We start from the raw sequence: 55758 nt of genomic DNA on the forward strand, positions 1-55758 counted from the left end.
CTTCGGGGTTCCCCGCAAAGTACTACTTTGCGGGGGCCCCTGCGCCGGGGCGACGGGATGGAGCAGCGTCGTCCCGGCGGAGGCCGGGACCTCTCACCAACTGAGAGCCCCCCTTGGCGCGCCAGCCCTGCCCCGCTACCGTCCTGACCCATGCGGCAATATCATGAACTGATGCAGCGCGCGCTCGATCACGGCGCGGAGACGATGGATCGAACGGGCGTCGGCACCCGGTCGGTGTTCGGGCACCAGATGCGCTTCGACCTGGCGGAGGGCTTTCCGCTGGTCACGACCAAGAAGCTGCATCTGCGATCGATCATCATCGAATTGCTGTGGTTCCTGCGCGGCGACACCAATGTCCGCTGGCTGCAGGAACGCAGGGTGAGCATCTGGAACGAATGGGCGGACGAAGCGGGTGACCTCGGCCCGGTCTATGGCAAGCAGTGGCGGCGCTGGGAAACCGCCGATCACCGCACCGTCGACCAGATCGCGCAGCTGATCGACATGATCCGCACCAATCCCGCCTCGCGCCGCCAGATCGTCAGCGCGTGGAACCCGGGCGAGCTCGACCGCATGGCGCTCGCGCCCTGCCACTGCCTGTTCCAGACTTATGTCGCCAACGGCCGGCTGTCGCTTCAGCTCTATCAGCGTTCCGCCGACATCTTCCTGGGCGTGCCGTTCAACATCGCGTCCTATGCGCTGCTGACCCACATGATCGCCCAGCAATGCGACCTTGAGCCGGGCGAGTTCATCTGGACCGGCGGCGATTGCCACCTTTACGCCAATCATCTGGATCAGGCGCGGCTGCAATTGTCGCGGACGCCGGGGCCGCTGCCGCGGCTGGAGATCACGCGCCGCCCCGACGCGATCGACGGCTATGTGTTCGAGGATTTCGTGATCCACGATTACGTCGCCGATCCGCACATCGCCGCCCCGGTGGCGGTGTGATCACGCTCATCCTGGCGCGCGCGCGCAATGGGGTGATCGGGCGCGACAACCGCCTGCCCTGGCACCTGCCGGCCGACCTCAAGCGCTTCAAGGCGCTGACCATGGGCAAGCCGATGGTGATGGGGCGCAAGACGTTCGAGGGCTTTCCAGCGCCACTGCCCGGCCGCCGTCATATCGTGCTGACCCGCGATGCAGCCTGGCAGGCACCGGGCGCGGAGGTGACGCACGATGTCGATGCGGCGCTGGCGCTGGCCGGGGACGTGCCCGAAATCGCGGTGATCGGCGGGGCGCAGGTCTTTGCCCTGTTCCTGGGCCGCGCCGACCGGGTCGAGTTGACCGAAGTGCACCTGGACGCGGTCGGCGACGCGGTCGTCCCGCCCTTTGGCCCCGACTGGCGCGAGGTCGCGCGTGTGTCCAACGCCGCAGCCGACGGCCGACCGGCGTTCGATTACGTCACGCTCGCGCGCGATCCGCCGCCGCCCGCGGCATGATCTGCGGACCACGCTCTTTCCCAGCACCGCCCGACCCCCTATAGCCGCGCGCATGGAGCGGCTGGACGGCGGCTCGGCGGTGCCGGCGGCGTTTCGCGGCGGCATCGTCGCGCTCGGCAATTTCGATGGCTTTCATCTGGGGCACCAGGCAGTGGTGGGCCGCGCGGTCGCGATGGCACGCGCGGCCGGCCGCCCGGCGATCGTCGCGACCTTCGATCCGCATCCGGTGCGCTATTTCCGGCCCGACGCGCCACCCTTCCGCCTGACCACGCTCGACCAGCGCCAGCGACTGTTCGGCGCGGCGGGGGCGGACGCGATGCTGGTCTTCGCCTTCAACGCCGACCTCGCCAGCCTGTCGGCGGCCGAGTTCGCACAGGCGCGGCTGGTCGACCGGATCGGTGCGGCGGGGGTGGTGACGGGCGCGGACTTCACCTTCGGCAAGGGGCGCGACGGCGATGTCGATGTGCTGGCGCGGCTGGGCGATGCGATGGGCTTTGCGACCGCCACCGTCGCCCCGGTCGCCGATGGTGGCGACATCGTGTCGTCGAGCCGCATCCGCGAGGCGCTGAAGGCCGGCCGCCCGCGCGAGGCCGCCGCGCTGCTCACCCGGCCGTTCGCGATCGAGGGGATGGTGGAGCCGGGGGCGAAATTGGGGCGCGAGCTGGGCTATCCGACCGCCAATCTGCGGCTGGGCAGTTACCTCCGGCCCGCGTACGGCATCTATGCGGTGCGCGGGCGGATCGCCGGCGGGCGCGTGCTCGACGGGGTCGCGAACCTGGGCATCCGGCCGTCCTTCGACCCGCCGATCGAGCTGCTTGAACCCTATTTCTTCGACTTTTCCGGCGATCTCTATGACCAGCGGATCGAAGTGGAGCTGATCGAGTATCTGCGGCCTGAGGCGAAGTTCGACGATCTGAAGGCGCTAAAGGTCCAGATGGCGCGCGATTGTGACGCGGCGCGTGCGGCTTTGGCGGTGGAGTGAATCGCGCGAAGGCGCGAAGGCGCGAAGAGGGTGGTTTTCACGCAGAGGCGCGGAGGACGCGGAGGTGTTTCACAGGCTGCCAGGGTCCGCTGCGATAGCGGCCTTCATTCCTTCTGAGCGGTGCGATCAAGGTCTCGCTGGCGCGAGGCGGTTCCACCCGCACACCCCCTCCGCGTCCTCTGCGCCTCTGCGTGAACCCCCTTTCCCCTCCCTTCGCGCCTTCGCGCGAACCAAAATCCTTCCCCTCCCGACCCGAACGAATCGGATTTGTTCCGCCGCGCCCTATTCGCTAAGGCGCGCTTTCCTATGACCGACACGACCGATCCGAAGCGCGATTATCGCGACACCGTATTCCTGCCGACCACCGACTTTCCGATGAAGGCGGGGCTTGCGCAGAAGGAGCCCGCGATCCTGGAACGCTGGGCGCGGATCGGCGTCTATGATCGCCTGCGCGAGCAACGCGCGGGGCGCGAGCGCTTCATCCTGCATGATGGCCCCCCCTATGCGAATGGCGACATTCACATGGGCCATGCGATGAACAAGGTGCTGAAGGACATCGTGGTGCGCAGCCAGTCCCTGCTCGGCAAGGACGCGCCGTATGTGCCCGGCTGGGATTGCCACGGCCTGCCGATCGAATGGAAGATCGAGGAAGCCTATCGCAAGAAGAAGCAGAACAAGGACGAAGTGCCGCCGGCCGAGTTCCGCGCCGAATGCCGCGCCTATGCCCAGCATTGGGTGGGGGTGCAGGCCGCGCAGTTCCAGCGGCTGGGGGTGATGGGCGACTGGGCCGACCCGTACCTCACCATGAAGTTCGACGCCGAAGCGACGATCGCGGGTGAATTGCTCAAGTTTGCGGAAAGCGGCCAGCTCTATCGCGGCGCCAAGCCGGTGATGTGGTCGCCGGTCGAAAAGACCGCGCTGGCCGAAGCCGAGGTCGAATATGAGGATGTGACGTCGACGCAGATCGACGTGGCGTTCGAGATCGTCGAGGCACCCAACGCGCCCGAGCTGGTCGGGGCCTATGCGGTGATCTGGACGACGACGCCGTGGACGATCCCGGTGAACCAGGCTTTGGCGTATGGGCCGGAGGTTGAGTATCGGCTTTATCGTTTCGCTACGTCGTTCAACGGTAACGTTGATGGCTTCAGCCATCCGACATACAAGTTGCTAGACAATCGCAAAATTGTGATCGCGGACAACCAAGTTCTTCGATCAGAGTTTAACGCACGGCTTAGAGAGCTCTGGCCTGATGCGCAGCTTGTCGATCTAGACGAGTGGGTGGGCAAGGGCACTGACCTTGCCGGGGCGAAGGTGCGTCATCCGATGGCCAGCCCCCTTCGTCATTCCCGCGAAGGCGGGAATCCATTCTCACCGAGTTCGGCGACTGTGGACCCCCGTCTTCGCGGGGGTGACGAAGCAGGGGAAGTTGGTGCAGGGAAGGTGGCCTCTTTCTTTGAGCGCCTCCGTCCCATGCTCCCCGGCGATTTCGTCACCACCGACGCGGGCACGGGGCTGGTCCACATGTCGCCCGATCATGGCGAGGACGACTTTGCCCTGTGCAAGGCGCATGGCATCGACCCCGTCTTCGCGGTGATGGACGACGGCCGCTATCGCGACGACTGGGCGTGGCTGGGCGGCAGCGACGAGCGGCGGTTGAGCGTCATCAATACGAAGTTCAACGCGCCCGATGGGCCGATCTGTTCGGACCTGCGTGAAGCCGGCGCATTGCTGTCGGCGGGGCCGTTCCAGCACAGCTACCCGCACAGCTGGCGGTCGAAGGCGCGGGTCATTTTCCGCTGCACGCCGCAATGGTTTATCCCGATGGATGGGAAACGTGTCTCGACTTCGCTCGACACGAACGGTGTTGAGGGCTCAAGCAATTCCCCGCTCGTTTCGAGCGAAGTCGAGAAACGTGTCGCGGGTGCCGCCGCCGACGAACTGCCCGGCTTCGCCCAGGCGGCGGGGTTCGGGCCGGTGGTCGATCCCGCCGGCAATGCGGCCACCCTACGCGAGCTGGCGCTCGACGCGATCGACCGCACGCGCTTCGTGCCGGAAAAGGGCCGCAACCGCATCCGCGCGATGGTGGAGGGGCGGCCCGACTGGGTGATCAGCCGCCAGCGCGCCTGGGGCGTGCCGATCGCGCTCTATGTCAATCGTCACACCGGCGATTTTCTGCGCGACCCGGCGGTCAATGCCCGCATCCTGGAGGCGTTCCGCACCGGCGGCGCGGATGCCTGGTACGTCGCCGATCACCAGGCGCTGCTTGGGCCGGACCACGACCTCGCCGATTATGAGGCCGTCACCGACATTCTCGACGTGTGGTTCGATTCCGGTTCGACCCACAGCTTCGTGATCGAGGCGCGTTATGGCGCGGGCGTGCGTGCCAACCTGTATCTCGAAGGTTCCGATCAGCATCGCGGCTGGTTCCAGTCGTCGTTGCTGGAAAGCGCGGGCACGCGCGGGCGCGCGCCCTATGACGCGGTGCTGACCCACGGTTTCGCGCTCGACGGCAATGGCCGCAAGATGTCGAAGTCGCTCGGCAATGTCGTCGATCCGCTGAAGGTGATCGACGAAAGCGGTGCCGACATCCTGCGGCTATGGGTCGCGCAGACCGATTATTTCGAGGATGTGCGGATCGGCAAGGAAGTGCTTGCCGGCACCGGCGACGCCTATCGCAAGCTGCGCAATACCTTCCGCTACCTGCTCGGCGCGCTCGCCGGCTTCGACGACTCCGAGCGCGTGGCGGTCGAGCGGATGCCCGAGCTGGAGCGCTATATCCTCAACCGGCTGGGCGTGCTCGATGCCGAGCTGCGCGCGGCGGCGGAGGCGTACGAGTTCAACCGCTATGCCCGCGCGCTCATTGATTTCGCCAATGAGGATCTGTCGGCGTTCTTCTTCGATATCCGCAAGGACAGCCTGTATTGCGATGCGCCGGACAGCATCAAGCGCCGCGCGTGCCGCACCGTTCTCGACATCCTGTTCCACGCATTGGTCCGCTATGCCGCGCCGATCCTGTGCTTCACCGCCGAGGAAGTGTGGCAGGCGCGCTTCCCGAGCGACGACGGCTCGGTCCATTTCCTCGAATGGCCCGAACTGCCCGCGCTGCCCGGCGACGATGCGATCGGGACCAACTGGGCCGATGTCCGTCGCCTGCGCGAACAGGTGACCGAGGCGATCGAACCCTATCGCCGCGACAAGCTGATCCGCTCCAGCCTGGAAGCCGACGTGACCGTCCCGGACCTGCCGCTGCCCGCGGACGAACTGGCCGAGCTGTTCATCGTCGCCGCGGTCCGTAAAGCCGACGGGCCGATCACCGTCGCCCGCACGGCGCATCACAAATGCGGTCGCTGCTGGCGGCTGCTGCCCGAAGTGACGCAGGATGGCGCGTTGTGCGATCGCTGCGCCGGGGTGCTGGCGTGATGTTGCCGGTGCGTCGCCTCGCGCTCATGGTGGCCGCTGCGGTCGTCATCGTCGATCAGCTGGTCAAATATTGGGTGACAGGGCCGCTGGGCCTCGATCATCTCGGCGCGGCGATTCCGGTCGTGCCGATCTTCACTTTGCGCTTCGTCGCCAATGACGGCGTGTCGCTCGGCCTGTTCCAGGCGCAAAGCGACATGGCGCGCTGGTTGCTGGTGCTGATGACCGGGGCGATCGCTTCGGGCGTCGCGTTCTGGATCTTCCGCGAGCGCAACCGCTGGGACCTGATCGCGCTCGGTCTGGTGCTGGGCGGCGCGGTCGGCAACATCATCGACCGGGTGCGGCTGGGCTATGTCATCGACTATGCCGACCTGCATTTCGGCGAGTGGAGCCCGTTTTTGGTCTTCAATGTCGCCGATGCCGCGATTAGCATCGGCGTCGCGATCCTGTTGCTGCGCGCGTTGCTGGTGCGCGAGCCGAAAGCGGCGCCCGGTGGCGCCGATGATGAATTGTCCGTGGAGAAACCGAATGCGTGAGCGTGCCGTCCCCGCCCTTCTGCCGGCGCTTTTGTCTGGCGGCCTGATTCTGTCGCTCGGTGCCTGCGGGTCTTCCGGGCTGAACCGCGAGCGTCCCGATGAATTCGCGGTCGCGCGTCAGGCGCCGCTGGTCATCCCGCCCGATTATTCGCTGGTCCCGCCCCAGCCCGGTGTCGCCCGGCCGCAGGACAACAGCCCGGCCAGCCAGGCGCTCGACGCGCTGTTCGGCGGCGAGGCACCGCGCAGCGAGACCGAGCGCGCGGCCCTGCGCGAAGCGGGCGCGGACACCGCCGATGCCGGGGTGCGGTCGGCGGTCGGCGACCCGTCGACGCTGGTCCTCAACAAGGGGCCGACGACGCGCGACATCATCGCCGCACCCGAAGGCGACGGCCAGACCGCGCGCGTCGCGATCGGCGGCTGAGCAGGTCAAGAATTGGCGGGGAGGGGCCGCGCGAGATCATCGCAGCCCCGTCCCGTACCGTTGTGATCAGAAGGACTTGCTGATCGAGAACACGACGGTCGCATCGGCGATCGATCCGACGCCGTCATTGCCCTCCGAAAAATTCGGCTGGAGGTACAGCGACTCGCCGTTGGAAATGTCGGTATCGACATAGGCGATGCCGAGCGTCAGGCCCGCAACGACCACGTCCGCACCCAGCGACCAGTCGACATAGCTGCCGGTCGGCGCCACGCTGGTGCCGTTGGGGCCGAGGCCGGGATTGCCGTCCGAGGCGCCGATATGCGCCTTCAGCGTGACCGGCGTGTTGGGGATGCCGACCGCGGCATCGCCGGAGACATAGAAATTGTCTTCCTTGTCGCCTGGGTCGTCGGGCAGGCCCGCCGCCGACGCCGCGCCGGTGAAGAACACATTGCCCAGGGCGCGCTGGCTGGGCGCATAGGCGACGCCCGCGGTCAGCGAAACCGGACCGACCGTGCCCGACAGCTTTGCATAAAGTTCGGCGAAGTCGGTGGTGTCGGCACCGCCGGGATACATGTACCACACAAGGCCGGCGTCCAGCGTGCCACCGCCGCCGACCGGCAGCTTGTAGCCCGCAAACAGGTCGAGTTCGGTATTCGACCCGCCAAAGGTGCCCCATCCGGCCAGGTTCGATCCCCAGAAGCCGCCATAGAGGCCGCTTTCATGGTTGAGCGTCACGCCGCCCTGCACCGCGATTTCCTTGTCGGTCTGCGAAACGCCGCGAAAGCGATAATCGGTGAACAGGCCGACGCTGCCCGAGACGGTGACGGAGGGTGCGGGTTCGGTTTCGTCCTGAGCGAACGCGGGAGTTGCCGCGGTGAGCGCGAGCGCACCGGCCAGAAGTGTCGAGAAACGCATCGTGTTTTTCCTTTATGAAGACGATGGTTCCGCCTGCGCCGCGCCCCGCCAGGTCTGTTTGAATGGAGTCAATGCTCCGCATGGTCCGGCCGCAACGCAACAAGATTGCACGCTACCGCAGCTGCGAGCAATAACGCGCAAGGTCAAAATAATGCGATTGCGAAATGCTGTTGCAGTGCAGCAACACATTCCCGCGGATGCGACGGGTCAGTCGATCGCGACGACCGCGTCGATTTCGACGACGACGCCCAGCGGCAATGCCGGCACGCCGACGGCACTGCGGGCATGGCGCCCGGCGTCGCCGAACAGGGACACCATCAGTTCGGAGGCGCCGTTGGCGACCTTGGGCTGATCGGTGAAGTCGGCGGCGCTGTTGACGAACACCCCGAGCTTGACGACGCGGCGGACGCGGCCGAGGTCGCCGAGCGCCGCCTTCAACTGCGCGAGGATCATCAGCGCGCAACGTTGGGCGGCCGCCTGGGCATAATCGAGGTCGCGATTCTCGCCGGCGCGGCCCTTCATCAGCTCGCCGCCGGCGTCGAACGGGACCTGGCCCGACACATGGGCGAGGCCGCCCGCAACGACCACCGGGACATAGGCCGCGACGGGCGCGGCAGCGGCGGGCAGGTCAAGGCCGAGTTCGGCCAGCTTCGCTTCGATCGGATCGCTCATGGCCCGAGCCAAATCATCCCCGGCTGCCAGCGTCAAGCCGAAGCCGGCTGTCCGTGCGCAAAACGATCGGCGATCCATGCCCGTGCCTCCTGCCAGTCGTCGATGCGCGCGTGCGCCGCCGGCGCCGCCGGGATCGCGCGCGCCAGCACCGGCTCCGCGACCATGTGCAGCCGGTGGACCTCCGGCGCGTGGCGGGCGACCGAATCATGGTGGACGCCAAGGTCGTCGACGAAAACCGTGACCGGCGCGCGATATTCCGCGACCAGCGCGGCGACCGGCCCGCCCTTGCCGCCCTGGTTGCATTCGACGCGATGGGCGATGCCGTGGGCGGCGAGCTGTTCGATTCGATGGGGGCGGCAGTGATTGGCAAGGTTGGTGAGGATGACGATGTCGGCATCCGTCGCCAGAGCGGTCAGCGCGTCGAGCGCGCCGGGCACCAGCGTCTGCCTGGCCATCTGGGCGGGAAAGAAGCCGTCGAGATAGGTCCATATTTCGCCCGGCGCGACCGGTTCGCCGTCGCGGCGACGCAGCGATTGGGCGAAGTTGCCGTTCGCAAGGTCGAGATCGATCGCGTGATCCTCGGCAAGCCAGCTGCCGAAATGACGGACCATGTGCAAAAGCACCTCGTCGCAGTCGCAGATCAGCAGGGGCCGCATGACGATTCCAGCACGTCGCGCGCACGCACCAGGGCGGCCGGGTCGATCGCCAATGCGGTCGCGCACGCGACCAGGTCGGGTTCATGCGCGGCGATATGGTCGATGACGGCGCGCAGGATGACCGGATCGCCGGCACGCGCACGCAACGTCGCGACATCCAGCCCGGTCAGCGCCAGGAAGCGTTCGGCGCGCGCAGGTTCGCCGATCAGCCAGCCCAGCGCGCGGAGCGCGAGCAGCTCGGCGTCATCGGCAGCATTTGTCACATCGTGCATCATCGCTTAAGGATTCGCTCCAACCGGACGGGATACGCGCGTGACAAAACGGGTGCTCGTTGTCGAGGACAACGAACTCAACCTCAAGCTGTTTTGCGATTTGTTGCGTGCCCACGGGTTCGTCGCGGAGCCGATCCGCGACGGGCGGGAGGCGATGGTCCGCGCGCAGCAGTTCGACCCGCATCTGGTGATCATGGACATCCAGATGCCGCATGTGACCGGGCTGGAACTGATCACGCTGATGCGCGCCGACCCCGAGCTCGCGCAGGTGCCGATCATGGCGGTCACCGCCTATTCGGGGCGCGAGGACGAGGAGCGCATCCGCGCGGCCGGCGCCAGCGCCTATGTGTCCAAGCCGATTTCGCTCGCCCGTTTCATCGAGGAGGTCCGCCAGCTGCTGTGATGGTCGGCCATCGTTCGTATGGCTTGCCCGTTCACGCATGCCGGGATATGTATCCACTGGACACATGAGCGGGAGGAAGCGGCGATGGACGTGCTCGAGATGATCCGCGCCGGGATGACTCGCTCGGTCCCGTTCGCACAGCTGACCGGCATCGACCTGGTGTCGGTCGAACCCGGACGTGCCATCGCGCAGCTCGTCCAGCGCGCCGACGTCAGCAACCATATCGGCACCCTGCATGCCGGGGCCCTGTTCACACTGGGCGAAACCGTTTCCGGCGCGGCGATGAGCGGTCTGTTCGCGGAACAGCTCGCGCGGCTCCGGCCGGTCGCCACCGGGGCGACGATCGGTTATCTTCGCTCGGCGCGCGGCACGGTGCGCGCCGTGGCGACGGTCGATGGCGATGCCGACGGCCTGCGCGACACGCTCGCGCGGGAGGGCAAGGTGGCGTTCGACGCCATGGTCGCGATCACCGATGAGCAGGCGGTTGAGGTGGCGTCGATGACCGTCGGCTGGCAGGTCCGCCGGACATGAACGCCGGGACGCACACCCGGCCGGAGGGCGCCTATCACCATGGCGAGCTCGAACGCGCGGCGCGCGACCTCGCGATCGATATGGTCCGCGAACAGGGCGCGGCTGGGGTGTCGATGCGGGCGCTCGCCGCGCGCGTCGGGGTGACGCACGGCGCGCTGTACCGACATTTCCCGGATCGCGCGGCGCTGATGGCGTCGGTAGCGGCGCATGGCTATCGCCTGCTGGCGGCGTGTCTCGTCGGGGTGACCGAAACAGCCGCGGGTGTCGGCGACCCGTCGCGCGCCTTCGTGCGCGCCTATGCCGGATTCGCGCTGGTCGAACCGCGATTGCATGATGTGATGATGGCGCATGATGCCGCCGCGATTCGTGCGCATGACGAGCTGTCCGGCGCGGTCGACGCCGTCACCAATCTGTGTCTGTCGGCATTCAGCGGGATCGACCCGGTCGATGCCCGCGACCGCGTGATCGCGGCCTGGTCGCTGGCGACGGGCGCGATCAGCCTGTGGCGTGCCGGGCTGATCCACGCGGCGGACGAAGCGGGATTCCTCGCCTATCTCGATCGGCTGGCCGACGGCGCCTAGGCCGCGGCCAGACGGGACTTACTTGATCTTCGCTTCCTTGAACTCGACGTGCTTGCGCACGACGGGGTCATATTTGCGGAACGACATCTTTTCGGTCTGGTTGCGCGGGTTCTTCTTGGTGACATAGAAGAATCCGGTGTCAGCGGTGCTGACCAGCTTGATCTTGACGGTGGTCGGCTTTGCCATGACCCAAATCCCTTGGCGCTACAACGCGTTCGCGTGAAAAGAAGAACAGCGGCGCGCACAGGCGGCCGCTGACAGACGGCAGCCCATGCGGCGACGGCCGCGAAAAGTCAAGCGCGCCCGCGCGCGTGCCCGGCGCGATCAAACGCACGACCGCAATTCCGCCCGCTTGAAGTGTGGCGATCGCCCGCCACATTGGAGTGGACGGGCGGCGCGACGATCTCCGAACGGACCCTTTCACGGAATCATTCGTTGCCAGATCGAACCGACATCAACGGACGCAAACATTCGGAGAAGCTTTCCCATGGCCGACACCAACGCCGCGCTGCGCACCCCGACCGACCTCACGTCCAATGCCGCGAAGACCGTGGCTCAGGCGCTGAACGGCATTCTTGCCGACAGCTATGCGCTCTACCTCAAGACCAAGAATTTTCACTGGCACGTCTCGGGCCCGCATTTCCGCGACTATCACCTGATGCTCGATGATCAGGCCGCCCAGATCCTGGCGACGACCGACGCGATCGCGGAGCGCGTGCGCAAGACCGGCAACACGACCCTGCGGTCGATCGGCGACATTGCGCGCCACCAAACGATCAAGGACAATGACGACGACTATGTCGCCCCGGACAAGATGCTGGCCGAACTGCGCGAGGACAATCTGAAGCTCGTCGAATTGCTCCGGGAAGCCAAGGATATCGTCGACGAGGCCAAGGACAACGCGACGAGTGGCATCCTCGATGAGTGGACCGACCAGGCCGAGGAGCGCGCCTGGTTCCTGTTTGAAGCCAGCCGCAAGGGCTGACCACGAACGGCCGGGGCAGGGGGTCGCAAACATTCACGCCTTTGCGACCCTGCTCGACCGGCTGACCTATACGCGTTCGCGCAACGCCAAGCTGCGCCTGATTGCCGATTATCTGCGCGCCACGCCCGACCCCGACCGGGGTTGGGCGATGGCGGCGCTGACGGGCGATCTCGATCTGCCGGGGGTCAAACCCGCGGCGATCCGCGCGCTGATCTGCGAGCGGACCGATCCGATCCTGTTTGCGATGAGCCGCGATTTCGTCGGCGATACGGCTGAAACGGTCGCGCTGCTGTGGCCGGAACCGCCCCCGGGCAACGGCGCTGGCATGTCGCCGCCTTCATTGGCTCAGGCCGTCGACGAGCTGCGCGAATCGCCCCGCGCCGAGGCGCCGGCGCGACTGGCGGCAATGCTCGACCGCCTCGATGCCGATGCGCGATTCGCGCTGCTGAAGCTCGCGACCGGCGGTCTGCGCGTCGGCGTGTCGGCGCGTCTCGCCAAGACCGCGCTCGCCCAGGCGTTCGGCCTCGACATCGATGCGGTCGAAGAGGTCTGGCACGCGCTTGCTCCGCCCTATCTCGCGCTTTTCGACTGGGGCGAGGGGCGCGCGCCGCAGCCACATGCGGCGGCCATGCCGGTGTTCCGGCCCTTCATGCTCGCACATCCCCTGGAGGACGGCGAAGTCGATCTGGCCGACTATGCGGCCGAATGGAAATGGGACGGCATTCGCGTCCAGATCGTCCATGTCGGCGGCGAGACCCGGCTGTACAGCCGCGCGGGCGACGACATCACCGCATCCTTTCCCGACATTGCGCGCGCGGTCACCTTTCCCGGCGTGCTTGATGGGGAGCTGCTGGTGCGTGGACAGGCGCAGGGCGGTGAGGCGGCAAGTTTCAATGCGTTGCAGCAGCGGCTGGGGCGCAAGCAGGTCTCGGCGCGGATGCTGGCGGACTATCCCGCATTCGTCCGAGTCTATGACCTGTTGTTCGACGGGGCGGAGGATCTGCGCGAACAGCCCTGGGTGGCGCGTCGTGCGCGGCTGGAGGCAGTGGCCTCGCAACTCGACCCTGCGCGCTTCGACCTAAGTACGCTGATCGACACAGCCGATTTCGCCGCGCTCGCCGATATCCGCGCCGGCGCGCGCGACGCGGCGATCGAGGGCGTGATGCTCAAGCATCGCCAGTCGCCCTATGTCGCCGGCCGCCGCGCGGGGCTGTGGTACAAATGGAAGCGCGATCCGCTGACCGCAGACTGCGTGATGATGTATGCCCAGCGCGGCAACGGCCGGCGGTCCTCTTTCTATTCCGACTATACTTTTGGCTGCTGGACGGGCGATCCGGCGGCTGGCGGCGAGCTGCTGCCGGTGGGCAAGGCCTATTCGGGCTTCACTGACGAGGAATTGAAGATGCTCGACCGGTTCGTGCGCAATCACACGGTCCAGCGGTTCGGACCGGTGCGCGAGGTCGAAAAGACGCTGGTGCTCGAGGTCGCGTTCGATTCGATCCACGAATCGCGTCGCCACAAATCGGGGATTGCGATGCGTTTCCCGCGAATCGCGCGCATCCGCACCGACAAGCCCGCGGCGGAGGCCGACATGATCGCAACGTTGCGGCGGATGATCGGCTGAGCGCGCGCTGCCCGATCAGGGCGCGGCGTCGTCCAGCCGGATTTCGAACAGGGTCGGCCAGTATTTGCCGGTGACGAACAGCCGCCGTCGCTCGCCATCCCAGGCGATGCCGTTCAGTACCGCGTCTCGATCCGTCGGCGCGACTTCGCGGACGACCGGGCTCAGGTCGATCGCACGCGTGACCTGGCCGGTCGCCGGGTCGATCGCGATGATCAGGTTGCTGAACCAGATATTGGCGAAGATCAGCCCGTCGATGACCTCAAGCTCGTTGAGCCGGTCGACGGGGGTGTCGCCCAGCCGCACGGGGATGCGGCGGCGCTCGGCAAAGTTTGTCGGGTCGAGCACGCGCAGATCGGAAGTGCCGTCGGACAGGATGAGCGAGTCGCCGAGCGTCGTCAGGCCCCAGCCTTCGCCGGGATAGCGGAACTGTCCGCGCGACTTCAGCGTGCGCGCGTCCCACCGGTGCGCGATGCCGCTGGTCCAGGTCAGGCTGATCAGCTCGCCCTGCCAGCGCGCCAGCCCCTCGCCGAATTGCGGGGCGGGGATACGCGCGCGCCTGCGCACCCTGCCCGTCGTCAGGTCGACGCGGCGTACTTCCGACACACCGGGTTGGCCGACGCTTTCGTAGAGCGCGCCGTCGTACCAGATCAGCCCCTGGGTGAACGCACCCGCATCATGCGGGTAGCGCGCGACGATCGTCGCCGATTCGGCGCGAAGCCGCGGCCGGGGCGTGCCGGTCGCAGGTGCGGGCTCGGCAGCTTCCTGGGCGGCGATCGGGGCGGGACCCACGGCAGCGGGCCGTGCAAACAGGATCGGCGCGGTGACCATCGCCACCGCGCCGATTCCAATCATGCTCAGATACCGGGTCGCCATCACGTCGGAACGCAAAGCGGCGACCCCGGGTCCCTCGCCGTCACAAGCTGGCGCTTATTGCGGCGCCTGCAGGTTGACGGCCGCCATTTTGCCGCGCCGATCGACTTCCAGCTCGAATTCGAGCCGGTCGCCCTCGTTGAGCGTCACCATGCCGGCGCGCTCGACCGCGGAGATGTGGACAAAGGCATCGGGCTGTCCGTCGTCGCGCTGGATAAAGCCGAAACCCTTCATCGCGTTGAAGAACTTGACCGTGCCCGACGCGCGCTCGCCGGTCAGCTGGCGCTGCGGGCCACCACGCGGCGCGCCACCGGCCGCGTCGCGCGGGGGCGCGCGATCGGTCACCGGCATCGGTTCGCCGTCGATCTTGAGGTCGGTCGCCGAAATGCGGCCACCGCGATCGACCAGGGTAAAGCCGAGCGGCTGACCCTCGGCCAGCCCGGCCAGCCCGGCCTGCTCGACCGCCGAAATGTGCACGAAGACATCCTCGCCGCCATCGTCGCGGACGATGAAGCCGAAGCCCTTCTGGCCATTGAAGAACTTCACGACGCCCGTAGCTTCGCCGACCACCTGGGGCGGCATGCCGCGACCGCCGCCGAACCGGTCGCCACCACCGCCGAAACGGTCGCCGCCACCAAATCCGCCTTCGTCGCCAAAGAAATCGCGCTTGTCCCTGCCGCGCCCGCCGCGATCACCGCGGCGCCCTCTATCGAAACTCATTGCCCTGTTCGTCTTCCCGGTTCGCCCTTTACAGTCATAATCCCTGGCGCCGGACGATACACGCAGGTCTTCCGGCGCTTTTACACAAGCGCCTCGTGCAAGGTTATACACAGATTTTTTCAGGGCGGCGAACGAAAACTTGAGCCGACCGCGGCGCGCGGCCGCCTCTTGCCGAATCGCGGGCGGACCGGCATTTGGGCGAAATGTCCGATATCATCAGTCTGATCGGCGACCCTGCCGCGTGGGCCGCGCTGCTGACGCTTGTCGTGCTCGAGGTCGTGCTCGGCATCGACAATCTGATCTTCATCTCGATCCTGACCAACAAGCTGCCCCCCGAACGGCAACAGGCCGCGCGGCGAATCGGCATCGGCCTCGCGCTGGTGATGCGCCTCGTCCTGCTGTCGATGATCGCGGTGATCATTTCGCTCAAGGCGCCGGTCTTCGATCTCGGGATCACCGGCGCGCCCGGCGAACATGGCGAGCCGACGTTCGAGACGCAGTTTTCGTGGCGCGACCTGATTCTCATCGCCGGCGGTCTGTTCCTGGTGTGGAAGGCGACCAAGGAAATCCATCATACGATGGACGCCGACGAATCGGGTGAGACGCTCGACAAGAAGGGCAAGGGCACGATCGGTTTCGGCCCCGCGATCATCCAGATCATCGCGCTCGACATGGTCTTCTCGATCGATTCGATCCTGACCGCGGTGGGCCTGACCGACATCGTGCCGATCATGATGGCGGCGGTGATCATCACCGTCGGGATCATGCTCGTCGCGGCGGACCCGTTGGCGCGCTTCATCCACCACAACCCGACCGTGGTGATGCTGGCGCTCGGCTTCCTGCTGATGATCGGCGCGGTGCTGATCGCCGACGGCTTCGGCGTGCACGTGCCCAAAGGGTACATCTATGCCGCCATGGCCTTCTCGGCGGGGGTCGAGACGCTCAACATCGTCGCGCGACGGTCGCGGGCACGCAGGGCGAAGGCGCGCCTCGACCCCGCCAACTGAACCGGGCCGGCACGCGCAGTTTCGATTGAGCGCGCGGGCGGACGCGCCTATGCGGACGCCATGACCGTCCATTTTCACGAAGAAGACCTTCCCCTCGACGTCTTTGCGCCCGGTGCCGACATTGCCGTCGATACCGAGACGATGGGCCTGATCACCCCGCGTGACCGATTGTGCGTGGTCCAGCTGTCCGACGGATCGGCCGACGCGCACCTCGTACGCTTCAACCCCGGCAGCGATTATGCCGCGCCCAATCTGCGCGCGGTGCTCGCCGACCGGGCGCGCGTGAAGCTGTATCACTTCGCGCGCTTCGACCTGGCCGCGATCCAGCACTATCTGGGCGTGGTCGCCGCGCCGGTCTATTGCACCAAGATCGCGTCGCGGCTGGTGCGCACCTATACCGACCGGCACGGCCTGAAGGACCTGGTGCGCGAGCTGCTGGGGGTCGAGCTGTCGAAGGCGCAGCAATCGTCCGACTGGGGCGGCCCGGACCTGTCCGATGCGCAGCGCGAATATGCCGCCTCCGACGTGCGCCATCTCCACGCGCTGCGTGCCGAGCTGGACCGGCGGCTGGACCGCGAGGGGCGGACCGCGCTGGCGCGTGCGTGCTTTGAATTCCTGCCGCACCGCGCCGCGCTCGATCTGGCCGGCTGGCCGGAAACCGACCTGTTCGCGCATGTCTGAATGGGCGCGCCAGGATGTCTCGCGCCGGCAGGCGTGGGCGGCACCCGGCGGGTCACATGACCGGATCATCGGCCTGTTGCGCGTGGCGCTCCCCATGGCGATCGGGGTGCTCGCAGCGTTCCTCGTCATGGCGCCGCTGTTCGATGTGGGGGAGATGAGCTTCGTGCTCGACAAGCGCAAGGTCGACGTCGCGGTCGAACGCCTGCGGATCGAGCGCGCGCAATATCGCGGCACCGACACCCGCGGGCGTCCGTTTCAGCTCACCGCGGGCTCGGCTGTGCAGAAGAGCTCGGCCGAACGGATCGTCCAGCTCCAGATGCTCGCCGCCCAGCTTCAGATGGAGGACGGTCCGGCGCGGCTGCGCGCCAATCGCGGCCGCTACGATCTCGATGCCGAGCAGGTCGCGATCGACGGGCCGATCGCGTTCCGTGCCGCCAGCGGCTACACGCTCGACACCCGCGACGCGACGGTCGACCTTCGCAACCGCCGGCTGCGCGGCACCGGCGCGGTGACCGGGACGACGCCGATGGGCCGGTTCAGCGGCGACCGGATGGAGGCCGATCTCGAATCGCGGACCGTCAAGCTCAGCGGCAACGCCCACTTGCGTATCGTGCCGAAGCGATCAAATAGGCCGTGATGAAACCAACCCTGCGCCTCGCCGCCGTCCTGCTCGCGCCGACATTGCCGTTCGGCGGCGTCGCCTCGGGTCCCGCCATGGCCCAGGTGCGGCACAATTCGGCGGCGCCGATCGATTTCGACGCGGCCTATATCGAGCTGCAGGACCGGGCGAACCGCGCCATCCTGTCGGGCGGCGTCGCGATCCGCCAGGCGAACATGACGCTCAACGCCGATCGCGTAACCGTCGCCTATACCGGCGCGGTGATCGACGGCAGCCCACAGGTGTCGCGTCTCGACGCGGCCGGGGGCGTGACGGTGGCCCGCCCGGATCAGAATGCGCGCTCGCGCTATGCGGTCTATGACCTCAACCGCCGGGTCATCACGATGATTGGCGACGTGACGCTGATCCAGGGCAGCAACACCGTGCGCGGCGGCCGGCTGTCGATCAATCTCGACACCGGGCGCGCGACGATCGACGGGTCGGGCGTGGCCAGCGGCGGCCCTGCCGAAGGCGGGGTGACCAACCAGGGCGGTCGGGTCACGGGTCGCTTTTCGGTACCGAAGCGCGGCCAATAGCCGTCTCGCCGACGCGACTCGCGCCGGAACGCGATGAAATCGGTGCCAAAGTGCCAGACAGGCCTTTCCCGGCAAGGGAATATGAGGCAGGAATCATGCCAGTCCGGTAAGGGGCACCGCAACGGTGACGGAGCAGGCCGATGAATGAAGTAGCGACCCTCGCCGAACCGGCCGTGTCCCCGCCGCCGAGCGACGGCGGAGTCGGCCTGTCGGTGGTGTCGATCGCCAAGGCGTACGACAAGCGCAGCGTGCTGTCCGACGTGTCGCTGACCGTCGGGCGGGGCGAGGTGATCGGCCTGCTCGGCCCGAACGGCGCGGGCAAGACGACCTGCTTCTATTCGGTGATGGGGCTGGTGAAGCCCGATTCGGGCCGCATCATGCTGGACGGCGAGGATATCACCGCGCTGCCCATGTATCGCCGCGCGATCCTGGGTCTGGGCTATCTGCCCCAGGAAACCTCGATTTTTCGTGGGCTCAGCGTCGAAAAGAACATCCTGGCGGTGCTTGAGCTGTCCGAACCGGATCCGCATGTCCGCCGCGCGCGCCTCGACACCCTGCTCGACGAATTCGGCCTGACGCGGCTGCGTGATTCGGCCGCCATGGCACTGTCTGGCGGCGAACGGCGGCGTGCCGAAATTGCGCGCGCGCTGGCCGCCAATCCGACGATCATCCTGCTCGACGAGCCCTTCGCCGGCATCGATCCCATCTCGATCTCCGACATTCGCGACCTGGTGTGCCAGCTCAAGCGGCGCGGGATCGGCGTGCTCATCACCGATCACAATGTCCGTGAGACGCTCGACATCGTCGATCGCGCCTACATCATCTACGACGGCCGCGTGCTGTTCACCGGATCGCCGGCAGAACTGGTCGCCGACGCCAATGTCCGCCGCCTTTATCTGGGCGAGGGCTTCTCGCTTTAGGCATGACCGCGTGCCCCATCTTGCGCGTTTCCGCTGCGCTGACCGGCATCGCGGCCCTGCATCGCGCGACCGGCGATGCCCGGCGCGCGGGCGATGACGTGACATGAGCCTCGCGCCGCGCCTCGACCTGCGCCAGTCGCAGTCGCTGGTGATGACGCCTCAGTTGCAGCAGGCGATTCGCCTGCTCGCGCTTTCCAACCTGGAAGTCGAAGCCTTCATCGCCGAGGAGATCGAGAAAAACCCCCTGCTCGAGGCCAATTCGCCGGGTGCGGGCGAGGAGGATGGCGGGCGCGACATCGGCGAGGGCGAGGGCGCGTTCGACCCCGACGATCCGCCGCGCGACGGGCCGGCCGACGCGGCCGAACTGCTGCAATCGGGCGGCGATGCGGGCGAGGCACAGCTCGATGTCGACTTTGCGGCCGACACCTTCCACCACGACAGCCCGTCGGATGCGATCGGCGGGCTGGACGGCGGACTGGGCCTCGCGGGCGGCGCAAGCGGGGGCGCGAGCGAGGACGGGCCGGATTTCGACAGTTTCGCCCAGTCCGACCTGAGCCTCGCCGATCATCTGCTGGCCCAGGCGGGCGCGGCGATCGCCGGCCCCGACCTGTTCATCGCCGCGCACCTGATCGACCAGATCGACGAGACCGGATATCTGACCGAGCCGTTGCTCGACATCGCCAACCGCCTGAGCGTGCCGCTGGCGCGGGTGGAGGCGGTGCTGGCCATCATCCAGACCTTCGACCCCACCGGGGTGGGCGCGCGCGACCTCGCCGAATGCCTCGCCCTGCAGGCGAAGGAGGCCGATCGCTATGATCCGTGCATGGCGCGGCTGATCGACAATCTCGACCTCGTCGCCCGCGGGCAACTCGCGCAATTGAAGCGCATCTGCGGCGTCGATGACGAGGACATGGCCGACATGATCCGCGAGCTGCGCAATTACGATCCCAAACCCGGGTGCCGTTATGGCGGCGAGCCAAGCCAGGCGGTCGTCCCGGACCTGTTCGTCGCGCGGCGTGGCGATGGCTGGGCGATCGAGATCAATTCGGCGACGCTGCCCCGCGTGCTGGTCAACCGCACTTACTATGCCGAGCTGTCGGGCACCGCGCGGCGCGACAAGGCGTCGCGGGCATGGCTCAGCGACTGCCTCGCCAGCGCCAACTGGCTGGTCAAGGCGCTCGACCAGCGCCAGCGCACGATCATCAAGGTCGCGACCGAGATCGTGAAGCAGCAGGAGGCGTTTTTTCTGCACGGCGTCGCGCATCTGCGCCCGCTGACCCTTGCCCGGGTGGCCGAAGCGATCGAGATGCACGAATCGACGGTCAGCCGCGTGACCAGCAACAAATATCTGAGCTGCGCGCGCGGGCTGTTCGAGCTCAAATATTTCTTCACCAGCGCGATCCAGTCCGCCGATGGCGGCGACGCGGTCTCGGCGGAGGCGGTCAAGAATGCGATCCGCAGCCTGATCGCGGCGGAGGACGCGAAGGCGATCCTGTCCGACGACACGCTCGTCGATCTGCTGCGCGGCAAGGGCTTCGATATTGCCCGGCGCACCGTCGCCAAATATCGTGAGGCGATGGGTATCGGCAGTTCGGTCCAGCGTCGTCGGCAAAAGGCGCTGCAGGGCGCGGGCCATTCCGCCTGACCCGGCCGGACCGGGGGCGCATTTGTGAGAAACGGGAGCTTGACGATGGTGCGACGAATGATCCTGGTGCTGCTGGCGGTCAATTGCCTCGCCCTGTCGGCGTGCAACACGGTTCGTGGTGTGGGGCGCGATCTCGAATCGGCCGCCGACAGCGTCGATCGCGCGACCTGATCCCGCGCTGCGCGGATGCGAGTGCAGCGGGCAACGATCGGATTTTTTTGCCGAATCTTGCGCCCGGGTTACGCTTTGCTAAGCTTTCACCCGCTAATCTACGGGAATGAACGGACATTTCTCAGTGGACGTCGACCCCGCGCGTCGCCTGATCAAGGTCAAAATGGGGGGATTCTTCTCGCTCGACGATGTGGCCGGCTATCATGACGCCGTGCACCGCGCGACCGCTCGCGCGGGCGGCCTGCCCAGCCAGCAGCGGATGATCTGCGACATCAGCGACATGCGGATCCAGACCCAGGATGTCGTCGACGCGTTTCGCCGCGTGATGGGCGATCCCAAATATCGTCAGCGCAAGGTCGGCTTCGTCGTCGCGTCTTCGCTCGCGCGGATGCAGCTGCTGCGCGTGATCGGCAGCCGCAACGCCCAGTGCTTCGCCACCGAAGCCGAGGCGGAGGACTGGGTCTTCCAGGTCGAGGACAGCGCCAGCGCCGCGTGATCGCGGCGTCAGTCGTCCTCGTCCTCGAAACCGTTCAGTTCGAGCGCGCGGGCGCGAATCTGGCGCGTCATGCACCAATGGACCAGCGCCTCCTCGCGGCCATGGGTCACCCATAGCTCGCGTGGACGCACCTCCTCGATCGTACGGGTCAGCTCGTCCCAATCGGCATGGTCGGACAGGATGATCGGCAGCTCGACATTGCGCTGGCGCGCACGCCCGCGCACACGCATCCACCCCGACGCCATCGCCGTGACCGGATCGGGCAGGCGGCGCGACCAGCGATCGTTGAGCGCGCCGGGCGGGCACATCACGATACGGCCGCGCAGTTCGCGGCCCGGCACCCCCGTCGCCGCGCGCAGCTCGCCCAGGTCGACGCCATGCGCGACGTACAGGTCGCATAATCGCTGCAGCGCGCCGTGAAGATAGATGGGGTCGTCGAACCCCATGTCGCGCAGCTCGCGGATCACGCGCTGGGCCTTGCCGAGCGCATAGGCGCCGACCAGCACGCAGCGTTCGGGCTCGGCGCGCAAGGCGACCAGCAGCTTGTCGAGCTCGTCGCGCGTTTCGGGGTGGCGGAACACCGGCAGGCCGAAGGTCGCTTCGGTGATGAAGACGTCGCACGGCACGACGCGGAACGGCGCACAGGTGGGATCGGGTCGCCGCTTATAGTCGCCCGAGACGACGACGCGCTCGCCGCGATGTTCGAGCACGATCTGCGCGCTGCCCAGCACATGGCCGGCGGGAACGAAGCTGATGCCGACCTCGCCCAGTCGCATGGGCGCGTCGTAATCGACCGGATGCCCCGCCTGGGGCCCATAGCGGACCCCCATGATCGCCAGCGTCTCGGCTGTCGCCCACACCGCGCCATGCCCGCCGCGGGCGTGGTCCGCGTGGCCGTGCGTGACCAGCGCGCGCGGTTTGGGCACCGACGGATCGACCCACGCGTCGGCGGCGGGGATGTAGATGCCTTCGGGCCGCGGAACGATCCAGTCGCCAAGCATCGGCGCGATATGGGGTCGCGATGCGCGCGATGCCACTATGTCCGCGTCGCCGTCCGCCCCATATAGCGCCCGTGGATCAATCGCTTCCCCCCGCACTCGCCGGCTGGTTCGCGGCAAAGGGCTGGACGCCGCGCCGGCATCAGCTCGACATGCTCACCGCCGCGCGCGCGGGCGACCATGCGCTGCTGGTCGCGGCGACCGGTGCGGGCAAGACGCTGGCGGGCTTCCTGCCGACGCTGTGCGAGCTGATCGAGCGGCCGGCCGAAGGTTTGCACACGCTCTACGTCTCGCCGCTGAAGGCGCTGGCGGTCGATGTCCAGCGCAACCTGTTGACCCCGATCGAAGAAATGGGGCTCGACATCCGCGTGGAGACGCGCACCGGCGACACGCCGTCGGATCGCAAGGCGCGGCAGCGCGCGCGGCCGCCCCAGATCCTGCTTACCACGCCCGAATCGCTCAGCCTGCTGATTTCCTATCCCGATGCCGCACCGCTTTTCGCCGGGTTGCGGACGATCGTGATCGACGAGGTCCATGCCTTTGCCACCGGCAAGCGCGGCGACCTGCTCGCGCTGGCGATGAGCCGGCTGCAGGCGCTCGCGCCCGCGCTGCGCCGGGTCGCGCTCTCCGCGACGGTCGCCGATGCCGACGGCTACCGCGCCTGGCTCGCCCCCGATGGCGATATCGACCGCGTGACGAAGGTGCTGGGGGAAGCGGGTGCCGCACCGGTGATCCACATCGCCCTGCCGCAGGACCGGGTCCCGTGGTCGGGCCATTCGGGCCGCTATGCCGCGCCGCAGGTGATGGCGGAGATCGAGACGCACCGGACCACGCTCGTCTTCTGCAACACGCGCGGGCTCGCCGAGCTGATCTTCCAGGATTTGTGGAAGGCGAATGAGCTCAAGCTGCCGATCGGCATCCACCACGGCAGCCTGGCGCGCGAGGCGCGGCGCAAGGTCGAGCAGGCGATGGCCGACGGCAAGCTGCGTGCGCTGGTTGCGACCGCCAGCCTCGATCTCGGCGTCGACTGGGGCGATGTCGATTGCGTGATCCAGATGGGCGCGCCCAAGGGCTCGTCGCGCCTCCTGCAGCGTATCGGGCGCGCCAACCACCGGCTGGACGAACCGTCGGAGGCGATCCTGGTGCCGGGCAACCGGTTCGAATATCTCGAGGCACGCGCCGCGCTCGACGCGGTGGAAGCGGGCGAGCTCGACCCGGACATCTTCCGCCCCGGCAGCCTCGACGTGCTCGCCCAGCACCTGATGGCGTGCGCGTGCGCGGAACCGTTCGCGGCGGACGCGATGCTGCGCGAGGTCCAGTCGGCACTGCCCTATTCGGCGCTCGATGCGGCAACCTTCGACCGGGTGCTCGGCTTCATCGCGGATGGCGGCTATGCGCTGAAGGCCTATGACCGCTTCAAGCGGCTGACACGCGGCCCCGACGGGCTGTGGCGGGTCAGCCACCCCAAGTTCGTTGCGCAACATCGCCTGAATGCCGGCATTATCGTCGACGCCCCGACGCTCGACGTCAGGTTCAGGAACGGGCGCAAGCTGGGCACGGTCGAGGAATATTTCGCGGCCACGCTGTCACCCGGTGACACCTTTTTCTTCTCGGGCATCAGCCTGGAGGTCGAGCGGATGGACACGACCGACCTGGTGGTGCGCGCGACCCACCGGCCGGCGCGCATCCCGACCTATGTCGGCGCGCGGATGCCGCTGTCGACCAATCTCGCGCGGCGGGTGCGCCACTTCCTGCACGATCCCGCCGAATGGGCGCGCTTTCCCCACGATGTCCGCGAATGGCTGGAGGTGCAGCAGCGCCGGTCGCGCCTGCCCGCCCCCGGGCAGCTGCTGGTCGAAACCTTCCCCCGCGAGGGGCGGCACTACATGGTCGCCTACAGCTTTGAAGGGTGGAACGCGCACCAGTCGCTCGGCATGCTGGTGACGCGGCGGATGGAGGCGCTGGGGCTGAAGCCGATCGGCTTCGTGTCCAACGATTACGCCCTGGCGTGCTACGGGCTGGAGCCGGTCACTGATCCCGCCGCCTTGTTCTCCCCGGACATTCTGGAACATGAGTTCGTCGAATGGGTGCAGGGATCGGCGCTGCTCAAGCGCGCGTTCCGCGAAGTCGCGGTGATCGGCGGGCTGGTCGAGCGGCAACTGCCGGGCAAGCGCAAGACCGGCAAGCAGGTGACCTTCTCGACCGACCTGATTTACGACGTGCTGCGCCGTTATGAGCCCGGGCATCTGCTGCTCGAGGCGGCCTGGTCGGATGCGCGGGCGCGAATGACCGACGTCGGGCGCCTTGCGGACCTGCTCGACCGCGCCGCCGACACGATGCTGCACGTCGATCTCGACCGGGTCAGCCCGCTCGCCGTGCCGGTGCTGGTGCTGATCGGGCGGGAAAGCGTGGCGCAGGCCAGCGTCGACGACGCGTTGCTGGTCGAGGCCGAAGCCCTGGCGACCGAGGCCATGCGCCTCGACTGACCGTGACGATCGTCGATTGCCGGGATGCCGGGTCGGGTATATGCTGCGTCCATGTTGCGGGGTCCATCACTGCTCGGTTTCGCGGCGCTGATCGCCGCCGCGCCGCTGCTCGCACGCTCGGACGTCCCGCAACAGCTGCCAACGCTCCCGCCCGCATCGCCGATCGACCCGGCGATCGATCCGGCAACCTCGATGGGATCGGTCGAGTTCGCGCATGTCGACAGCCGGATGACCGTGCCCGTATCGGTGTCGGGCAAGGGTCCGTTTCCCTTCTTCGTCGACACCGGGGCCGAACGCACGGTCATCTCGCGCCAGCTCGCCGAACAGCTTGGTCTGCCCGCCGGGCCGCGGGTCAATCTGACCGCGCTCGGCGGCACATCGAGCGTCGCGACGGTCGTCATTCCCGAGCTTGAGGTGACGCCGCTCGCCGCCAGCCGCAATATCGCGGCTCCGGCGCTGGAGGCGCAGCATCTGGGCGGATCGGGGCTGCTCGGCGTCGACGCGCTCGACGGCCGCGCGGTGACCATCGACTTCGACCGTGGCGAGATGCGGGTCCGCAAGGCCGAGGTCGCCCGTGCGCCGCGGCCCAAGCCAGACGAGATCATCGTCACCGCGCGCAACAAGTTCGGCCAGCTGATCGTCACCAACGCGGCCTATCGCGAGCGGCGCATTCGCGTGATCGTCGATACGGGGGCGGCGGTCAGCGTCGGCAATCTGGCGCTGTATCGCCAGGTCGCGCGCACCCGCGTCGCGATCGGTCCGATGTCGTTCACCAGCGTCACGGGCGAGCATCTGGAGATTCCGGCCGCCACCGTCGACGAAGTGCGGATCGGCACGATGACGATGTCGGGCCTGCCGATCGCCTTTGCCGATCTCGCCCCGTTCGAGAAGCTTGGGCTGAAGGAAGAGCCGACGCTGCTGCTCGGCATGAACGCGCTGCGCTATTTCCGGCGCGTCGACATCGACTTCTCCAATCGCCGGATCCAGTTCCTGCTGCCGCGCTATCGCGCGCGACCCTCGTCGCTGCCGATCACCTATGACGCGCAGCCGTCGCGAATCTGACGCGCGCGCGACGTTGCGTTTTCCCGATTGTCGGAACGCCGCCGGCGGGGCATAGCGGAGCCATGGTTCCCTTTTCGTTCGCTGGGCACGCCCTGGTCGCGGGTGCCGATGGTGCGCTGTTCTGGCCGCAGCGCCGCGCGCTGCTCGTCGCCGATCTGCATTTTGAAAAGGCAAGCTGGTTTGCCGGGCATGGCCAGATGCTGCCCCCCTATGACAGCCTGGCAACGCTCGCCGCGCTCGAGGCGGCAGTGGCGCGGACGGGGGCGGTCGTGCTTTATTGCCTGGGCGACAGCTTTCATGACGCGGCCGGCAGCACGCGGCTGTGCGATGAAGCGCGCGCGCGGCTACGGGCGCTGACCGCCCGGGTCGACTGGCATTGGGTGACCGGCAACCATGATGCCGGGCTTGGCGATGCACTGGGCGGGCGGATCGTCGCCGAGGCGCGGGTCGACGGGCTGGTGCTGCGCCACGAAGCCGAGCCGGGGGAGGCCCAGCCCGAACTGTCGGGGCATTTCCATCCCAAGTTCCGGGTGACGGTGCGCGGACGCAGCGTCGCGCGGCGCTGCTTCGTCGCGACCCCGACCAAGCTGATCCTGCCGGCGTTCGGCGCACTGACCGGTGGGCTCGATGCGCGCCATCCCGAAATCTGTCGCGCAATCGGCGGTCAGGCCGAGGCGCTGGTCGCGCTCGAGGACCGTCTGCTGCGCTTCCCGCTCGCCGCCTGACGGCGACCGCGATCAGCTGCCGCAGCGCGCCTCGCCCGACCCGATCTTGCTGACCGAACAGCGCGCCGCCGGGCCCAGATCGACATCACCCGATCCGAGCAGCGCGACCTTCGCATCGCCGACGACCGCCGCGGCGACGTTGCCCGCTCCGGCGATCGACACGTCGGCGCTGCTCGCCTTCAGCGCCCTGGCCTGGACATCGCCCGACCCGGCAAGCTCGACGGTCAGCGAGCGGACCTCCCCCGACGCGGCGATGCTGCCCGATCCGGCAATCGACAGGCGTGCCTTGTCCCCGCGGATCATGCCGATCGTCATGTCGCCGCTCCCCGCGATCGCGCCGGCGAAGTCGTTGGCGACGCGGTCGACGGTCATGTCGCCCGATCCGGCGATGGAGCCGGCACGCAGCACCGGCATCGAAATCGCGATGCGCGCCGCGCCGTCTTCGCTGTTCCAGCGGAAGCTGCCGTCGCGCTTGCGCGTGACGACGAGCTGTCCGTCCTCGAGCATGATCTTGAGCTGGTCGAGGATCTTCGGATCGCCGCTCGCGCGCACGCTGAACTCGCCGCCGGTCGTGATCTCGACATCGTCGACGCCGGCCAGCTCGACGCGGTCGAAGCCGGTGGCGGCAAAGCTGCGCTCGGCGCCGCTGCCGGTTGCCGCGACGGCGGGACGATTGTCGACGGCGGCGCGACGCTCGCCATCATCGCCGTTGCACGCCGCCAGCGGCAGCAGGATGATGAGACCAGACCAGTGCATATCGCCCTCCTGTGTATTGCAATACTAATACACTATTTGCGTGGGCGATCAACGCAAAAAGGGCGGGGGCGACCGATACCGCCGCCCCCGCCCGGGATTTTGCCGACTTGTGCCGCGGTCAGGCCGCGACCTTGTCCTTGTTATGGATCGCCGCGGCCTTGCGCAGGATGTCGAGAATCTTCTCGAGCGCGCCCGGCTCGTCGAGCTCCTCCATCGCGGCCAGCTCGCGCGCCAGCCGGCTGGCGGCGGCTTCGAAGATCTGGCGCTCGGAATAGCTCTGCTCGGGCTGGTCGTCCGCGCGGAACAGGTCGCGGACCACTTCGGCGATCGACACCAGGTCGCCGGAATTGATCTTCGCCTCATATTCCTGCGCGCGGCGCGACCACATCGTCCGCTTGACCCGCGGCTTGCCCTTCAACGTGTCGAGCGCTTCCTTCAGCGTCTTGTCCGACGACAATTTGCGCATCCCGACGCTTTCCGCCTTGTTGGTCGGCACGCGGAGCGTCATCCGCTCCTTCTCGAAACGCAGCACGTAGAGTTCGAGCTGCATGCCCGCGATTTCCTGTTTCTGCAGCTCAATGACACGGCCCACTCCGTGCTTGGGGTAAACGACATAATCGCCGACATCGAAGGACAGCGCCTTGACAGCCATGTGTGTGAAGCCTTTCCGTGAACAGACACCCGTGCGGCCAGACGAAACATCACGCCAGCGGGTGGCGGAGCCATTCGGGCCGGGGCAATTTCCAATCGTCTCCGGGCGACGCGGTCAATGACGACCGCATCGCGAGCCTTTTAACATAGTCGTAATAAAATTGCCAGCGTCTGTTGCGCGGCACCATGCGCACCGGCGCCGTGCCGGCGAGGCAGGACGCCGGGCATCCCGGCGCGCAGCGTCGCGATCGCGCGACGCCGTTCCGCCCTGATCAGTCGCCCGCGCCGGGTTCCGGGCTGAAATACTTCTCGAACTTGCCTTCCTGACCCTTGTACTCGTCGGCGTCAGGGGGCGTCTGCCCGCGGTTGCTCGTCACGTTGGGCCATTGCGCCGAAAAGGTGGTGTTGACCTCAAGCCACTTTTCAAGCCCGCTTTCGGTGTCCGGCAGGATGGCCTCGGCCGGGCATTCGGGCTCGCACACGCCACAATCGATGCATTCGCTGGGATTGATGACCAGCATGTTCTCGCCCTCGTAGAAACAGTCTACCGGGCAAACCTCGACGCAGTCCATGTATTTGCAGCGGATGCAGGCGTCGGTGACGACGTAGGTCATGGGGCATTGGGCTCCAGCGAAGGGGTCGCCCTCCTGCTATGCGCGGGACTCGGCGGCGTCAATTGCCTTCGCCGACCCCGTCGACAGCTCCTCGTAAAGTGCCGCCGCTTCTGCCGGTGGACCCCGGCGGGTCGGCAGCGCGGCGACGCGCAGCACGCGCACCCGGCCCTGCTGTGGAAAGGCGATGATGCACCCCGCGCGCACCGGTGCGTGCGAGCGGTCGATGCGCCGGCCGTCGATGCGCAGCGTCCCCGCCTCGGCAATGGTCTGGGCGGTGCTGCGCGACCGGGTCAGCCGCGCGAACCACAAAAAGCGGTCCAGCCGCATCGTCGGCTCAGTCATGTTGCCGCTTCCGTCGGTGCGCAGGCACCCGCGCGGGGACGGGTGCAAGGTCGGCCAGCGCGGCAAAGGCATTGCCGGGCCGCGGCGCAACCGACGTCGCGCGCGGACGCTGGCGACCCTGCCAGCGCCATTGTTGGGCCGGGGGTGCCTCCCCCGCGCCGGTCGCAACGGGCACCGGGCGAAAACCGAGCGTGGTCAGCAGTCGCGCGATCGTCGGCGGAGTCAACCCGATCGAGGTCGCCAGCGCCAGGTCGGCAGCAAAGGGCTGGCGTCCGTCGCGCGCACCGTGCAGCGCGAGGGCAAGACGCTCGACCATGTCGATCCGCACCGCCTGGTCGCCGAAGCGGCGAAAGCCATGGCCGGGACGCGCGGCGGGATGGTCGCCCGGCAGCACGGTGGCCCCCGCCGGCGCGATCGCGTCGCCCGGGTCATCGCGGCCGGACTCGCGTGCCGCCAGCAGCGCCAGGCGCCAGCGCGCAGCCGCGGGCTTGAGCAGGCGCGCGTCCAACAGGTCGATCGCGCCGAACGTCACGCCCGCGCGCCGCAGCCGTCGCCGCCCGGCCGCATCGAGTTGTGCCACGGCATCCGCCACCATGTCGCGCGCGACAAAGCCCGCCCCGTCGTCGAGCGCGGCGGCGATGCTGCGCTCGGCGGGCGTGGCTTCGGGATCGCCCAGGATGGCGGCGAGCGCTTCAAACAACGGCGTATGGCGCTTGAGCATGGCTGCGAGCCACGTCCGCAGCCGCACCGTGATCGCGGAGCGGGCGGGCGCGGCCAGCGTGTCGAGCGCGCGGTCGAGCCGCAATTGCGGCGCGCCGATCCGCTTGCCGGGACCAAGCATCGCGACCGGCGCGCCGTGCCAGCCGATCGCAGGCGCACCGCCGGGCACGGCCTGGAGCGCGAAGGCGTCATCGGTCGCGGCGGCCAGCGCCTCGGCACGACGCTGAAGCTCGCGCCCCAACCGCTTTTCGGCCGCCGATAGCAGCATGCGCTTGTCGGCGGCGCGCGCGTCCGGTGCGACGACGAAGCGGAACCCGTCCAGCCGTCCGATCGGCTGGTCCTCGACGCTGACCGCACCGTCGGGATCGACCGTGACAGGCAACGCGCCCGCGTCCGCGCCGATCTGGCGCAGCAGCACGGTGGTGCGGCGGTCGACGAACCGCTGGGTCAGCCGGTCGTGCAGCGTGTCGGACAGCCGCGTTTCGACCGCGCGGGTTCGCTCGGCCCAATACGCCGGATCGGCCAGCCAGTCGGCGCGGTGCGCGATATAGGCCCAGCTGCGTGCCGCCGCGATGCGGCCGGCGATCGTCTCGACATCGCCGTTCAGATGGTCGAGCCGCGCGATTTCCTCGGCGAACCATTCGTGCGGGACGTGCCCGCGCCCCTCGCTCAGGTGGCGGAACACCCGGCCGACGAAACGCGCATGCGGATCCGCCCCCAGCTTGCGGAAATCGGGCAGGCTGCACGCCGCCCAGAGTCGCGCGACCATCGCGGGCGACCGCACCCGCACGCGCACCCAATCTTCCTCCGCCAGTCGTTTCAGCACGGCCAGGTCGATCGCCTGCGGTGCGGCGCGCAGCACGCCGGCTGGCGGCCGCGCTTCGAGGCTTTCGATCAGCGCATCGATGCTGGCAAGGTCGGGGGCGCCGTCGCGCCAATAGAGATGCTCGAGCCGGGGGATTTCATGCGCCTCGATCGCCAGCACCTCCTCCGGCCGGAACGCGGCCGGACCTTCCTCGTGCAATGCGCCAAAGGTGCCGTCGCGCTGGTGCCGGCCGGCGCGCCCCGCAATCTGGGCCATTTCGGCGACGGTCAGACGGCGCTGCCGGTGCCCGTCGAACTTGGTCATGCTGGCAAAGGCGACATGGGCGACGTCCATGTTGAGCCCCATGCCGATCGCGTCGGTGGCGACGAGGTAATCGACCTCGCCTGCCTGAAACATCGCGACCTGCGCATTGCGGGTGCGCGGCGACAGCGCCCCCATCACCACCGCCGCGCCGCCGCGCAGCCGGCGGATCGCCTCCGCAACCGCATAGACTTCCTCGGCGGAGAAGGCGACGATCGCGCTGCGCCGTGGCAGCCGCGACAATTTGCGCGCGCCGGCATAGCTGAGCGTCGAAAAGCGCGGGCGGCCGATGATTTCGGCCTCGGGCACCAGCGCCTTCAGCATCGGGCGCAGCGCGTCCGATCCCAGGATCATCGTCTCGTCGCGCCCGCGTGCGCGGAGCAGCCGGTCGGTGAACACGTGCCCGCGCTCCGGGTCGGCGCCCAGCTGCGCCTCGTCGATCGCGACGAAGCCCAGCTCGCGCTCCAGCGGCATGCTCTCGGCGGTGCACAGGAACCATCGCGCATCGGGCGGGACGATCTTTTCCTCGCCGGTGATCAGCGCCACCCGGCCGGCACCCTTGATCGCGACGACGCGCTCATAGACCTCGCGCGCGAGCAGGCGCAGCGGAAAGCCGATCATCCCGCTCGAATGGCCGCACAGCCGCTCGATCGCGAGGTGCGTCTTGCCGGTATTGGTCGGGCCCAGCACCGCGGTGACCGGGCGTTGCGCAAACTCGCTCATCGCCCGACCAACATCGTCGCGCCGGGGCGGGGGCGCAAGCGGGAAGGCGCGTTCTTTGTCGCGTCCGGAGCCGCATCGACACCGTTCATCGGCGGACCGCCACGATTCGGCGCAACGCGACCGGGTGGCGAAGCGGGTTAATTTGACTTCAACCTGTTTGTTCCACAGGAAAACGGGAAGTCGATCCAAATCAAACCGGATCGGCAGGGGAGCGGGGCGCATTGTTTCTGCGCGGTGAAATCGGGTTGGACCAGGCCGGCGGGACCAGTGCGCGTTCCACCGACCGCGCGACCTCGGCTGCCGGGATCCCCGCCGCCCCCGCCACGGCGATCGACCGACTGCGCGCGCGCTTCCCGGATTTTGAGCTGGTCCCCGATCTCGGCAGCGATATCGGCAGCCGGGTGTGGCTGCGCGGTGTTGCGACCTGTGCGGGATTGCTGACTTTCGTGGCGCTGCTCTCGCCAGGGATCGAGCCCGTTTATGGTGCGGTGACGCCGGTCGTCAGCGACGCGTCGCTCGATGAAGTGCGCAGCCTGTCGATCAGCCCGCTCGGCCTGGGCGCGACGACGGGGATGCGCCTGGGCGCGACCGCGCGTGTCGCGCCGCTCACCGATACGCCCGAACGTCCGATCATCGAACTGGCCGCCACGCTGGCACAGGGCACCGCGTTCGAACGCGTACTCACCCGGTCGGGTGTCGGCAGCGACGATGCCGAGCGCGCCGCCGCGCTGGTCGCCAATGCGGTCAGCCTGGGCGAGATCGCGCCGGGGACGCGGCTCAACCTGACGCTCGGCCGGCGCGCGGCCAAGACCGAGCCGCGCCCGCTCGAAAAGCTCGCCTTTCGCGCCCGCTTCGATCTGGCGCTCGAGCTCAAGCGTGCGGCGACGGGGCTTGCGCTCAACGAAATTCCGATCGCGATCGACCGGACGCCGCTGCGTATCCGCGGGACGGTCGGCAGCAGCCTCTATCGGTCGGCCCGTGCCGCCGGCGCGCCTGCGAAGGCGGTGGAAGCCTATATCCGGTCGCTGGCGACCCGCGTCCCGATCGGCCGGGTCGGTTCGGACGACGAATTCGACATCATCATCGAACAGGCGCGCGCCGAAACCGGCGAGGTCCAGCTGGGCAAGCTGCTGTTCGCCGGGCTCGATCAGGGCAAGCGCGAAATCCAGCTCGTCCGCTGGGAACAGAATGGCCGGACCGAATGGTTCGACGCCAAGGGGGTCGGTGAGCGGCGCGGGCTGATGAACCGCCCGGTGCCCGGCCGGGTGACCTCGGGCTTCGGCTATCGCCGCCACCCGGTGCTCGGCTATCAGCGGCTGCACAAGGGGCTCGACCTCGCCGCGCCGCACGGCACGCCGATCCGCGCCGCCGATGATGGCGTGGTGGCGATGGCCGGATGGAACGGCGGCTATGGCAAGTTCGTCAAGCTCAGCCATGGCGGCGGCATGGCGACCGGCTATGGCCACATGAGCCGCATCGCGGTGAGCGCCGGTGAGCGCGTGCGCGCGGGCGAGGTGATCGGCTATGTCGGCTCGACCGGCCTGTCGACCGGTCCCCACCTGCATTACGAGCTGTGGAAGAACGGCGGCGCGGTCAACCCGTCCAGCGTGTCCTTCTCGACCGTGCTCCAGCTGGGTGGGGAGGAGCTTCGCCGCTTCAAGGCACAGCTCAATCGGCTGATGGCGGTGCCGGCGGCGGGCACGACCGCGTCGCGCGCCACCGCCGCGTCGAAGGTCACGGCGAGCGTGCAGGACCCGGCGGCGCGACCGCGCGGTTGAGGCATCTGGTCCGCACGGCGACGGACGGTTTCATCTGAAGGGCGGGAGCGGGACGGCGCGGCGCGCGGGAGGCGAGCGCGCGATCCCGATCCGTTATTTCCCCTGCGAGCGCCAGCGCCGGACGGTGCGTTCGATCGCCTGTTCCTCGCCGCCGGACTTGCGCCACAGCTCGGTGAACACCGGGTCGCTCGATGCCGGCCGCTTATGCTCCTCCAGCGTGTCGAGATTGACGCGGATCGGCGTCGATACGCCCTCGCCGCAGATCACGCACTCGCGATTGCGAAGCGCGGGGATCGAATCGAGGAAGCCGCGCGAGCCTTCCGGCATCGCAGCGCGGACGAATGCCTGGTCGCGATCGTTGTTGAGGCGCATCGTGATGATCGTGCCGCACTGCGACAGCACGCCTTCGGCCAGGTCCGACGGCCGCTGGGTGATGAGGCCAAGCGAGACGCCGTATTTGCGGCCTTCCTTGGCGATGCGGCTGAGGATGCGGCCGACCGACGATGCGTCCGCGTTGCGCTCGTTGGGGACATAGCGGTGCGCTTCCTCGCAGATCAGCAGCACCGGCTGCTTTTCCTCGTCGCGCGACCAGATCGCGAAGTCGAACACCAGTCGCGCCAGCACCGACACCACGACCGACGTGATTTCGGACGGCACGCCCGACACGTCGATGATCGAAATCGGCTTGCCGTCGCTCGGCATGCGGAACATGCGGGCAAGGAACGTCGTCATGTTGTCAGCGACCAGCATGCCCGAGAACATGAAGGCGAAGCGCGGATCGCTGCGGACTTCCTCGACCTTGGTCTTCAGGCGCAGATAGGGGGCAGTGTCGCCCGCGCGGTCCATCTTGCCCATTTCCTGCTGCAGGATGTTGGTCAGGTCAGACAGCAGATAGGGGATCGGCGCGTCGACGGTCAGCTTGGTGATCTCCTGTGCGGCGCGGCTCTTCGCCTTGGCCGCCAGCAGGCACTTCGCCAGGATGTCCGTGTCGATCAGGCGCTGGTCGCCCTGCGACGTCAACAGCACCTCGCAATGTTCCTCGAAATTCATCAGCCAATAGGGCATTTGCAGGTTCGACACGTCGAACAGCTCGCCCGAATGCTTGAACGCGGCGCCATATTCGCCGTGCGGGTCGATCATCACGACATGGCCCTGCGGTGCAAGCTGGCAGATGCGGTGCAGGATCAGTGCGGCGCTGGTCGACTTGCCGGTACCGGTCGATCCCAAGAGCGCGAAATGCTTGCCGAGCAGCGCATCGACATAAAGCGCCGCGCGGATGTTGCGCGTCGGGTAGACGCTGCCGATTTCGATGTGCGGGCGATCGTCGGCGGAATAGATCTGCTTCATGTCGGCGGCCGACACCGGGTAGACATTCGCCCCCGGCAGCGGATAGCGGGTGACGCCGCGACGGAACCGATAGAGCTTTCCGGTGAGCTTTTCCTCGTCCGCTTCGCCCAGATAGTCGATCTGTGCGACGATCATGCCGTCGATGCGGTCGTCGAAGCGTACCGAACGGATGCTGGCGACCAGCCAGCTGCTGCCGACGCGGATCTTGATCTGGCTGCCGATCTGGCCCGCCATCGCGATCGCGGTGTCCGCATGGCCGGCCAACGCTTCGAGCGCGGTGCGATCCAGCCCCACCTGGCTGTTGGCGCCCGTGATATTGGTCACCACACCGATCGGGAGCGCGGCGACGTCGCCGCCGATCACGCCCGTGCCGACCGACTCTGCGTGGTCGAACGCCTTTGCACCCTCAAACTCTGCCATGGCCGCTCCCCGGATCTCCACCGGCGGTGATGCCACCAAATCCTGAAGAAGTGGTTCGCGCCCGATCAGAGACGACGCCAGATCGCCCCCGCGCCCCAGCCCATCGCCAGCGACAGCAACACCGCCGACAGCCCGTAGAGCACCGAGCTGTTCTGAGCCGCCGCGGCCACGAAGCGTTCGAACCCCGATTTACGGATGTTGATTTCGCGCACCGCCGCCGCCAGCACCCGCCCGTCGCGGATCAGGAAGGTTTCCGCGGTGAAGCGCCCGACGGGTACGCGCGCGGGGATGCCGATGCGCGCGCGATAGAGCACGTCGTCGGTGATCTCGACCGCGCTTGGCGCCTCATAATACAGGCCAGCGCGCCGGCGCAGGTCGACGAGCCCCGCGGTGAAACGCGCCTGTTCCTCGGTGCTGGTGGCACCGATCGGGGACAATTGCAGGCTGTCGAGGCCGAGTTCGTAGATGGCCCGGGTGCGATCGTCGACCAGCTCGCGGATCGGCCGGGACGATGCGATGGCGTAGAAGGAGGGGGCCGATCGCCAGCGCACCTGGTCGGCGTTGACCCAGATGCCGGCGACCTTCTCCTTTTCGCGCATCCGCACCGACTGGGCCGGTCCCTTGACCACCACCACGATGTCGGCGGGGGTGTCGCCACTCGGCACGCGCCCGCCGGGGTAGAGGATCGCGCCGAACAGCAGGAGCTCCGCGCCGGTGAAGCTGTAGATGATCTCGATGTCGCGCTGCGACACGTCGGGGACGAGCACCGGCTTGGTCGTCGCCATCAGCATCGGTGCCAGCAGCGCGGCGGCGAGGGCGGGGCGGAGGCGCATCAGGCGAGCTCGACCGTGAAGATCTCGTCCGGGCGCCAGGCGAGACCGAGCAGCATCCGGGTTGCGACGGCGAGCACCATCAGCGCCAGCGCGAGCCGGAGATATTCGGGCTTCACACGCTGCGCGAACCGCACGCCGATCTGCGCGCCGCTCACCGATCCGATCAGCAACAGCCCGGCCAGCACGATGTCGACCGCCCGGGTGGTCAGGGCGTGCACCATCGTCGCCGCCGCGGTGACGAACAGGATCTGGAACAGCGACGTGCCGACGACCACGCGGGTCGCCATGCCGAGCAGATACAGCATGGCCGGCACCAGGAAAAAGCCGCCGCCGACGCCCAGCAGCATCGTCAGCACGCCGGTCAGCAACCCCAGGATCAGCGGTGCGAGCGGCGAGATGTACAGGCCGGATCGATAGAAGCGCCAGCGCATCGGCAGGGCGGCGACGATCGGGTGATGCCGCCGCCGGCGTGCGGGCACCGGCGCGCCCGTCCGGCTCGCGCGAATGCTGACGATCGCCTCGCGAAGCATCAGCCCGCCGATCGATCCCAGCATCAGGACATAGAGGATGGCGATGACCGTATCGATCTGCCCCGACGATTGCAGCAGCCGGAACAGTCCCGCCCCCAGCAGCGATCCGACGACGCCGCCTACGACCAGGACAGAGCCCATAGTCAGGTCGACGCCGTCGCGGCGCAGATGCGCGAAGACCCCCGACACGCTTGCCCCCGTCACCTGCGATGCCGCCGACGCGGCGGCGACCGTCGGGGGGATGCCATAGAAAATGAGCAGCGGCGTGGTCAGAAAGCCGCCGCCGACCCCGAACATGCCCGACAGGAACCCGACGCCGCCGCCCAGCAGGATGATGACCAGCGCGTTGACCGACAGGTTGGCGATCGGGAGGTAAAGGTCCATGGGCGGGACGGCATTCCGGTTGGTGGCGTGGGCGGCGTGCGCTCGCCATAGCGCGCGCGCGGATCGGGTGCCACCGTCGGAAGTGACGTCAGAAATCGGTGCCGATCGATAGCGCCGGCCCCGAATCGGGCCGGGCGCTGCCGGCCACGCGCTCGCGCCAGTCGATCGCGACGCGGAACCGCTGGCCGGCGATCGGCAATGTCGCACTGAGCGCCGGGCCGACATCGACGCGATGGGCGTCGCGTTGCGCGCTCGCCCACAGCCCGGCACCGACCTCGAATCGCGTCCCGCGCGCGCTGGCCACCGGCCGAGCGACGCGGGCGCCGCCCTCGACATAGGGTTCGAGCCGCGCGCGTGCGACCGCGCCCGCCTGGCCAAAGCCTTCCAGGTCGAAGCCCAGGCCGATGTCGGTCGGGCCGACGCCTGCCACGGCGCCGACGCCGGGGCCGCCGCCGATGCTGTTGTCCAGGGGGATGCGCTGCTCCGCCACCAGCCGGATCGGACTGGCCTGGGGCTGCCATTCGAGCGCGAGCATCGCCTCACGCCCGCGCGACGCGAGCGGGATCGCTGCGCCCGCGGCGGCGCTCAACCCTTCGTCGTCGAGCCGGTAACGGACGCGCCCGCCGGCCTGCGCCCCGCCCAGTTGGCCGGCACCCGCGGCGGCCGGCACGCCGTTGCTCCGTGCGAACAGCCATGCGCTGCCCGACCAGCGCGGATCGCCGGCCGCGGGCGCGCGCAGTCGCGGCGCATCGGCGAAATAGCGGTCGACCAGCTGGGTGCTGCTCGCCACATGGACCGCCGCCAGCATCGCCAGCTGGACGCGTTCCGCCCTGACCGCGCGGCCGGGCTCGCGCACGTCGATCAGCCGCGTGCCGATCGCTGCACGATGATGGCCGGGGTGTTCCGACGCGTGCGGCGTCGAACCGGCCGCGCGCAGGCGGGCCATTGCCGCCGCCAGCGCAGGTGTCATGCGCACACCGCCGCCCTCCATCGGGAGCGGTGCGGGCAGCGCGACCGCCGACCGGCCCGCCCCTGCCATCGGGTGCGCCATCGGCCCGACCACGCGCGCGCCCGGCGCATCCTGGTCGAACCAGACAAAGGCCGCGCGCGACATCGCCCACAGGCTGAGCAGGATCGCGGCAAAGCGCAGCGGCCGTCCGACGTCGCCAGACATCATGCGGTCAGCCGAGCCGTTTCGGGAAAGCGGTGCGCGGTCTTGTCCCAGGTCAGCGCCCCGCCGCGCAGCAGCGCGACATAGCTGAACAGCGCGCGTCGGGTCGCGAGCAGCGCGATGATGTTGGCGACGATGGCGCGCGGCAGCGACCATAGCGCCTCCGTCGCGCCATAGGCATGACCGACGAAGCAGGCGCGCAACGCCAGACGCCATGCCAGCAGCACCGCGTTCGCCGCGAGCAGGCTCGACACGACGGGGCCGACGGGCGCGATCGGCCGATCGACCAATGCATGCCCCAGCACCCCGAGCGCCCAGCCGATCAGCCCCAGATAGGCCGCCGCCAGCACCAGCATCGCGACCAGCCCACGACGGTCGCGCATGCGCATCCAGTGGTCGCCCAGCGCCGCCGGTCGCGCCCAGCCGGTGCGGTCCCAGCCGACAAGTGCGATGCCGGTCATCCACCGCGCCTTTTGCCGGACGGCGGCATCGAGCGACCCCGGGAAGAAGGCGCGTACGGCGACCAGGTCGGACGCGCCCCTCGCGTTCGTGGTGCGGATGCGCGCGAAGCGCGCCGTGCCGCCCAGCCGGGCAACCGTCAGGCCAAGTTCGTAATCCTCGGTCAGGCTGCCGGCATCGAAGGGCTCGCCGTTCCGCAACGCGGCGATCCGCGCCAGCATGTCGGTACGGATCGCGCAGCCGACCCCGGCGAACGGCAACGCCGCGCCCAGCGACTGACGCACCGGCAGATGCTTGCTATGGGCGATGGCGAATTCGTCGCAATAATGGCCCGAAACCAGCCGCGATCCCTTGTCGACCAGCGGCAGTACCGGCAACTGCACCGCATCATAGCGCCGGGTCAGCGCGTCGAACACGCGAAGCTCGTTGCGATGCACGACGTCCTCCGCATCGTGCAGGACGACCGCGTGGACGTGCCGGGATCGACGGGTGTCGGCCTGCAGCGCGTGCCACAGCGTGTTCAGGCATGCCGCCTTGGTCGTCGGGCCGGGCGTGTCGCCGATCACCAGCCTGACGCGGGCGTCGCGGTCGGCGATCGCACGAACCGCGTCGATCGTTGCCGTATCGTTGGGATAGGTGCCGACATAGATGTCGAAATCGGGATGATCGAACCGGGCGAGCGCGGTCTGCAGCATTGCGCCGATGACCGCCGCCTCGTCCCAGGCGGGCACGAACACCGCCAGACGATGTTCGGGCCCGGGCAAACGTTCAAGGCGCTCGCCGTTCCCGCGCCGGCGATGGCGCAGCGCCTGCCATCCGAACACCAGGTCGACCGCCACGTCGTCGATCCCGCCGACCAGGAAACCGATCGCCGCGAACAACATCAATTCATGATTGAATATGTCGAGCGCGTTCAGCGCGACGTCGCCCCACGCCAACGCAAGTCCCCCTCTGGTTCCCCGGCGAGGGATTACGCGTTTTGCGCAATCAATTCAAAGCGGAATTGTGGCGCCTGGTCGCAGGCGCGCGCGTTTTCCGGCGGCCGGTGGAACCGAAGGGGTTTGCCAGCGTTGCGGCGACTGGTCCCGTTGACACGGGCACTGGTGCCGTACGCACCGGCCGCGCCGCAGCGTATCCGCGGCGCGGCCCACCTTCTCGAATTTTACTTTCGCGCTCAGGCGGAGCGGGTTTGCCGCCCCGCCTGCACGGCCCGGTTACCAGTAGAAGCCGGGAAGGGTGCGCAGCACATAGCCGCGGCGCGTGTCGACCAGCAGCACGTCGTCATAGTGCCGCACCCAGCGATTGTAACGGCCCGGGGGCGGGAGCCGGTAACGGCCGGGATTGCTGATGAAATACCGGTCGCCATAATAGCGCGGCGCGATCCGCGCCCCGGTGCGGAAACGCTGGTAGGCGAACGGTGCCCGCCAGTTGCCGCGCGCATAGACTGTGCGGTTGCGGCCGCGATAATCGCGCCAGTCATTGTCGCCCCAGCGCCGTTCGCGCACGCTTTCGTTCAGGTCGCGGCGGGCTTCACGCACGTCGCGGCGCTCGCGCCGGACGTCGCGCGGCGACCCGAAGCGTTCGGCGCGCCGCAATTCGCGCTGCTCTTCGCGCAGGTCGCGCGCGTCGCGACGGATTTCACCGCGCGACTGGGCGGCCGCCGGCGCGACGACCGTCGGGACCGCCAGCGCGGTGACCAGCGCGGTCAGGATCAGTTTACGCATCTTCTACCTCCATGTTCGCGGGACTCGTTCCCGATGGAGGGAGTTATGCCGAGGGCACGCTGAACGGGTGTCGAACGCGTTGGTCAGGAACGCGAAAGGCGCGCGGCGGGTGCGCCGCGTCAGTTCGGCCCGCCGGGCCCGCCGCCGCCGGGGCCAGCGCCCGGCGCGCCGACCGTGCCGATATTGCCGAACAGGTCCTGGAAAAAGCCGCGCCGCCGGCCCAGCGTCGGGGTCGAATCGTCGCTCGGCTGGATCGATGCGACCAGTTCCGCGCCGGTCTTGTCGACCGAGGTGACGTTGCCCGCCTGGTCGAAGGTCAGCTTGAGCGTCGTCTGGGTTTCGGGGCGCGGGCGGTTGAACGCCAGGTTGCGGCTGTCCCGTGCAATATAGTACCAGACGTTGTCCGAAAACTGCCCGGAAAAGCTCGGCGTGCCGAGCGTCTTGAGCACCGAATCCTTGTTGTCGACGCCCGGCTGGACCGAATTGACCAGGTCGGCATCGACGATATAGCCCTGATGGCTGCGCAGCCGGGTGCAGCCGCCCGCCGCCGCGGCAAGGCCGATCAGAGCGATCGAGGCGATCAGGCGTTTGGGAAGCGGTGACATTCGAAACTCTCCAGGGAACGCCGACACACGGCTGACGGGCGTGAAGCCGCATTGCATCATCGGCCACGCCAATCAATATGCGTCCCGGCGTGGCCAGACAAGGCGACGCGGGATTCAAGGGAGTTGACGCGCGATGGGCCTATTCGACCGGTGGCTGGGCAAGCCCCGCGACGTGCCGGCGCTGACGCTTTATCGCGCGGTGGTCGAACGTGCCCGCCAGCCGCACTGGTATCTCGACGGCGGCGTGCCCGACACTGTCGATGGCCGGTTCGACATGATCGCCGCGGTCCTGTCGATGCTGCTGCTTCGGCTGGAGCACGAGCCTGCAGGTGCGGCTCCGGCTGCGCATCTCGCGGAACGATTCATCGACGACATGGACGGCCAGCTGCGCCAGATCGGCTTTGGCGACATCGTCGTCGGCAAGCAGGTCGGCCGGATGATGGGGATGCTCGGCGGCCGGCTGGGCGCCTATCGCGACGGGCTGGCGGCCGGCCCGGACGGGCTCGACGCGCCGCTTCGCCGCAATCTCTATCGCGGCGAAACGCCGGGCGCGGCACAGGTCGCCCATGTCCGCGACCAGCTCGTCGCATTGCGTGCGCGGCTGGACGACGTGACCGTGGAAACGCTGCTGGCGGGCAGGCTGCCATGACCGCCGCGCCCGAATTCAGCCGCCCGGTGCGGCTCGATCAGGTCGGTGCGGGCGAAAGCACGCTGGCGATTTCAGCCGAGCCCGCCGAGCGCGCGGCGCTGGCGCGGCGGTTCGATCTGATCGCGATCGACCGGCTGGAGGCACAGTTCCGCCTGCGCCGCGACGCCATCGGCATCCTGGCGAGCGGCAGCGTTACCGGCGACGTCGTCCAGGCGTGCGTCGCCACCGGCGCGCCGGTGTCGGACACGATCGATGAGCCGTTCCTGATCCGCTTCCTGCCCGAAACCGAAGCCGGCGACGCCGACGAGATCGAGCTGAGCGACGACGATTGCGACACGGTTTTCTATGCGGGCGGCGCGATCGATCTGGGCGAGGCGGCGGCCGAGACGCTGGCGCTCGCGCTCGACCCCTATCCGCGCGTGCCCGACGCGGATGCCCAGTTGCGCGCGGCGGGCGTGCTGCGCGAGGAAGAGGCCGGCCCCTTCGGTCCGCTTGCGGGGCTGCGCGACAAGTTGGCCGGAAGGCGCGGCGATTAGCGCGCCTGTCGATTGCCGATGCCGCACGCCAGCATCTCCGCGATCTGGTCGGCGATGAGGTCCGGCGCCTCGGTGTCGCTCCAGACGCCGTAGCGCAGCCCCAGAAAGACGTTCATGCCCATCAGCGCCCAGGCGTGCACCTCCGACACGTCGGCGCGCACTTCGCCGCGTTCCGCTGCGGCGCGCAGCCGGGCGTGGATGCGGTCGGCGGTGTTCGCATAATGCAGCCGAAAGCTTTCGGGATCGACGAATTCGGCCTCGTCGATGATGCGATAGATCTCTTTGTGCGCGCGCACGAAACGGATGAATTCATGCAGGCCCGCCCGCTCGGCTGAAATCTGGTCGGGCGCGCCGCGGATCGCGGGGGCGACATGGTCGCGCACCTGGTCCGACATGTCGCGCACCAGCGCCCGGAACACATCGTCCTTTGAATCGAAATAGGTGTAGAAGCTGCCGAGCGCCACGCCCGCGCGGCGCGTGATCGCGCTGATTGACCCTTCGTGAAAACCCTTCTCGCCGAACTCGGCGGCGGCGGCGTCCAGGATGGCGCGCAACGTCCGCTGGCCACGCGCGGTTCGCGGCGCCTTGCCCGCGCTCGCGGGGGATGACGGGATCGCCGGCGCGCGTTCGGTCGCCGACGCGTTCGCATCGGCACCGGCCCGCATCGTCGCGCGCCGCCTTGCCGGTCGTTCAGTCGCCAAACCGCATCATCCCTGTCGCCTTTCACTGCAAAGTTGAAAACCGGTTCACCTTTCATTATAGCCGCCGACATGCGCTTACAAGCCGGGCCAACCGGCGCATCCGTCAGGGAAGGGGATCAGACATGAAAAGCCGCATCGCGTCATTATCATTCGCGCTTTCGCTGGGCACCGCGCTCGCCGCGGCGCTCGCGGCGCCGGCCCAGGCGCAGGAAGCCTCGGCCGATACGGCTCAGGCCGACGAAACCGCTGCCGGCGACATCATCGTCACCGCACGGCGACGTGAGGAAACGCTGCTCGACGTGCCGATCGCGATCACCGCGTTCAGCGGCGATCAGTTGGCCGCTGCCGGCGCGATCGACGTGACCGACCTTGCTCAGGTGACGCCCAACGTGACGCTGGAAGTCTCGCGCGGGACCAACTCGACGCTCAGCGCCTTCATTCGCGGCGTCGGCCAGCAGGACCCGGTCGCCGGGTTCGAAGCCGGCGTCGGCATCTACCTCGACGATGTCTATCTCAACCGCCCCCAGGCGGCGGTGCTCGACATCTATGACGTCGAACGGATCGAGATCCTGCGCGGGCCGCAGGGGACGCTTTATGGCCGCAACACGATCGGCGGCGCGGTCAAATATGTGACCCGCCGGCTGGGCGACGATCCCGAGCTGCGCGTGCGTGCCACTTATGGCACCTATGACCAGGCCGATGGCGTGATCTCCGCCAGCGCGCCGATCGGCGACGGCACGTTCAAGATCGGTGGCGCGTTCGCGCGCCTGTCGCGCGGCGGTTTCGGCGACAATCTCACCACCGGTGACGAGAATTACAACAAGGATATCTGGGCAGGCCGCGCGACGCTGCAGTTCGAGCCGAGCGACGCGCTGTTCGTCCGCCTGTCGGGGGATTACACCCGTGACGACAGCAATCCGCGCGGCGGCCATCGCCTGATCCCCGGCATCGCGACCGGTGCCCCGGTGCTGGCCGACGTGTTCGACAGCCGTGGCGGCCTGCGCGATCCCGAACAGAAGGTCGAAGCCTATGGCGGTTCGCTGTTCGTCGAGGCGAGGCCGACCGAATGGCTGACCTTCCGCTCGATCACCGGCTGGCGTCAGGACGAAAGCGGCACGCCGATCGACTTCGACGCGCTGCCCGCCGTCCAGGTCGACGTGCCCGCCATCTATGAGAACGAACAGTTCAGCCAGGAAGTGCAGTTCCTGGTCGATACCGGCCGCTTCAACGGCTTGATCGGGCTCTATTATCTCGATGCCAGCGCGCGCACCGTGTTCGACGTTCGCCTGCCCGGCGGCGTCACTGCGCTGACCTTTGGCGATGTCGAGACCGACACGACGGCGATCTTCGGCGATTTCACCTATGATCTGACCGACCAGTTCAGCCTGTCGGTCGGGGGGCGTTATACCTGGGACACCCGCCAATCGACGATCCTGCGCCAGACCTTCCTGGGCGGCGGATCGCCCTTCTTCAACGGCGCGGGCACGTTGTTCGCCACCACGTCGAATTTCCGCGGCAGCGCCGATTTCGGCGAGTTCACGCCGCGCGCGTCGATCCAGTTCCAGCCCAACGACAACCACAATTTCTACGCCAGCTATTCGCGCGGCTTCAAGGGCGGCGGCTTCGACCCGCGCGGCCAGTCGACCGCGTGCCGCACGCCGACCGGCGGGGCGTGCAACGCCGCGCAGGTGTTCGATTTCCTGTCGTTCGATCCCGAAACCGTGGACACCTATGAAATCGGCTGGAAGGGCGCGGTGTTCGACCGCCGCCTGACCTTCGCGCTGGCGGCGTTCCGCACCGACTATACCGATGTCCAGGTGCCCGGATCGATCGGCACCGTCGTCAACGGGCAACAGACCTTCATCGGCGTCACCACCAATGCCGGCGGCGCGCGGATCGACGGCATCGAGGGCGAGTTCAATCTGGTCGCGGCGCGCGACTTCGCCGCTGGCGGCGACCGGCTGACGCTGTCGGGCAATTTCGGCTATCTCGACGCGCGCTACACCCAGTTCATCGACGGTCGCGGGATCGACGTGGCGGATCGCCGTTCGTTCCAGAATACCCCCGATTGGACCGCCAGCGGCACGATCGCCTATTCGGTCCCGGTCGGTGACGGGTCAGTCGATTTTGGCACCACCGTCGCCTATCGCGGCGACAGCCAGCAGTTCGAGCTGCGCACGCCGCTGCTCGATCAGCCGGCCTATGCGCTGTGGGATGTCAACATCGCCTGGAACATCAATGATCGCTACACGGTCAGCGTCCATGGCCGCAATCTGACCGATAAGCAGTATATCGTGTCGGGCTATAACTTCCTGCTTCAGAACCCGGACACCGGCGAATTCGTGCGCAATGCGACGACCGGCAATCTGGTGCCGACGCTGGGCACCGAAGGGGTGCTCACCGCCTATTACGGCAACCCGCGTCAGGTGTTCGCCACCTTCTCCGCCCGTTTTTGAACGATCGGCGCGTGTCCTGGGCCGGATGTCCGTTTGACGGGCGTCCGGCCCATGCCCCATGACGGGACGCGATAAGCAACTGGAGAGGCACAGGTGGAGCAATTGGCCAGCGCGCGGACGGCGAGTCCGGGCTATCGCCGGCTGGTGCTGGCGATGCTGCTGCTCGTCTACACCTTCAACTTTCTCGACCGCCAGATCCTCGGCATACTTGCCCAGCCGATCAAGGCGGACCTGGGGCTGAGCGACACCCAACTGGGGGCGCTGGGCGGCATTGCCTTTGCGCTCCTCTATTCCACGCTCGCAATTCCGCTGGCGCTGGTCGCCGATCGCACCAGTCGCAGCTGGGTCATCACTATTTCGCTGACCGTGTGGAGCGGCTTCACCGCCTTGTGCGGGCTGGCCACAGGTTTTTGGCAGCTCTTCCTGTTCCGGCTGGGCGTCGGGGTCGGGGAGGCGGGCGGCGTTGCGCCCTCCTATGCAATGATCGCCGATTATTTCCCGCCCGCCGAACGCGCCCGCGCGCTGGCGATCTATTCGCTGGGCATCCCGATCGGGCTGGCCGGGGGTGCGCTGCTCGGCGGCTATATCGCCGCGATGGTCGAATGGCGCACGGCCTTCATCGTCGTCGGCTTGCTCGGCGTCGCCATCGCGCCCGTCTTTCGCCTGTTGGTCAAGGAGCCGCCGCGCGGCATGGCCGATGGCGGCACCGCGCCGCAACTCGCCGCCGCGCCGGTCGGCCAGGTGTTCGGCATCCTGGCGCGCAAGCCCAGCTTCTGGCTGATGGCGTTCGCCGCGTCGTTCAGCTCGATCTGCGGCTATGGCCTGGCATTCTGGACGCCGTCGATCCTGATTCGCAGCTTCGGCTTCGACTTGCTGGGCGTCTCGCAATTCTTCGGCACGGTGTTGCTGGTCGGCGGCACGGCGGGGGTGTTCCTGGGCGGCTGGCTCGCCGATCGGCTGGGGCCGGCGGATCGCGGTGCCTATGCGCGGCTGCCCGCCATCGCCTGGGTCATCACCATCCCCTTCTTTGCCGCCGCGTTGCTGTCGCCTTCGCCGGTGTTGGCCTGGTTCCTGTTCCTGATCCCCAACGGGCTCAACATCCTGTGGCTGGGGCCGGTCAACACTGCGATGCAGAACCTGGTGCCCGCGCACATGCGCGCGACGGCCAGTGCCAGCTTCTTGTTCATCAACAATCTGATCGGGCTGGGGCTAGGCTCGTGGATCCTGGGCGCGATGTCGGACGCGATGACCGCACGATTCGGGGATGAAGCGCTGCGTTATGCTGCGGTCGGCGCGCTCGGCTTCTATGCGGTGGCGGCGACGTTGATGTTCCTGGCGGTCCGCCCGCTCCGGCGCGACTGGATCGCGTGAGGGGTGGATCGCGAAACATCGCGCCAGTTGTAACGGAAATCTCTCGTCACCCCGGCCCTGTGCCGGGGTCCACCAAGCAGCTTGGTGCCTCACAAGCCGATTGAGCGCCCTGCCAAGCCGGTAGCAACGCAGCACCTTACCACCACCGACCAACGTCTGTTGCGCGGTGGACCCCGGCACAAGGCCGGGGTGACGATCAATGTGTGTCGAGGTTCATCGATCCGGTTAAGCGGGCAGGCCGTAATAAGCTGACGTCGAAACCTACCGTTCCCGCGTCGCCGCGAACCTGACCTTGGGATAGCGATCCGCGATATAGCCCACTTCCCACGCGGACTTGGCCAGGAATACCGGATTGTCGTCGCGGTCCTTGGCCATCGCGCCGCGGTTGAGGTCGGTGAACGCCTTCAGCTCCGCCGGGTCTTCCGCCGAAATCCAGCGCGCGGTCTCGTAAGGTGCCATTTCAAGCCCCGCCGCCACCTTGTATTCGGCATCCAGCCGGCTCAGCAGCACTTCGAGCTGCAGCTGACCGACCACGCCGATGATCCAGTTCGACCCGATTTCGGGATAGAAGACCTGCGTCACGCCTTCTTCCGCCATGTCGTCCAGCGCCTTGCGCAGCTGCTTGGTCTTGGTCGGGTCCTTGAGCGCGACGCGGCGCAGGATTTCGGGCGCGAAATTGGGCAGGCCGGTGAAGCGCACATCCGCCCGCTCGCTCAGCGTATCGCCGACCCGCAGCGTGCCGTGGTTGGGAATGCCGATGATGTCGCCGGGATACGCTTCGTCGGCCAGTTCGCGTTCGCGCGCGAAGAACAGGATCGGCGAATGGATCGCGATCGGCTTGCCATGCCCGGTCGGCGTCAGCTTCATGCCGCGGCGGAAGGTGCCCGAGCACAGCCGCATGAAGGCGATGCGGTCGCGGTGATTGGGGTCCATGTTCGCCTGGACCTTGAAGACGAAGCCGGTCACGTCCTCGCGCGCGGGATCGACCGGCGCGGGTTCGGCCGGCTGCGGGCGCGGCGGCGGCGCGTGGCGGGCGATCGCGTCGATCAGCGAATCGACCCCGAACTCCTTGAGCGCCGATCCGAAATAAACCGGCGTCAGATCGCCGTGGCGATAGGCCGCCGCATCAAAGCTCGCATAGCCGCCCATCGCCAGCTCGGCCTCCTCGCGCAGCCGCGCCACGCCCTCGGGCGACAGCGCGGCGTCGAGCCCGGGATCGTCCAGGCCCGTGAAGCGCGCGACCTTGCCCTGATATTCACGGCTGCCGCCCTCGGGCTGGAGCAGGCGATTGTCGACCAGGTCGTAAATCCCCTCGAACTGCCCGCCCATGCCGGCGGGCCAGGTCATCGGGCACACGTCGAGCGCCAGCATGTCGGCGACTTCGTCGAGCAGCTCGAACGGGTCGCGGCCCTCGCGGTCGACCTTGTTGACGAAGGTGATGATCGGGACGGAACGCAGCCGGCATACTTCGAACAGCTTGCGCGTCTGCGGCTCGATCCCCTTGGCGGCGTCGATCACCATGACGGCGGAATCGACCGCGGTCAGCGTGCGATAGGTGTCCTCGCTGAAATCCTCGTGCCCCGGCGTGTCGAGCAGGTTGAAGGTGATGCCGTCGCGCTCAAAGGTCATCACGCTGGAGGTGACGGAAATGCCGCGCTGCTGCTCGATCTTCATCCAGTCCGACCGCGCGCGCCGCGCCGCGCCGCGCGCCTTGACCTCGCCCGCCAGATGGATCGCGCCGCCGAACAGCAGCAGCTTTTCGGTCAGCGTGGTCTTGCCGGCGTCGGGGTGGGAAATGATCGCGAAGGTGCGGCGTTCAAACGGTTGTGCCATCGCGCGCCCCTAGCCGGGCGGGTGGGTGGTGTCGAGCGGCCCATCGCTGAATTGCTCCGTCACCCCGGCGCAAGGCCGGGGTGACGATTATCCCGCAGTTACCCGTGAGTCGATGTCACCCCTCCAGCGTCACCTGGATCGCAAATTCCCGCGTCTCCCCCGGTGCGAACCGCAGGATGCCCGGCTTGTCCCAGATGTCGCCGGCGAACCCTTGCGGGTCGGCGATGCCGTGCCAGGGTTCGATGCAGATGAAGCGCGCGCCGGGCTTGGTCCAGATGCCCAGCATCGGCAGTTCGGCGAAATCGACCCGCAACTGCGGTCCCCCGCTCGCCGCACCGTAGCGGACCGACCGGCTGGCAAGCGCGCGCCAGATCAGCGCGTCATGCTCGAACAGTTCGTCGCGCAGCGTCAGCACGCGGTCCTCGACCGGCGTCGCGCGGACGACCGGGCCGATCACGCCGCTCTCGTCCAGGATTTGGGCGAGCGGCCCCGGCTCGTCCTGGTCGAACAGGATGCGATGCTCGGCCCGCGGCGCGCCATAGGGCAGCGGCCAGGCAAAGGCGGGGTGGAAGCCCAGGCTCGCGGGCATGTCGCGATCGTCGCGGTTGGTGACGCGCACCGTCGTGGCCAACGTCGCGCCGTCGATCGCATGCTTGACCTCAAGTCCGAACGCAAAGGGATAGCTCGCCCGCGTCTCGGCATCGTCGGTCAGGCGCAGGACGACGCGGGCCGCCGCCTGCTCGACCACCGCAAAGGTCCGCCGGCGCACAATGCCGTGCTTCGGCATCGACCAGCTTTGCCCGTCCATCCGCCACTGATCGCCGTTCAGCGCGCCGACGATCGGAAACAGGATCGGCGCTCGCCCGCGCCAGAACGCCGGATCGGCGTCGGTCATCAGCTCGCGACCCTCGGCATCGCGCAGCGACCACAGCTCCGCGCCCGCCGGGTTGATCGTCGCCGCCAGGGCGTCAGTCGCAATCTCGATCATCACAGGCTCCGTCATCCGCGCAGATGCGCATCGAGTTTGGCGGCGGCAGCAACCACCTTGTCGGCCACTGCCTTCAGCTCGGCATCGGTGAAGCTCTTTTCGCCCGGCTGCAGCGTGACTTCGAGCGCCAGGCTCTTGCGCCCGTCCTCGATGCCCGCGCCGGTGAACAGGTCGAACACGCGCGCGTCGGTGATCGCCGCCTTGTCCGCGCCGCGCACCGCGCGCACCAGCGCGTCGGCGGCAAGGTCGGCGGGGGCCAGGAAGGCGAAGTCGCGCGTCACCGCGTGCAGCGCGGGCGGGGCGTAGGGCGCGCGCATGAATCCACTGGCGCGCTTGGCCGGCAGCGAGTCGAGAAACAGCTCGACCACTGCAACGTCGCCCGACAAGTCGAACGCCTTGGCGATCGAGGGATGGACCATCCCGAAGCTGGCGAGCACCGTCTTCGGCCCCAGCCGCAGCGTCGCCGACTGGCCGGGATGATAGGCGGGGCCTGCCTCGTCCATGACCTGCAAATTGCCGACCGGCGCGCCGGCGGCTTCCAGCAGCGCCAGCGCCTCACCCTTGGCGTCGAACGCATCGAACGGCTGCGCCTTGCCGCGCTGCCAGTTGCGCGGCGTGCGCTCGCCGGCCAGCACGACGGTCAGCGTCGGCCGCTCGTCGGGTGTGCCGTCGGCGGTGGCCAGATAGCGGCGGCCCAGCTCGAACAATCGCACGCTGGCCGCGCCGCGCTTCAGGTTGCGCGCGGCCGCCGACAACAGCCCGGGCAGCAGCGAGGGGCGCATGACCTTCATGTCCTCGCTGATCGGATTGGCGAGCGTCCACGCCCCGCCGCCGAACAGCTCGGCCTGCGCGGGCGGAATGAAGCTCCAGTTGATCGCTTCGTTGAGGCCCCTTGCAGCCGCGGTGCGGCGCAGGCGGCGCTCGAGCTTCTGTTCGGGCGTCGCGGTCGGCCGCGCTACGCCAGGCGTGCGTTCGAGCGGAGTCGAGGGGACATGGTCGATGCCGGCGATGCGTACCACTTCCTCGACCAGGTCGGCCACGCCGTCGATGTCGCGCCGCCAGTTCGGCGGCGTCACCCGCCAGTCGGGCCCGACGTCAAAGCCAAGCCCGGTCAGGATCTCGCGCTGGCGATCTGGCGCGACGTCCAGCCCGCCCAGCGTCAGCACGCGCGCGGGATCATAGGCGATCACCGGCATCGCGACCGGCGGCTGTCCGGCGCGGGTCACGCCGCTGGCGGTGCCGCCGCACAGGTCGAGCACCAGCCGCGTCGCGATCGCCAGGCCATCCTCCAGGAACGCGGGGTCGACTCCGCGCTCGAACCGGCTGCGCGCATCGCTGGTCAGCAACAATTTCTGCCCGGTTCGCGCGATATGTTCGGGGGTGAAATAGGCGCATTCGATCAGCACGTCGGTGGTCGTCTCCGCCACGCCCGAATGTTCGCCGCCCATGATGCCGCCAATGTCGTGCACGGCGCTGTCGTCGGCGATCACCGTCATGCCCGCATCCAGCGTGTAGGTACGGCCATTGAGCGCCACCACCTGCTCGCCCGCTTGTGCAGCCCGCGCGACCAGCGCGCCGGTGAGCGTCGCGCGGTCATAGACGTGGAGCGGCCGGCCCAGGTCGAACATGATATAATTGGTGATGTCGACCAGCGCGCTGATCGGCTTCTGCCCGATCGCCTTCAACCGGCGCTGCATCCATTCGGGCGACGCGCCGTTGGTGACCCCGCTCACCGCCTGCGCGAAAAAGGCCGGGCAGCCTGTCGGATCGTCGGTGCGGACGTCTGGCCCGGGGCCGGTGCCCGCCACCGGATCTACCGCCAGCGGTTTCAGCGTGCCGAGGCCAGCGGCGGCGAGGTCACGGGCGATGCCGCGCACGCCCATGCAATCCTGGCGGTTGGGGGTAATCGACAGGTCGATGACCGGATCGTTCAGCCCGGCATAGTCGGGGAAAGCGGTGCCGACCGGCGCATCGGCGGGCAGCTCGATGATGCCGTCATGCTCCTCGCCCAGCTCCAGCTCGCGGGTCGAGCACATCATGCCGCTCGATTCGACCCCGCGGATCGCCGCGACCTTGAGCGTGATACCGCTGCCCGGCACATGGGCGCCCGGGGGACCGAACACGCCGACCAGCCCCGCACGCGCATTGGGGGCGCCGCATACGACCTGGACGGGACCGTCGCCGGCGTCCACCGTCAGCACCTGCAGCTTGTCCGCTTGGGGATGGCGATCGGCGGTCAGCACGCGCGCCACGCGGAACGCGGCCAGCGTCTCGCCCGGATTGTCGACGCCCTCGACCTCCAGCCCGATCCGGGTCAGCGCGACCAGGATCGTGTCGAGATCGGCCTCGGTATCGAGATGCGCGCGCAGCCAGCTGAGCGTGAACTTCATGCAAACTTACCTTCAAGGATCCCGTTCGTGTCGAGCGGAGTCGAGACACGTTGGCGCGGGGCAATACGGTTCTCGACTTCGCTCGAATCGAACGAGGGAAGAGATGATTGGGCGGCCATTCGCATCACGCCCCCACGCCGCCGCTCAGCGTCGGCACGTCGAACGCCGAAAAGCCGTAATGCTTCAGCCAGCGCAGGTCGCCGTCGAAAAAGGCGCGCAGGTCGTCCATGCCGTATTTCAGCATCGCCAGCCGGTCGACACCGGTGCCGAAGGCGAAGCCCTGCCACTCGTCCGGGTCCAGCCCGCATGCGGCGATGACCTTGGGGTGGACCATGCCGCTGCCCAGCACCTCCATCCAGCCGCCATCGGCCGCGTCGCCGCTGCCGCCGATCACCCGCTTGCCGTTGACGAGCGTGTAGCCGACATCGACTTCGGCCGAGGGTTCGGTGAACGGGAAATAGCTGGGGCGCAGGCGCAGCACGATGTCGTCGCGCTCGAAAAATGCCTTCAGGAACGTCTCCAGCGTCCATTTCAGGTGGCCGAGCGTGATGCCGCGATCGATCACCAGCCCCTCGATCTGGTGGAACATCGGCGTGTGCGTCGCGTCGCTGTCGCTGCGATAGACGCGGCCGGGCGCGATGATGCGGATCGGCGGGGTCTGCGACATCATGGTGCGGATCTGGACGGGCGACGTGTGCGTGCGAAGCAGGAAGCGGCTACGTCCGCTTCCCCCCTGCTTCGCGCCGGCCGGCGACGCGCCACGCGTGTCGTCCGACGGCGGGCTTTGCCCGTCGTCATCCCCCGGTTGCTCGCAGTAGAACGTATCATGCATCGCCCGCGCCGGATGCGTTTCCGGAATGTTGAGCGCGGTGAAATTGTGCCAGTCGTCCTCGATCTCCGGCCCGGTCGCCACCGCGAAGCCCAGGTCGGCAAAGATTTCGGCAAGTTCGTCCATGACCTGGCTCACCGGATGCACCGATCCTGGGGCCAGGCGGTCGGCGGGCAACGTCATGTCGATGCGCTCGCTCGCCAGCCGGGCATCGAGCGCGGCCTGTTCGAGCGTCGCTTTGCGCGCGGCCAGTGCCTCGCTCACCGCCTCGCGCAGCGCATGGATGCGCGGCCCTTCGACCTGGCGCTGCTCGGGGCTCATCGCGCCCAGCGTCTTGAGCAGCCCGGTCACCGCCCCCGCCTTGCCCAGCGCGTGAACGCGGATCGCTTCAAGCGCATCCAGCCCCGCCGCCGCGTCGATCGATGCAAGCAGGTCGGTGCGAAGGTGGTCGAGATCGGTGGTCATCAAGCGTTCCTGTTCAGGATTGCGCCGCGTCTAGCCGCGCAGGGCCGATACGAAAAGAGGCGCGGATGGCATCCCATCCGCGCCCCGATTTCCGGTCGCACCAGGCCGTGTCAGGCGGCCTGGGGCAGTGCCGCCTTCGCCTGTGCGACGATGGCGCTAAACGCTTCACCTTCGTGCATCGCGATGTCGGCCAGCACCTTGCGGTCGAGTTCGATGCCGGCGAGCTTCAGCCCGTGCATGAACTGCGAATAGGTCAAGCCCTCGGCGCGAACGCCGGCGTTGATGCGCTGGATCCACAGGCCGCGAAAGGCCCGCTTCTTCACCTTGCGGTCGCGATAGGCGTACTGGCCGGCCTTTTCGACGGCCTGGCGCGCGATGCGGATCGTGTTCTTGCGACGGCCATAATAGCCCTTCGCCTGATCCAGAATCCGCTTGTGCTTCGCCTTGGTGGTCGTGCCGCGCTTTACTCGTGCCATGGTTCAGCCCTCCCTCAACGCAAGCCGTACGGTGCCCACTGGCGCACATGCGCCGTGTCGGCATCGGCGAGCACGGAAGTGCCGCGGTTCTGGCGGATATATTTCGCATTGTGCGAGATGAGCCGGTGGCGCTTGCCGGCGACGCCGTGCTTCACCTTGCCGGTGGCGGTGAATTTGAAGCGCTTCTTTACACCGCTCTTGGTCTTCAGCTTGGGCATTTTCGTCTCCTTGTTCGGACGATCTCGAACAGCCATGGCAGCCCACACTGGCCAGGCGGTTCCCTCAATTGATCGCGGAAGCGCACGCCGATAGCCAAGCGGGGTCGCAAATGCAACCGATTCCCCGCGGCGTCAGCGTTCGCTGTCCAGGAACGCCATCTGCTGTGCCGGGTATCGGTCGCCCGCCGCCGATCCGCGCGGGATCGCCGCCTCGATCCGCCCGAGCTGATCGGGGGTCAGCGCCAGTCGGTCGGCGTTCAGCGATTCGGCCAGCCGATCCGGCGTGCGCGCGCCGACCAGCGCCACGATATCCTCGCCCTGCGCCAGCACCCAGGCGATCGCCGACTGCGCCGGCGTTGCGCCCAGTTCCGCCGCGACGGCCGCCAGCGCATCGGCCAGAGCCAGATTGTGCGCCAGTTGCTCGCCCTGGAAACGCGGGCTGACGCCGCGGAAATCGCCGGCAAGGCTGCGGTCCGCCCGCCAGCCGCCGCTCAGCAGCCCGCGCGCCAGCACGCCATAGGCGGTGACGCCGATGCCCAGCTCGCGCGCTTTCGGCAGGATCGCCTCTTCGATCCCGCGCGACATCAGCGAATACTCGATCTGCAGGTCGCTGATCGGGCGTTCGGCGGCGGCGCGCGCCAGCGTCTCGGCACCCATTTCGCTCAGGCCGATATGGCGGACATAGCCCTTGTCGACCATCTCGCCGATCGCACCCACCGTCTCGGCGATCGGCACGTCGGGGTCGAGCCGTGAGGGGCGATAAATGTCGATATAGTCGGTGCCGAGCCGCTGGAGCGAATAAGCGAGCATCGTCTTGGCCGCCCGCGGGCTGGCGTCATAGCCGAGCCAGTTGCCGTCGGGGCCGCGCAGCGCGCCGAACTTGACGCTCAATTGATAACGGTCGCGCGGCACGCCCCTCAGCGCCTCGGCAATCAACAGCTCGTTGTGCCCCATGCCGTAAAAGTCGCCGGTATCGATCAGCGTCACGCCGCGTTCGATCGCGGCATGTAGCGTCGCGATGCTCGCGGCGCGGTCCGCCTCGCCATACATGCCCGACATGCCCATCGCGCCCAGCGAAATTCCGGTTACGTCGGGGCCTTGGGTGCCAAGTTTGCGCAGTTCCATCGTCAGTCTCCTTCGGGGCGATGCGCGCAAGATGGCGGCTGGCATGACCGTCGATAAGACGGCACAATCCGCACGGGCTGTACGGCAGGATGCACAATGGACGATCTCGACATCGCCGATCTGGCGGCGTTCGCACTGGTGAGCGAGCAGCGCAGCTTTCGCGGCGCGGCGGCGCTGCGCGGCGTCTCCGCCTCGACGATGAGCGCGGCGGTACGACGGCTGGAAGCGCGGCTGGGCGTGCGCCTGCTCACCCGCACCACGCGCAGCGTCGCCCCGACCGAGGCCGGGGCCGAGCTGCTGGCCGGGCTGAAGCCGGCGCTGGCGGAGGTCGCGCGGGTGATCGACGGGGTCAACCGCCATCGCGACACGCCGCGCGGATTGCTTCGCCTCAACGTGCCCGGCGTCGTCGCCGACCTGATCCTGCCATCGCTGCTCACGCGCTTCCTCGCCCGCTATCCCGACATCCGGGTCGAGGTGATCGCCGACGACAATTTCGTCGATGTGATGGGCAGCGGCTTCGACGCGGGCGTGCGCTATGACGAGCGGCTGGAGCGGGACATGATCGCGGTGCCGATCGGGCCGCGAACCGATCGCTATATGGTTGCGGGGTCGCCCGACTATCTGGCGCGCCACGGCGTGCCGCTGCATCCGTCCGATCTCGTCCGGCATCAGGCGGTGCGCTATCGCTTCGCCAGCGGCCGCCTGTCCGAATGGGAATTCGAGCGTGACGGCCAGCTGCTCAAGGTCGAACCGGTGACGCGTTTCGTCGGATCGCGCACGCCGTTGCTCGTCGCAGCGGCGGAGGCGGGGCTGGGGCTGATCGGCACCTTTGAGGGTTATCTCCAGCCCTCGGTCGATGCCGGGCGGCTGGTGCCGGTGCTGGAGGACTGGTCGACGCCGTTTCCGGGGCCGTTTCTTTATTTCGCCGAGCGCCGGCTGATGCCGACGCCGCTCAGGGCATTTGTCGACTTTCTGCGCCGCGAGGCGGCGGGGGCATAAGAGAAGGGCCGGGGATTGCGCCCCGGCCCTTCCTGTTTGGTCCTGGATGGCCGGCATGGCCTTCGCCATGCCGTGGGTCGGAGCGGGTGGCGAGGCCACCCGTCCGCCGTCCGGCCTGACGCAGTTGGGGCTG

The 55758-nt window shown here is 68.1% G+C and carries 56 protein-coding genes; 28 read left to right on the forward strand and 28 right to left on the reverse strand.

The window, feature by feature from the left end:
- Positions 1–150: 150 nt before the first annotated feature.
- The 6 genes from AX709_RS15945 to AX709_RS15970 all read left to right on the forward strand — a co-directional run bounded on the left by AX709_RS15945 (position 151) and on the right by AX709_RS15970 (position 6792).
- Positions 151–945 carry a thymidylate synthase gene (locus AX709_RS15945; RefSeq protein ID WP_066550815.1) on the forward strand — a complete coding sequence of 265 codons (795 nt, stop codon included), beginning with the start codon at positions 151–153 and terminating at the stop codon, positions 943–945.
- A complete protein-coding gene (locus AX709_RS15950) occupies positions 942–1436 on the forward strand; it encodes a dihydrofolate reductase (protein ID WP_066550817.1) in 495 nt (164 codons plus the stop codon). Before AX709_RS15945 ends, AX709_RS15950 begins: the two co-directional genes overlap by 4 nt.
- A 52-nt stretch (positions 1437–1488) precedes the next feature.
- Complete coding sequence (locus AX709_RS15955) at positions 1489–2418, forward strand: bifunctional riboflavin kinase/FAD synthetase (RefSeq protein ID WP_066550819.1); 930 nt, start codon at positions 1489–1491, stop codon at positions 2416–2418.
- Between the two features lie 306 nt (positions 2419–2724).
- Positions 2725–5838 (forward strand): isoleucine--tRNA ligase, encoded by a 3114-nt coding sequence (gene ileS, locus AX709_RS15960; RefSeq protein ID WP_066550822.1) that lies wholly within the window; start codon positions 2725–2727, stop codon positions 5836–5838.
- Complete coding sequence (gene lspA, locus AX709_RS15965; protein ID WP_066550827.1) at positions 5838–6371, forward strand: signal peptidase II; 534 nt, start codon at positions 5838–5840, stop codon at positions 6369–6371. The genes ileS and lspA overlap by 1 nt, the downstream gene beginning before the upstream one ends.
- Entirely contained in the window at positions 6364–6792 is a 429-nt protein-coding gene (locus AX709_RS15970) for a DUF3035 domain-containing protein (RefSeq protein ID WP_066550828.1), read from the forward strand. The genes lspA and AX709_RS15970 overlap by 8 nt, the downstream gene beginning before the upstream one ends.
- A gap of 66 nt (positions 6793–6858) precedes the next feature.
- On the opposite strand, the gene AX709_RS15975 is transcribed toward AX709_RS15970, so the two are convergent.
- The 4 genes from AX709_RS15975 to AX709_RS15990 form a co-directional block, all read right to left on the reverse strand.
- Positions 6859–7707 (reverse strand): TorF family putative porin, encoded by an 849-nt coding sequence (locus AX709_RS15975; RefSeq protein WP_066550830.1) that lies wholly within the window; start codon positions 7705–7707, stop codon positions 6859–6861.
- A gap of 207 nt (positions 7708–7914) precedes the next feature.
- On the reverse strand, positions 7915–8379 hold the full coding sequence (locus AX709_RS15980) for a RidA family protein (protein ID WP_066483551.1): 465 nt from the start codon (positions 8377–8379) through the stop codon (positions 7915–7917).
- Between the two features lie 32 nt (positions 8380–8411).
- Positions 8412–9035 carry a hypothetical protein gene (locus tag AX709_RS15985; RefSeq protein ID WP_066550832.1) on the reverse strand — a complete coding sequence of 208 codons (624 nt, stop codon included), beginning with the start codon at positions 9033–9035 and terminating at the stop codon, positions 8412–8414.
- A complete protein-coding gene (locus tag AX709_RS15990; RefSeq protein WP_156454304.1) occupies positions 9020–9307 on the reverse strand; it encodes a DUF3572 domain-containing protein in 288 nt (95 codons plus the stop codon). Before AX709_RS15990 ends, AX709_RS15985 begins: the two co-directional genes overlap by 16 nt.
- A gap of 40 nt (positions 9308–9347) precedes the next feature.
- Here AX709_RS15990 and AX709_RS15995 point away from each other — a divergent pair, with 40 nt between their 5' ends.
- The 3 genes from AX709_RS15995 to AX709_RS16005 all read left to right on the forward strand — a co-directional run bounded on the left by AX709_RS15995 (position 9348) and on the right by AX709_RS16005 (position 10822).
- Positions 9348–9710 carry a response regulator gene (locus AX709_RS15995; protein WP_066483554.1) on the forward strand — a complete coding sequence of 121 codons (363 nt, stop codon included), beginning with the start codon at positions 9348–9350 and terminating at the stop codon, positions 9708–9710.
- 84 nt (positions 9711–9794) lie between these two features.
- Entirely contained in the window at positions 9795–10241 is a 447-nt protein-coding gene (locus AX709_RS16000) for a DUF4442 domain-containing protein (RefSeq protein WP_197419092.1), read from the forward strand.
- Positions 10238–10822 (forward strand): TetR/AcrR family transcriptional regulator, encoded by a 585-nt coding sequence (locus AX709_RS16005; protein ID WP_066483556.1) that lies wholly within the window; start codon positions 10238–10240, stop codon positions 10820–10822. The genes AX709_RS16000 and AX709_RS16005 overlap by 4 nt, the downstream gene beginning before the upstream one ends.
- 18 nt (positions 10823–10840) lie before the next feature.
- On the opposite strand, the gene rpmG is transcribed toward AX709_RS16005, so the two are convergent.
- A complete protein-coding gene (gene rpmG, locus AX709_RS16010) occupies positions 10841–11008 on the reverse strand; it encodes a 50S ribosomal protein L33 (RefSeq protein WP_066483558.1) in 168 nt (55 codons plus the stop codon).
- A 301-nt stretch (positions 11009–11309) separates the two neighbouring features.
- Between rpmG and AX709_RS16015 the strand changes: the two genes are divergently transcribed.
- Positions 11310–11807 (forward strand): Dps family protein, encoded by a 498-nt coding sequence (locus tag AX709_RS16015; RefSeq protein WP_066483561.1) that lies wholly within the window; start codon positions 11310–11312, stop codon positions 11805–11807.
- Positions 11808–11838: 31 nt separating this feature from the next.
- Positions 11839–13431 (forward strand): cisplatin damage response ATP-dependent DNA ligase, encoded by a 1593-nt coding sequence (locus tag AX709_RS16020; RefSeq protein ID WP_066550914.1) that lies wholly within the window; start codon positions 11839–11841, stop codon positions 13429–13431.
- A 15-nt stretch (positions 13432–13446) separates the two neighbouring features.
- Here the strand turns inward: AX709_RS16020 and AX709_RS16025 are convergent, their stop codons facing one another.
- Positions 13447–14304, reverse strand: coding sequence for a glutaminyl-peptide cyclotransferase (locus AX709_RS16025; RefSeq protein ID WP_231727558.1), 858 nt, complete (start codon positions 14302–14304; stop codon positions 13447–13449).
- A gap of 54 nt (positions 14305–14358) precedes the next feature.
- On the reverse strand, positions 14359–15021 hold the full coding sequence (locus AX709_RS19415) for a cold-shock protein (RefSeq protein ID WP_066550840.1): 663 nt from the start codon (positions 15019–15021) through the stop codon (positions 14359–14361).
- 203 nt (positions 15022–15224) lie between these two features.
- Between AX709_RS19415 and AX709_RS16035 the strand changes: the two genes are divergently transcribed.
- From AX709_RS16035 to AX709_RS16070, 8 genes are all read left to right on the forward strand, one after another.
- On the forward strand, positions 15225–16028 hold the full coding sequence (locus AX709_RS16035) for a TerC family protein (protein ID WP_066483720.1): 804 nt from the start codon (positions 15225–15227) through the stop codon (positions 16026–16028).
- 60 nt (positions 16029–16088) lie between these two features.
- On the forward strand, positions 16089–16709 hold the full coding sequence (locus AX709_RS16040) for a ribonuclease D (protein WP_066483564.1): 621 nt from the start codon (positions 16089–16091) through the stop codon (positions 16707–16709).
- Positions 16702–17346, forward strand: a complete 645-nt coding sequence (lptC, locus tag AX709_RS16045; RefSeq protein ID WP_066550845.1) for an LPS export ABC transporter periplasmic protein LptC — start codon at positions 16702–16704, stop codon at positions 17344–17346. The genes AX709_RS16040 and lptC overlap by 8 nt, the downstream gene beginning before the upstream one ends.
- Positions 17346–17903, forward strand: a complete 558-nt coding sequence (locus AX709_RS16050) for an LptA/OstA family protein (RefSeq protein WP_066483568.1) — start codon at positions 17346–17348, stop codon at positions 17901–17903. Before lptC ends, AX709_RS16050 begins: the two co-directional genes overlap by 1 nt.
- Before the next feature lie 140 nt (positions 17904–18043).
- Entirely contained in the window at positions 18044–18823 is a 780-nt protein-coding gene (gene lptB / locus AX709_RS16055; RefSeq protein ID WP_066483570.1) for an LPS export ABC transporter ATP-binding protein, read from the forward strand.
- Positions 18824–18926: 103 nt separating this feature from the next.
- Positions 18927–20468, forward strand: a complete 1542-nt coding sequence (gene rpoN, locus AX709_RS16060; protein ID WP_066550852.1) for an RNA polymerase factor sigma-54 — start codon at positions 18927–18929, stop codon at positions 20466–20468.
- A gap of 45 nt (positions 20469–20513) precedes the next feature.
- Positions 20514–20639, forward strand: coding sequence for an entericidin A/B family lipoprotein (locus AX709_RS16065; RefSeq protein ID WP_082731153.1), 126 nt, complete (start codon positions 20514–20516; stop codon positions 20637–20639).
- A 124-nt stretch (positions 20640–20763) separates the two neighbouring features.
- A complete protein-coding gene (locus tag AX709_RS16070) occupies positions 20764–21135 on the forward strand; it encodes a hypothetical protein (RefSeq protein ID WP_156454301.1) in 372 nt (123 codons plus the stop codon).
- A gap of 8 nt (positions 21136–21143) precedes the next feature.
- On the opposite strand, the gene AX709_RS16075 is transcribed toward AX709_RS16070, so the two are convergent.
- Positions 21144–22136, reverse strand: coding sequence for a ligase-associated DNA damage response exonuclease (locus AX709_RS16075; protein WP_066550858.1), 993 nt, complete (start codon positions 22134–22136; stop codon positions 21144–21146).
- Between the two features lie 29 nt (positions 22137–22165).
- Here AX709_RS16075 and AX709_RS16080 point away from each other — a divergent pair, with 29 nt between their 5' ends.
- The 3 genes from AX709_RS16080 to pdeM all read left to right on the forward strand — a co-directional run bounded on the left by AX709_RS16080 (position 22166) and on the right by pdeM (position 26406).
- Entirely contained in the window at positions 22166–24619 is a 2454-nt protein-coding gene (locus AX709_RS16080; RefSeq protein WP_082731825.1) for a ligase-associated DNA damage response DEXH box helicase, read from the forward strand.
- Positions 24620–24670: 51 nt separating this feature from the next.
- Positions 24671–25681, forward strand: a complete 1011-nt coding sequence (locus AX709_RS16085) for an aspartyl protease family protein (RefSeq protein ID WP_066483581.1) — start codon at positions 24671–24673, stop codon at positions 25679–25681.
- A 62-nt stretch (positions 25682–25743) separates the two neighbouring features.
- Complete coding sequence (gene pdeM, locus AX709_RS16090; RefSeq protein ID WP_066550860.1) at positions 25744–26406, forward strand: ligase-associated DNA damage response endonuclease PdeM; 663 nt, start codon at positions 25744–25746, stop codon at positions 26404–26406.
- Between the two features lie 12 nt (positions 26407–26418).
- Here the strand turns inward: pdeM and AX709_RS16095 are convergent, their stop codons facing one another.
- The 5 genes from AX709_RS16095 to AX709_RS16115 form a co-directional block, all read right to left on the reverse strand.
- Positions 26419–27162, reverse strand: a complete 744-nt coding sequence (locus AX709_RS16095; RefSeq protein WP_066550863.1) for a head GIN domain-containing protein — start codon at positions 27160–27162, stop codon at positions 26419–26421.
- Between the two features lie 118 nt (positions 27163–27280).
- A complete protein-coding gene (locus AX709_RS16100) occupies positions 27281–27814 on the reverse strand; it encodes a CarD family transcriptional regulator (RefSeq protein WP_066483588.1) in 534 nt (177 codons plus the stop codon).
- Positions 27815–28085: 271 nt separating this feature from the next.
- Complete coding sequence (gene fdxA / locus AX709_RS16105; RefSeq protein WP_066483589.1) at positions 28086–28427, reverse strand: ferredoxin FdxA; 342 nt, start codon at positions 28425–28427, stop codon at positions 28086–28088.
- 36 nt (positions 28428–28463) lie between these two features.
- A complete protein-coding gene (locus AX709_RS16110; protein ID WP_066550866.1) occupies positions 28464–28769 on the reverse strand; it encodes an RNA-binding S4 domain-containing protein in 306 nt (101 codons plus the stop codon).
- Positions 28762–31338 (reverse strand): helicase-related protein, encoded by a 2577-nt coding sequence (locus AX709_RS16115; RefSeq protein ID WP_066550869.1) that lies wholly within the window; start codon positions 31336–31338, stop codon positions 28762–28764. Before AX709_RS16115 ends, AX709_RS16110 begins: the two co-directional genes overlap by 8 nt.
- Positions 31339–31559: 221 nt before the next feature.
- Between AX709_RS16115 and AX709_RS16120 the strand changes: the two genes are divergently transcribed.
- Positions 31560–33116: a M23 family metallopeptidase gene (locus tag AX709_RS16120; protein ID WP_082731822.1), complete on the forward strand. Its 1557-nt coding sequence runs from the start codon at positions 31560–31562 to the stop codon at positions 33114–33116.
- 93 nt (positions 33117–33209) lie between these two features.
- Here AX709_RS16120 and AX709_RS16125 read toward each other — a convergent pair whose 3' ends face one another.
- The 7 genes from AX709_RS16125 to AX709_RS16155 all read right to left on the reverse strand — a co-directional run bounded on the left by AX709_RS16125 (position 33210) and on the right by AX709_RS16155 (position 40589).
- Positions 33210–34883 carry an ATP-binding protein gene (locus AX709_RS16125; protein ID WP_082731151.1) on the reverse strand — a complete coding sequence of 558 codons (1674 nt, stop codon included), beginning with the start codon at positions 34881–34883 and terminating at the stop codon, positions 33210–33212.
- Positions 34884–34948: 65 nt separating this feature from the next.
- A complete protein-coding gene (locus AX709_RS16130) occupies positions 34949–35716 on the reverse strand; it encodes a TIGR02186 family protein (protein ID WP_066550871.1) in 768 nt (255 codons plus the stop codon).
- Positions 35716–36630: a sulfite exporter TauE/SafE family protein gene (locus AX709_RS16135; RefSeq protein WP_066550872.1), complete on the reverse strand. Its 915-nt coding sequence runs from the start codon at positions 36628–36630 to the stop codon at positions 35716–35718. Before AX709_RS16135 ends, AX709_RS16130 begins: the two co-directional genes overlap by 1 nt.
- 88 nt (positions 36631–36718) lie before the next feature.
- On the reverse strand, positions 36719–37807 hold the full coding sequence (locus tag AX709_RS18765; RefSeq protein WP_066550874.1) for a hypothetical protein: 1089 nt from the start codon (positions 37805–37807) through the stop codon (positions 36719–36721).
- The gene (locus tag AX709_RS16145; protein WP_269450306.1) at positions 37804–39198 is read right to left on the reverse strand and encodes a glycosyl transferase family protein; all 1395 of its coding nucleotides are present in this window, start codon (positions 39196–39198) and stop codon (positions 37804–37806) included. The genes AX709_RS18765 and AX709_RS16145 overlap by 4 nt, the downstream gene beginning before the upstream one ends.
- 276 nt (positions 39199–39474) lie before the next feature.
- Positions 39475–39984, reverse strand: a complete 510-nt coding sequence (locus AX709_RS16150; RefSeq protein WP_066483630.1) for an RcnB family protein — start codon at positions 39982–39984, stop codon at positions 39475–39477.
- 119 nt (positions 39985–40103) lie between these two features.
- Entirely contained in the window at positions 40104–40589 is a 486-nt protein-coding gene (locus tag AX709_RS16155; protein WP_066483631.1) for an outer membrane protein assembly factor BamE, read from the reverse strand.
- Between the two features lie 133 nt (positions 40590–40722).
- On the opposite strand from AX709_RS16155, the gene AX709_RS16160 reads away from it, so the two are divergent.
- Both AX709_RS16160 and AX709_RS16165 read left to right on the forward strand, forming a co-directional pair.
- Positions 40723–41238, forward strand: coding sequence for a ubiquinol-cytochrome C chaperone family protein (locus AX709_RS16160; RefSeq protein WP_066483632.1), 516 nt, complete (start codon positions 40723–40725; stop codon positions 41236–41238).
- A complete protein-coding gene (locus AX709_RS16165; RefSeq protein ID WP_066550877.1) occupies positions 41235–41774 on the forward strand; it encodes a YceD family protein in 540 nt (179 codons plus the stop codon). Before AX709_RS16160 ends, AX709_RS16165 begins: the two co-directional genes overlap by 4 nt.
- Here the strand turns inward: AX709_RS16165 and AX709_RS16170 are convergent.
- Positions 41771–42439, reverse strand: coding sequence for a TetR/AcrR family transcriptional regulator (locus AX709_RS16170; protein WP_082731823.1), 669 nt, complete (start codon positions 42437–42439; stop codon positions 41771–41773). The two genes, AX709_RS16165 and AX709_RS16170, sit on opposite strands and share 4 nt — an antisense overlap.
- A gap of 158 nt (positions 42440–42597) precedes the next feature.
- On the opposite strand from AX709_RS16170, the gene AX709_RS16175 reads away from it, so the two are divergent.
- Positions 42598–44931, forward strand: a complete 2334-nt coding sequence (locus tag AX709_RS16175; RefSeq protein ID WP_066550880.1) for a TonB-dependent receptor — start codon at positions 42598–42600, stop codon at positions 44929–44931.
- 153 nt (positions 44932–45084) lie between these two features.
- The gene (locus tag AX709_RS16180) at positions 45085–46302 is read left to right on the forward strand and encodes a spinster family MFS transporter (protein WP_066483727.1); all 1218 of its coding nucleotides are present in this window, start codon (positions 45085–45087) and stop codon (positions 46300–46302) included.
- A 261-nt stretch (positions 46303–46563) separates the two neighbouring features.
- Here the strand turns inward: AX709_RS16180 and AX709_RS16185 are convergent, their stop codons facing one another.
- From AX709_RS16185 to AX709_RS16215, 7 genes are all read right to left on the reverse strand, one after another.
- A complete protein-coding gene (locus tag AX709_RS16185; protein ID WP_066550882.1) occupies positions 46564–48135 on the reverse strand; it encodes a peptide chain release factor 3 in 1572 nt (523 codons plus the stop codon).
- Positions 48136–48250: 115 nt separating this feature from the next.
- Positions 48251–49123, reverse strand: coding sequence for an aldose 1-epimerase family protein (locus AX709_RS16190; protein ID WP_231727556.1), 873 nt, complete (start codon positions 49121–49123; stop codon positions 48251–48253).
- Positions 49124–49134: 11 nt separating this feature from the next.
- Positions 49135–51513, reverse strand: a complete 2379-nt coding sequence (gene pheT / locus AX709_RS16195) for a phenylalanine--tRNA ligase subunit beta (RefSeq protein WP_066550889.1) — start codon at positions 51511–51513, stop codon at positions 49135–49137.
- A gap of 124 nt (positions 51514–51637) precedes the next feature.
- Positions 51638–52807, reverse strand: coding sequence for a phenylalanine--tRNA ligase subunit alpha (gene pheS / locus AX709_RS16200; RefSeq protein ID WP_066550892.1), 1170 nt, complete (start codon positions 52805–52807; stop codon positions 51638–51640).
- Positions 52808–52917: 110 nt separating this feature from the next.
- Positions 52918–53283 (reverse strand): 50S ribosomal protein L20, encoded by a 366-nt coding sequence (gene rplT / locus AX709_RS16205; protein ID WP_066483645.1) that lies wholly within the window; start codon positions 53281–53283, stop codon positions 52918–52920.
- Between the two features lie 14 nt (positions 53284–53297).
- Complete coding sequence (gene rpmI, locus AX709_RS16210; protein ID WP_066483647.1) at positions 53298–53501, reverse strand: 50S ribosomal protein L35; 204 nt, start codon at positions 53499–53501, stop codon at positions 53298–53300.
- Positions 53502–53633: 132 nt separating this feature from the next.
- Positions 53634–54626 carry an aldo/keto reductase gene (locus AX709_RS16215; RefSeq protein WP_066550894.1) on the reverse strand — a complete coding sequence of 331 codons (993 nt, stop codon included), beginning with the start codon at positions 54624–54626 and terminating at the stop codon, positions 53634–53636.
- Between the two features lie 96 nt (positions 54627–54722).
- Between AX709_RS16215 and AX709_RS16220 the strand changes: the two genes are divergently transcribed.
- Positions 54723–55625 (forward strand): LysR family transcriptional regulator, encoded by a 903-nt coding sequence (locus tag AX709_RS16220; protein WP_066550897.1) that lies wholly within the window; start codon positions 54723–54725, stop codon positions 55623–55625.
- The last annotated feature ends 133 nt before the right edge of the window (positions 55626–55758 follow it).

It is taken from the genome of Sphingomonas sp. CCH15-F11 (genome assembly GCF_001557005.1).
Lineage (GTDB): Bacteria > Pseudomonadota > Alphaproteobacteria > Sphingomonadales > Sphingomonadaceae > Sphingomonas.

Coding starts and splice junctions, on each gene's coding strand:
- AX709_RS15985 (WP_066550832.1), bottom strand. CDS start 9,035: ATGCGGCCCCTGCTGATCTGCGACTGCGACGAGGTGCTTTTGCACATG.
- AX709_RS16100 (WP_066483588.1), bottom strand. CDS start 27,814: ATGGCTGTCAAGGCGCTGTCCTTCGATGTCGGCGATTATGTCGTTTAC.
- AX709_RS16115 (WP_066550869.1), bottom strand. CDS start 31,338: ATGAGCGAGTTTGCGCAACGCCCGGTCACCGCGGTGCTGGGCCCGACC.
- AX709_RS16065 (WP_082731153.1), top strand. CDS start 20,514: ATGGTGCGACGAATGATCCTGGTGCTGCTGGCGGTCAATTGCCTCGCC.
- AX709_RS18765 (WP_066550874.1), bottom strand. CDS start 37,807: ATGATGTCTGGCGACGTCGGACGGCCGCTGCGCTTTGCCGCGATCCTG.
- fdxA (WP_066483589.1), bottom strand. CDS start 28,427: ATGACCTACGTCGTCACCGACGCCTGCATCCGCTGCAAATACATGGAC.
- AX709_RS16080 (WP_082731825.1), top strand. CDS start 22,166: ATGCCACTATGTCCGCGTCGCCGTCCGCCCCATATAGCGCCCGTGGAT.
- AX709_RS15970 (WP_066550828.1), top strand. CDS start 6,364: ATGCGTGAGCGTGCCGTCCCCGCCCTTCTGCCGGCGCTTTTGTCTGGC.
- AX709_RS16215 (WP_066550894.1), bottom strand. CDS start 54,626: ATGGAACTGCGCAAACTTGGCACCCAAGGCCCCGACGTAACCGGAATT.
- AX709_RS16000 (WP_197419092.1), top strand. CDS start 9,795: ATGGACGTGCTCGAGATGATCCGCGCCGGGATGACTCGCTCGGTCCCG.
- AX709_RS16170 (WP_082731823.1), bottom strand. CDS start 42,439: ATGCGGGCCGGTGCCGATGCGAACGCGTCGGCGACCGAACGCGCGCCG.
- lspA (WP_066550827.1), top strand. CDS start 5,838: ATGTTGCCGGTGCGTCGCCTCGCGCTCATGGTGGCCGCTGCGGTCGTC.
- rplT (WP_066483645.1), bottom strand. CDS start 53,283: ATGGCACGAGTAAAGCGCGGCACGACCACCAAGGCGAAGCACAAGCGG.
- AX709_RS16160 (WP_066483632.1), top strand. CDS start 40,723: ATGGGCCTATTCGACCGGTGGCTGGGCAAGCCCCGCGACGTGCCGGCG.
- AX709_RS16015 (WP_066483561.1), top strand. CDS start 11,310: ATGGCCGACACCAACGCCGCGCTGCGCACCCCGACCGACCTCACGTCC.
- AX709_RS16220 (WP_066550897.1), top strand. CDS start 54,723: ATGGACGATCTCGACATCGCCGATCTGGCGGCGTTCGCACTGGTGAGC.
- rpmI (WP_066483647.1), bottom strand. CDS start 53,501: ATGCCCAAGCTGAAGACCAAGAGCGGTGTAAAGAAGCGCTTCAAATTC.
- AX709_RS15990 (WP_156454304.1), bottom strand. CDS start 9,307: ATGCACGATGTGACAAATGCTGCCGATGACGCCGAGCTGCTCGCGCTC.
- pdeM (WP_066550860.1), top strand. CDS start 25,744: ATGGTTCCCTTTTCGTTCGCTGGGCACGCCCTGGTCGCGGGTGCCGAT.
- AX709_RS15945 (WP_066550815.1), top strand. CDS start 151: ATGCGGCAATATCATGAACTGATGCAGCGCGCGCTCGATCACGGCGCG.
- lptB (WP_066483570.1), top strand. CDS start 18,044: ATGAATGAAGTAGCGACCCTCGCCGAACCGGCCGTGTCCCCGCCGCCG.
- lptC (WP_066550845.1), top strand. CDS start 16,702: ATGTCTGAATGGGCGCGCCAGGATGTCTCGCGCCGGCAGGCGTGGGCG.
- pheS (WP_066550892.1), bottom strand. CDS start 52,807: ATGACCACCGATCTCGACCACCTTCGCACCGACCTGCTTGCATCGATC.
- AX709_RS15975 (WP_066550830.1), bottom strand. CDS start 7,707: ATGCGTTTCTCGACACTTCTGGCCGGTGCGCTCGCGCTCACCGCGGCA.
- AX709_RS16165 (WP_066550877.1), top strand. CDS start 41,235: ATGACCGCCGCGCCCGAATTCAGCCGCCCGGTGCGGCTCGATCAGGTC.
- AX709_RS16005 (WP_066483556.1), top strand. CDS start 10,238: ATGAACGCCGGGACGCACACCCGGCCGGAGGGCGCCTATCACCATGGC.
- ileS (WP_066550822.1), top strand. CDS start 2,725: ATGACCGACACGACCGATCCGAAGCGCGATTATCGCGACACCGTATTC.
- AX709_RS16155 (WP_066483631.1), bottom strand. CDS start 40,589: ATGTCACCGCTTCCCAAACGCCTGATCGCCTCGATCGCTCTGATCGGC.
- AX709_RS16180 (WP_066483727.1), top strand. CDS start 45,085: ATGCTGCTGCTCGTCTACACCTTCAACTTTCTCGACCGCCAGATCCTC.
- AX709_RS16040 (WP_066483564.1), top strand. CDS start 16,089: ATGACCGTCCATTTTCACGAAGAAGACCTTCCCCTCGACGTCTTTGCG.
- rpmG (WP_066483558.1), bottom strand. CDS start 11,008: ATGGCAAAGCCGACCACCGTCAAGATCAAGCTGGTCAGCACCGCTGAC.
- AX709_RS16050 (WP_066483568.1), top strand. CDS start 17,346: ATGAAACCAACCCTGCGCCTCGCCGCCGTCCTGCTCGCGCCGACATTG.
- AX709_RS16125 (WP_082731151.1), bottom strand. CDS start 34,883: ATGGCAGAGTTTGAGGGTGCAAAGGCGTTCGACCACGCAGAGTCGGTC.
- AX709_RS16025 (WP_231727558.1), bottom strand. CDS start 14,304: ATGGCGACCCGGTATCTGAGCATGATTGGAATCGGCGCGGTGGCGATG.
- AX709_RS16075 (WP_066550858.1), bottom strand. CDS start 22,136: ATGCTTGGCGACTGGATCGTTCCGCGGCCCGAAGGCATCTACATCCCC.
- AX709_RS15955 (WP_066550819.1), top strand. CDS start 1,489: ATGGAGCGGCTGGACGGCGGCTCGGCGGTGCCGGCGGCGTTTCGCGGC.
- AX709_RS16130 (WP_066550871.1), bottom strand. CDS start 35,716: ATGCGCCTCCGCCCCGCCCTCGCCGCCGCGCTGCTGGCACCGATGCTG.
- rpoN (WP_066550852.1), top strand. CDS start 18,927: ATGAGCCTCGCGCCGCGCCTCGACCTGCGCCAGTCGCAGTCGCTGGTG.
- AX709_RS16150 (WP_066483630.1), bottom strand. CDS start 39,984: ATGCGTAAACTGATCCTGACCGCGCTGGTCACCGCGCTGGCGGTCCCG.
- AX709_RS16175 (WP_066550880.1), top strand. CDS start 42,598: ATGAAAAGCCGCATCGCGTCATTATCATTCGCGCTTTCGCTGGGCACC.
- AX709_RS19415 (WP_066550840.1), bottom strand. CDS start 15,021: ATGAGTTTCGATAGAGGGCGCCGCGGTGATCGCGGCGGGCGCGGCAGG.
- AX709_RS15980 (WP_066483551.1), bottom strand. CDS start 8,379: ATGAGCGATCCGATCGAAGCGAAGCTGGCCGAACTCGGCCTTGACCTG.
- AX709_RS16110 (WP_066550866.1), bottom strand. CDS start 28,769: ATGACTGAGCCGACGATGCGGCTGGACCGCTTTTTGTGGTTCGCGCGG.
- AX709_RS16135 (WP_066550872.1), bottom strand. CDS start 36,630: ATGGACCTTTACCTCCCGATCGCCAACCTGTCGGTCAACGCGCTGGTC.
- AX709_RS16185 (WP_066550882.1), bottom strand. CDS start 48,135: ATGGCACAACCGTTTGAACGCCGCACCTTCGCGATCATTTCCCACCCC.
- pheT (WP_066550889.1), bottom strand. CDS start 51,513: ATGAAGTTCACGCTCAGCTGGCTGCGCGCGCATCTCGATACCGAGGCC.
- AX709_RS16095 (WP_066550863.1), bottom strand. CDS start 27,162: ATGCACTGGTCTGGTCTCATCATCCTGCTGCCGCTGGCGGCGTGCAAC.
- AX709_RS16085 (WP_066483581.1), top strand. CDS start 24,671: ATGTTGCGGGGTCCATCACTGCTCGGTTTCGCGGCGCTGATCGCCGCC.
- AX709_RS16035 (WP_066483720.1), top strand. CDS start 15,225: ATGTCCGATATCATCAGTCTGATCGGCGACCCTGCCGCGTGGGCCGCG.
- AX709_RS16190 (WP_231727556.1), bottom strand. CDS start 49,123: ATGATCGAGATTGCGACTGACGCCCTGGCGGCGACGATCAACCCGGCG.